Raw genomic sequence first — 57671 nt, 5'->3', positions numbered from 1 at the left:
GCAGGCGATATCCCGGCGGACATCGAGACCGAGGTCTTCGACGTGCTCATCGGCGCCATCGACGACCGCGTCCGCGACTGCCTGCTCTTCTCCCGGGCCGCCGACCTCCCGGACCTCACTCCCCTGCTCTACCGAATCACCCTGGCGCTCTTCGAAGTTCCGGAGCCCAGACCACACTGAGCAGCGGGTCAACCTCAACCGAAGCACGCGAGATTACGGAGGCGCTCGCGGGATAGCGGGGATCTCAGTGCAGTGGGTGGATCCGGTCGGCAACCACCGCGGTGGCGGGTTTCGGCGAGGCGCCACAGCTGGCTTGGCGCGGGGCGTAGGCGACGGAGCGGGTGGTGACCAGCCAGCGGCGGCCGTCGCGGTGGGTCACCGTGGCCGCGCCCGCGAAGGTGGCGTGGTCTTCGACTGTGGCACTGCCGATTTCGGTGAGTTCCACGGTGAGGTCGTCGATGCCCGCACCCGGGTCGGCGTCACCGGCGATGGGCTGCGCATTGCCGTCCGTGGCGCGGCGGGTATAGGTTTCGTCGCTGATCTCTTGGCGCACAGTTACTTCCGCGACCTGCTCGACCGGTGTGTAGCAACTCCGGCCACGGAAACCGGTCAGCGATACCTCGCCGCGGCCGGCCGCTTCGACCATGGCTACGGCCGAATCCCCGTCCATACGACCGTAGGTCAGACCGGCCGGCAGTAGCACCACGGCCGGAGCGAAGCGGTGACCGCCGGTATGCGAGCACTCCCAGACCCGGTCCGGATACAGATCGGACAGACCCGCCGCGATCGGACGGCCGAGCAGTGCGCAGCACTGATCGCGCTTACCGTGCGCGCAGACCAGGATCAGCGGTTCCTCCACCAGCGCACCGATTCCCGGCGGGGGGCCATTGAGCAGGTGCAGGTCCAGATCCAGCAATTCTTTGAGGTCGGTGATCTCCAAGCGTTCACACCAGGAGCCCTCGGGCCGGGAACTGGCGATGAGAACCGTACGCACACCGTCGAATTCATAGCGCCCGGGGCGGCGGATCACCATGGGACGCACCTGGGCGGCCTTGGTGCGCGCCGCCAGTTCGGCGGTGATCTCGGACCCGAGCACCTCATCGCCGATCACATCGCGACCCCACGCGCCGGGCTGTTCGATACACAGCCAGCCGGTGATGCGGGTGGCGCTGCCGGGTAGTGGAATCTCCCGCGCGGCAGCCGAACAGGCCAGCCCCTCGAACGCCGTCACAGCGGCTGCCCATCGGCCAGTTTGCGAATCAACTGCTCGAGCCGGCGCGCCCGCGTTTCCGGCCGCACCGCACTGCCCAGGTGGTATCCGACGACGATCCGCGATTGCGCGGGCAGCGTCTCGAAGAAGGCCGCCGCCTCCGGATTGCGCGCGAGGGCGGCGAGAAAATCCTCCGGCAGATCGCGACCGGCGGCATTGTCCCAGCGGCCGTCCTCCTTGGCGCGGTCGATCTCCGCCTGCCCCGCCGGATGCATGAGACCCTGCTCGATCAATTCCGCGACCAGCCCCACATTGCGCTGTGACCACGGACTACGGCGGCGGCGCGGGGTGAATCCGACAAGATAGAACTCCTCGTCCAGCGGCCGGGCCTGGCCGTCGATCCAGCCGAAACACAGGGCCTGCCGGAGTGCGCGGGCATGGTCCAGCGAGACCCAGCCGGTCCCCTTTTTGGCGAATTTCATCCAAATACCGTCGACGGCAGCGTGATTGGCCGCCAGCCATTCCCGAAACGACTGCTCATCGGCGAAGAACAGGGTAGGACGCTCGAGTGCGGACACCGTCTAACTGTAGATTCCGCCGGGGCCTGCGGTGTTCGGTCCCCGTAAAACGCAATTGTCCGGCGCATCGGGAACACACCAGCTCAGTGCCCCAGGAAGGGCAGAACGGTGCTCGCGAATTCCGGATAGCGATCGCGGTGAATGCTGTGCCCGGAGCTGAAGACCCGCACCGTGCACTCGGGAACTGCGGTGCGCAGCAATTCCAATTTCGCCGGGTCGACCATGCCGCCCGGGCCGCCGCGCAGGAAAAGCGTCGGCGCCGTGATCCCGGGCAGGCCCTCCCACCATTCCGGCAGCGGCTTGCGGAACTGCTCCAGTGCGGTGCCGGTCATGGCGCGGTCGAAAGCCAGCACCGCGCGCGGATGCCGGACCAGACTGCTGGTGGCGTGCCACAGCTCCGGCAGCGACGGCAGGCGGCGGGTCAGGGTCATCTGCTCGTCCCCGGAACGCAGCGGCAACGGTTGCTCTTCAATAACCAACCGCCGCACCAATTCCGGACGCTCCATGGCGACCCACGACACCGCGTAACCACCCAGCGAATGCCCGACCAGATCGACCCGCACCAGGCCCAGCCGATCGCACAGCCGCAGCACATCCGCGCCGAACTCCGGGAAACGATACGAATCGGCATGCCCGCTCCGGCCGTGCCCCCGCAGATCCGGAATGATCACCCGCCGCCCCTGCCGCACCAGCTCCGCCGCGAACCGATCCCAGGTGTGCCCGTCCCCACCCATCCCGTGCACCAGCATCACCGGCGCATCGTTCGACCCGTGCCCCGCCGCATCGGAATCCCGATAGGCGATCGACACGTCATCGAACGCGACCCTGCTGACCGTCTCCACGATCAACCAGCCTACGGACCGGCCTTCCACCTCGCCGCAGCTTGTGCGCACCGCCATAACCGGTGACCAGCCCGCCGCTACCGTTCGCCCGGCCGTCTCCATCGACGGCACAGCCCGTGTCCGAGCCGCACACGCCCGGTAAGGGCTGCGCGATTCAGACAGGGGCTGTTCGGTCCGATCTCACTCGTAGAGGCCCTCGACATGCCAGGTGTGGTTGTAGCCGAGCAGCAGCAGGGCGCGCTTGTCCTTGTCGAGCAGGACCTGGGCGCGGGCCGCGAAACCGTGCTCGAACCGGTGCGTCCACCAGCGATCGTCCAGCGGCCACGGGCCCGCCCAGCCGATCAGCAGCCAGGACCTGCGGCCCCAGTGCAGCTGCGCCGGATCGGCGGTGAACAGACCGCGGTCGGTCACCCACACCGGGGATCCGTCCGCCGCCTCCAGCCGCACCTGCGGCCGGCTCACCCACACCACGGTCGGCGCGGGCTCCGGCAAGCGCCCCGGCCACGGCTGCGCCGGATCCGCCGCCGGCACCGGCTCCTCCCCCAGCGTCACCATGGTGATCCGCTCCGCGGGCCCGCGCCCGCCGCTGAGCACCCCCAACCGCACCGCATCCCCGCCCAGCAGCCCCTGCACCCGAACCAGCGCCCGCCGCGCCCGTTCCTCACCCTCCCCGACCCCACCCCACAGCCCGAGCTGCAACGCCCCTGCCGAAACCACCTCCACCGGTTCCAGCCGCAGCAGGGTAATAGGAGAGCCCGGTACCTCCTCCTCCGCCCACCCATCCGAGTTCTCTTCCACTCCAGCGGATTCCGAGCCACGCCCACGCGAACCGATGCCACGTCCGCCCGAACTGGCGTCGCGCCCACTAGAACCCATACCGCGCCCGGGAGAACTCGTGCCACGCTCACTCGAATCGGCAACGCGCCCGGTCGAGTCCGCTTCGAATCCGACCGAATCAGGGCGGCGGCCGGGCGGGTACGCCGTCGTGCCGTTTCCCTCCGGCCGCGGCACTGCGCCGCGACCTGTCGTTCCATATCGGGCGGCGCGGGCGCGGTCCAGGGAGCGGCGGGTGAGCCAGCCGTCGAGTTGCCAGCGGATGCGGTCGGCGGTGCTGTCGGGGGTGAGGGGTTCGGCGCAGCGCCAGGTGCGGGAGAACTCTTCGCCCGCTTCGGTTTCCGCGTGGATGACCAGGCGGGTGCAGGCCACCGAGGCGGCGGCGAGGCCCTCGTGCAGCCGGGTGGCGAGCAGGCGGCCGGCGAAGGCGGCGGCGTCGATGCGGTCGATCGGAGGATCGCAGCGGTATTCCACCGTCAGGTCGGGGGCGGGGGTCTGCGCGGAGGGCGGGCGCTCCGGTTCGGCACGGGCGCAGCGATGCGCGGCAATGGCATCCGTGCCGAAGCGGGAGGCCACCTCGGCGGGGGTGAGCGCGGCGAAATCACCGATACGGCGTAATCCTAAGCGGCGCAGCAGATCCACCAGATCGGCGCGTTCCGGTGCGGCCAGGGCCGGTTCCACCGACAACTCGGAGACCGGCAGCGGTGCCAGGAATTCCGCGCCCCGGCCGGTCGGCACAATGGTGTTGCGGCGCGCGGCGAGCACCGCCGTGGACAGCTCGTCGGCAATGCCGATCTGGCATTCCGCCCCGGCCGCCGCCACCGCGTCCACAAGCTGTTCCGCCGCAGCCTCTTCCGATCCGAAGAACCGGGCGGCGCCGCGCGCCGACAGCACCAGCAGCCCGGGCCGCAGCACCTCCACCCCCGGCACCGTCGCATCCACGGCCGCCACCACCGGTTCGAACAGTCGCGCATCCCGATCCGGATCCTCCTGTGCCACCAGCAGATCCGGGCACCGCCCCTGCGCCTCCCGCTTCCGCAGCCCGCGCCGAATCCCCTCCGCCCGCGCCGCCGCCGAACACGCCGTCACCCGATTGGCCGAGAGCACCGCCACCGCCCGGGTAGCCGGCGCCCCTGCCTCGGCAGCCGCTGCCACCGCCGGCCAATCCAGGCACCACACCGCCAGCACCCGCCGCGCCTTCACGCCCACCACACCACGACCCCGGTCTCCGCCGCGCACAGATCGGCGGCACGCCGTGCACCACCAGCTCCCGCCCAGGCCCGGCGGTCAGGAGACGGCATGGCGGGCGGGGCTCAGCGGTTCGGAGACAGCGTGATTCGCATCCACCCATTCGACCCGGCCATTACTCGGGCTCAGGGCGAGATGACCGAGGCGGGGCTGGGCGGAGCGGCCGTGTACGGAGACATTCAGCCGGACGGTGCGCAATCGGCCGCAACCACGGCCCAGGCCGCTGTACCCGGTCACCTGACTGTCGATGCGCAGCACCGGACCGGCCCAGAAACCACCGGTGACCACCAGCGTGGAGCCCTTGCTCCGGGCGCGCGCGGTGAGCACTCGGGTGCGGGACATGGGCACCGAAGCACCGTTCAAGCCCAGAATCACCAGATCCAGGCCGTCCAGCAACACCGAGGCGACTTCGAGCGGATCCGGACCGGGATTGACGACAACGGCCAAACGGTCCAGTCGCGCACCCATTTCCGCTGCTGCCAGCAAGCCGAAACGCGGCACGCCGACCACCGCGGCATGACCGCCGGAACCGGTGACCGCGGCCAGCAAACCGGAGAGCAGGGAATTGGCACCGGAGTACAAGACCACCGACCCCTTCGCCAAACCGCCTTCGGGCAAAAGGTTTTCGAGCGCGGGCGGCACCGGCAGCGATTCCCGCCGCAACTCCGCGCCCACCATCCGGGTGCCCGCGCTTGTCGCCGGCGCACCCGTCTCCAGTCGCGAACCCGCCGCCACCGGCTGCACCTGCCGCGCCACCGCGCCCGATTGCACACCCGGCAGGCGAACCGACACCTCGGCGCCGCGCGCCGGAATCGCCGCCATGCGCCGCCGCAATTCGGCCAGCTGCAGCTGCTTGGCCTCCTCCGCCGAACCCATCTATCGACCACCTCTCCCAATCGATGGGGACCCAATTCCCTGGAGCGCAGGGCTCCACCGCACTGCGCCGAGGCCATATCCCGAACCCCCTACAGGTCCGGGACGGATCAGCCAGCACCAACTCAGCTACTCACGATAGTCGAATATATGTTCGATTCAAGCACAGTAGAACTCGAGCCTCGGCACGCGTCAAGAGGCAGTGGCGCAAACCTCGAGTTTCGAACCAGGCCAGTCAGGATGGTTTTCCGCTACCCTGCACCCGTGACCGAACGCGCCCGTCCCATCGTCGGCCCCGATTACCTGGTGGCCGGCCGCTACCGTCTGCAATCGAAGCTCGGTGGCGGCGGCATGGGTGCGGTGTGGCTGGCGAAGGACCGCCTACTCAACCGCGATGTCGCCATCAAGCAGGTGCTCACCACCGCCGGACTCAATGAGCACGAGGCCCAGGAGGTGCGGCGACGCATCATGCACGAGGGCCGGGTGGCCGCGAAGCTCTCGCACGAGCACGCCATCGCCGTGTACGACGTGGAGCTCGAGAACGGCGAACCCTGGCTGGTGATGGAGTACCTGCCCTCGCGCAGCGTCGCCAAGGCCATCTCGCTGACCAACGCGCTCTCCCCCATCGAGGTCGCGCAGATCGGCGCGCAGGTCGCCGACGCACTGGCCACCGCGCACGCCGCGGGCATCGTGCACCGTGACATCAAGCCCGGCAATATTCTGGTAGCCGATCGCGGCGACGAGGTCGGCATGGTCAAACTCAGCGACTTCGGCATCTCCAGCGCCGCGGGCGATGCCGACGATGTCGGCGATGTCATCACCGGCACCCCCGCCTACCTGCCGCCGGAGGTCGCGCGCGGCGCCCAGCCGACCACCGCCAGCGACGTATTCTCGCTCGGCGCAACGCTGTACACCGCCATGGAGGGCCAGCCGCCGTACGGCTTCCACGACGACAGCGGGGTGATCGTGGAACGCGCCGCCATGGCGCAGGTGATTCCGCCGCAGCGCAGCGGACCGCTCACCTCGGTGCTGCTGCACATGATGGAACCGGCGCCGCAGCGGCGCCCCACCATGGCTGAGGCGCGCAATGAAATCCTCACCGCGGCTTTCGGTCCCGGTACCGCGCCCTACATTCTCGGCGCGCCGGTGCGCACCGACGACGGCACCATTCCGGCCTGGGCGGCGCGCAATTCCGCTGCCGGACTGCGCAGCCCGCACTCCAGCCCGCTCCCCCGCCCGCAGCGCGCCAATTCCACCGCCGCACCCGCTGCCCCGCAGCAGAAGTCGAAGGGCTTCGACCTCTCCAAGCTCGGCCCCAACGCCGGACCCCTGGCTGTAGCGATCGGCCTGCTCATCGGCCTGCTGATCATCATCGTCATTCTGGTCGTGCTGTAGCTCAATCGATGCGGCGGCGATGGGCCCAGCGGGTCAGGGCATTGCGGTTGGACTGCTGGGTCTTTCGCAGCACGTTGGAGGCGTGGGTCTCGACCGTTTTCACCGAGATGAACAGGTTCTCGGCGATCTCCCGGTAGGTGTAGCCGCGCGCCAGCAGGCGCAGCACCTCCAGCTCACGCGGGGTGAGCGAATCCAGTTCGGGATCGAGCGGCGGCTCGGGCACCTGGGACCGGCCGGTGAACGAATCCAGCACGAAACCGGCCAGGCGCGGGCTGAATACGGCATCGCCACCCGCCACCCGCCGAATGCCGTCCGCCAGTTCGGGACCCGAGATCGTCTTGGTGACATAGCCACGCGCCCCCGCGCGAATCACCGCGATCACATCCTCGGCCGCATCGGAAACGCTGAGCGCCAGGCACACCGGCCCCGCCTCGACGCCCTGTAGTACGGCTACTCCGCCGCCATCGGGCATGTGCACATCGAGCAGCACCACATCCGGTGTGGTCGCCTTGATTCCGGCAATGGCCTCGGCCACCCCGCCGGCCTCACCGACCACCTCCATATCGGATTCACGACTCAGCTCGGCCCGCACCCCGGACCGGAACACGGCATGATCGTCGACCAGAAACACCCGGACACTCACCACAAGCTCCTCATTCGGCAGAGTCGTGCTGCACCACAATACGTTCGTCGGCACCATCCTTGCGGGGCATGGTGATTCGCACCTCGGTGCCACGCCCGGGCGTCGAGGTGATCTCCACATGCCCGCCGCGCCGTTCGATACGGGCGCGAATGGATCTGGTCAGGCCCTGCCGGTCGGATTCGACCGCGTTCACATCGAAACCCTTGCCCCGGTCCCGCACGAAGACGCTCACCTGATGCGGTTCGGCCTCCGCGAACAGGTCGATCGAGGGCACCTCGGCATGTTTGGCGGCATTCACCAGGGCTTCGCGGCTGGCGCCGAGCAGTGCGGTGAAATGCTCCTTGGGCAGGCCGATTCCGCTGTCGTCGACATCCATGGTCACATCGCCCACCGTCACCGGCGTGACCTTCACCCCGTGCTGATCCTCCACCTCACCGGCGATGGTGCGCAGCGCCGCAACCAGACTCGACTGCGCCGGCCCGGTGTCGTCGAACAGCCACTTGCGCAGCTCGCGCTCCTGACTGCGCGCCAGCCGCACCACCTCGTGCTGATCCCCGGCCTGCCGCTGGATCAGGGCGAGCGTCTGCAGCACCGAATCGTGCAGATGCGAGGCGATCTCCTCGCGCTCGTCATTGCGAATACGCGCCGCGCGTTCATCATTCAGCGCCCGCACCATGCGCAACCACAGCGGCACCGTGAGCAGCCCGGCCCCGACCAGGGTGACCGCCACCGCCAGCAGGGCCGAACCCAGCGAACTCAGATTGATGCGCGCCAGCACCACCACACCCAGCCCGACCACGATCAGCGTCGCGCCCGCGACAATGCGCGCCCAGGTGACCACCGACGGCCGCGACGGCAGGCCGATGGCGGATCTCGGCCCGTCCGCATCGAATTCGCGCCACACCAGCGCCGCACCGATGGCGACCACGATGATCGGCCCCACGACCTGCGCGGCCGTCCCATTGAACAACCACGACATGCCGACCGACAGCGCCAGCCCGAGCAGCACCAGGCCGATGGCCTGCCGCCGCTCCGATGCCGACGGCTTCACCGCGTCCCCGCCACCCGGCGTGAAGATCCACAGCATCCCGTACGCCACCACCCCGGCCCCGAGCAGCCCGGACAGCAGCACGAACGCAATGCGCACCTTGAAGACATCGATGCCGAGATGGTCGGCCAGACCACCCGCCACCCCGCCGACCACCCGGCCGCCGGAACGCCGCATCAGCCGCTGCGGCTGCACCGCCACCGTGCGCGCGGGATCGAGCGCCCCACGGGCAGGGTCGAACAGGGGCGCGGACGGATACATACCTCCGATACTGGCATGCCACGGTGACAGGCAACATCGGGAAACACCCCCATTCCGGCCCTGAGACCGAGAGTTTGTCCGGTCCGGACAGAAAACCGGTTCTGAACTGCACGGAAATCGCGGCGGCAGCATTTCGGCGGTGCTCCCGGACGCGCCGGACCGGACACCCGGGCGCGGCGGCCGGACGAAACGGGCCGACCGGACCGGAGAACCGGTCGCGACCACTCTCATCAGCAGTTATTCCTCATTCCGGAGCATAAGGCGCTCGGCCCGCACCGGGTGTCCTCCCTAACTTTCTCCTCGGGACCAGCAAGTCCCACACCGCGACCGCTACCGCAGCGGCGCAACAGGTTCGGGGAGGAACCACCATGATCATCAAGACCGCGTTCGCCGCTGTAGTCACCGCAGCCGGACTCACCCTCGGCGCCGGAGCAGGCCACGCCGACGTACTGGCGCCACACGAGAAGACCACCACCGCACCCAACGGCATGTCGATCACCGTCGGGCATACCGGCAATGCAGCCCGGGTGGTGCCGCCCTTGAACGGGATGCCGACCAGTCGGGAGGTGTACCTGGACAACACTTCCTACGGACGGGTGCAGGGCGGCACCGGCAAGATCCGCACCGGCTACTTCGTCGCCTGCGCCGTCGATCTGGATGTGAAGTTCGATATCGCGGCGAATGTGGGCATCACCGCCGACGCCTCGGTGGGGGTGAGCGCCGGGACGGACCTGGTGACACCGTCCGCGAATGTGAGCATCGCCCCCACCATCGGCGGCAGCATCGGTGTGGATCTGTCCATCACGCCCGGAAAGATCAATGACATCAAGCTCGGCGAGAAGGAGCTGCCCGCGGGCGGCACCGGTTACATCGTCGACCACGACTACCGGCTCACCGTGAACGGCTGCGGCGGACCGCTGACGGTGCAGGCGTACACGATCATCGAGGCCACCTCACCCGAGGCGGATGCGGGCGACTGGGTCATCGGCGACCCGATCGTGCTGTGATCCGGCGCATCCACCGGCTCGATGCCCTGCGGCGGCGTAACTCCACGGTGCGCCGCCGCATCGGCAATCGTGCCGCGCAGCAGCTAAATTGGCCTGATGCTCGCGGGGGACAAGCGCATAGGGGAAGCACCATGGTGACCGGGGAGGCCGAGGAGCAGATCCGTTCGCCACGAGCTCTTTTCGCGCAGCGATTCACCGAACTCTATGAAGCGGCAGGCAATCCGACTCTCCGCCGGGTCGCCACCGCGGCGGAAGCCCGGATGCGCGCCGCCCAGGGCAATCGTCCGGGCGGCGCATCCGCCCAGCGCATCAGCGATTGGAAGGCGGGCCGAAATGTCCCGGCCCGCTTCGAATCCCTGCTCCCGGTGGTGCTCACCCTCGTCGAACTCGCCCGCAAAGCCGGGCACCCACTCCCCCGCGAACTCGCGGAAACCCGCGAATGGCAACGCCTCTGGCACGCCGCCACCACGTGGAACCCCGAAGAGGACGACCACGCCGCCTGCCCCTACCCCGGCCTGACCTCCTACCGCCCGGAAAATCGCACCCTGTTCTTCGGCCGCACCCGCGCCACCACAGAACTCACCGCCCTGGTCCGCGATTCCACCGGCATGGTCGCCGTGATCGGCGCCTCCGGCGCGGGCAAATCCTCCCTGCTCGGCGCAGGCCTGCTACCCACCCTCGCCGACTGGGAGACAACAGCTCTCACTCCGGGCCCGCACCCTCTGACCGCCCTCCTCGAGGCCATCACGGACAACGTCCCTGCCCAGCTGCATCCAGACTTCGTACCCGCACCGACTACCGACCACACCACCACAACGGCATCGAATCCGCAGACCGCGGCGGACCTCATGCACGCTGCAACGGCCACGCAGGCTGCACCGGACTCGGGAGCCGGACCGGTATCGGAATCGGACGGTGCCCCAGCAGATCCCGGCACCGCGTCCGCGACGACGCCGGTCGCGGCGATCCGCGTTGCGCTGGCTCCGCGCAGCGGCGGTCCGCGGCGGCTGCTGGTCATCGACCAGTTCGAGGAACTGTTCACCGCCTGTGACAGCGAGCAGGAACGCGAGGAGTTCCTGACCGTGCTGAACAGCTGCGCCGAGCGCGCCGATGATCCGATCGCCGTGGTGGTCGCGCTGCGGGCCGACTTCTACGCACACTGTCTGAACTACCTGGTCCTGCAGGATGCCCTCGAACACCGCAGCTATCTGCTCGGCCCGATGCGCCCCGACGAACTGGCGCAGGCGATTTCGGGCCCGGCGCGGGCTGTCGGCCTGGAGCTGGAACCCGGCCTCGAAGAATTGGTGATCACCGAATTGTGCGGTGCCGGTGACCATCACGGCCGCCGCACCTACGATCCGGGCGCCCTCCCCCTGCTCTCGCACGTCATGGCCGCGACCTGGCAGCACCGGGAAGGCCGCCGCCTCACCGTCACCGGCTACCGCAATGCCGGCGGCGTGGTCGGCTCGGTGGCCGAAACCGCCGAATACGCCTGGAACGAACTCTCTTCCACCCAGCGCGAGGCCGCCAAGGCGATCCTGCTCGGACTGGTCACGGTGACCCAGGACTCCCGTGACACCCGCCGCCCCGCCCAGCGCCCGGACCTCCTACGCCTCGCCTCCAACCCCGAAGACGCCACCGCCGCACTGGAATTGCTCTCCCGCACCCGCCTCACCACCCTGGATTCCGACGCCGTCACCCTGACCCACGAAATCATCCTCACCGCCTGGCCCCGCCTCCGCGCCTGGATCGACGAAGACCGCGTCGGCTACCTCACCCGCCAGCGCCTGGAGACCGACGCCGCCGAATGGGCTGCCCAAGAACGCGATTCCTCCCTCCTCTACCGAGGCACCCGCCTCCACAACGCCCTCGACAACGTAGACCCACCCCCGGTCGGCCCCCTGGCCCACGAATTCCTCACCGCCGCATCCACCGCCCGCGATCACACCCGGCGCCGATCCTCCCGCACCAGAACGATCCTGGCGCTGCTCGGCGTCGCGCTGCTGATCCTGGGTTTCACCGCCTACACCGAGATTCGCCTGGCCGACCAGCGGCGTGACGACAAGAATTTCGCCGCCGTACTCACCTCGGCGGACCAGATCCAACAGACGGATCCTTCCCTTGCGGCACAGTTGAATCTGATCGCCTGGCGCATGCGGCCCGGCGATCAGGAGGTGCGGTCCCGGCTGTTGCGGACGCAGAACACACCGCTGGCAACCGCGACCCCCGCAGCCCCACAGAGCGTCGCGAAACTCGTGTACCAGGCCGGAGGCAAGACACTCGCCGCACTCTCCTCCGACGGTGGACTGCACCTGTGGGATACCACCGATGCGCAGCACCCACGGTCCCTGGGGCGACAGCTCGACGGAATCGGCGATGTGGACTTCAGCCCGGACGGCACCCTGATGGCCACCACCGGTTCCGCGAACGCTCCGGATCATCCCCTCACGCTGTGGGACATCTCGGTACCGAGCACACCCAGGCCACTCAGCACCCTGCCGCAATTGCCTGACTCGACGATCGCCAAAATAGCGTTCGCACCGGACGGTCGAACACTTGCGACGCTGACCCTGACTCAGCTGACCCTGTGGAATATCAGCCATCCCGCCGCACCCGTCATGGGTCCGTCGCGGCAGCTGAACCAGGGCAATCGCGTCACGAGCATCGGCCCGCTGCGGTTCAGCCCGAACGGGCACATGCTGGCCCTGGTCGTACAGCCCGACGAGCAGAGTCAGGTGGTCCAGCTGTGGGGTGCGTCGACCGATCTCACACTGCTGGCACCGGCTCTGGGCGGAGCAATCAACGAGCGGCTCGATCTCGCCTTCAGCGCGGACAGCGGGGTTCTGGCCATCGGGAGCAGCACCGAGGGCATCCAGACGATGACTCGCTCGGCGGCCACCGTGCGCCTGTGGGATGTCACCGAACCCGATCATGCCCGCCAGTACCCCACCCTCGAAACCGGTCTGAGCGGCCTGTGGGCCATAACCTTCAGCTCCGAGGGGCGGGTACTCGCCGCGAGCGGCGCAAGCGGTGCGGGCATATGGGATCTCGCCGAACCAGCCGACCCGGGCCGAATCGTCGAGAATTTGCCCGCCGGTCTCGGGATCTGCCATTACGGAGGCGAGACGATGCCGTGCACCAGCGGCCCGACCGCCCTGGCCTTCGCTCCCGGCAGTCATACGCTCGCCGCCGGCGACGGAAGCGGCACCATCAAGGTGTGGTCGCTACCCTCGGCCGTCCTGACGGGGCAGGCGGGCTGGGTGACACATCCGATCTTCGACTCGACCGGTTCCCGAATGGTCACCGCCTCCAGCGACGGCAGATTCGGGCTGTGGGACGTCCGGAATCCACAGGCGCCCAAACGAATCGGCGAGTACCAGGTCGAACCCGGATTCAGTTCGGCCAGCCTGTCGGCGGACGGCTCCACACTGCTGGTGCGAGATCCGTCCAACAACTCCCGCCTGATTCTCGACATATCCGATCCCGCGCACATCCGCACCATCGGCCAGTGGCAACTACCCATCTCGAAGAACGGCGGCGTCACGTTCAGCGATGACTGGCGACTGCTGGCCACCTTCGACGGCAACATGCTTCAACTGTGGGATCTCAGCGATCGCGCCCGGCCGGTACCCATCGGCCGGCCGTGGCAAATGCCGGCGGTCACCAACTCGGTGTACTTCGGTCCGGACAACAAAACCCTCGCGATAGACCAATTGAGCCATACCGGTGCACAACCCGAGAATGTCATCACCCTCTGGGATATCAGCGACCCGGCGCACCCGCGCCAAATCAGTGAGCTGCTGAGGCGATCCGCCACGAACACCGCGCGAACCGTTCTCACACCGAATCTGCAACGCATGATCGTCATCGACAACGAGACGATTCAGAGCTGGGACATCAGCGATCCGGCCAGACCGATCCGGCTCGGCGAACCGGTCGCCCTGCACACTCTGTCCATCCGTACGGTGGCGTTCACGACCGACTCGCGAACTCTGCTCACCAGCAGTGACGACGGCGCACTACGGCTATGGGATTTCCACGACCCGGCATACCCGGCGCTGACAGCCACTCTTCTACAGTCTGGGCCATACAGCTGGGACGCCAGCCTGGATTCTGACGGGAGGAGCGTGGCCGCAGGGTCCGCGGATGGCGCGATTCGACTGTGGGACTTGGATGAGCAGCATGCCATCGATCGCATCTGCACCGTCACCGGTTCGATGTGGACTCCCGAGCTGTGGCACCGCTATCTACCTCAGCTGCCCTACAAGCCACCGTGCAATTGACCGGCGCAGCGGAGATCTCACACTGACCACCCCGAACGCATCTGCAGCGTCACCGGCACGCTGCGGACTCCTCAGCTGCGGCATCGCTGTCTACCGCGACCGGCCTACCGGCCACCGTGCGGTCCATCAGTGCACCGATCAGTGTGCTGACCATGTCGATAGCGCACCTGCGGGCAAGTTCAGGTGGTGTTTCAGGGTGTTCCCCGATGCGCCCGGAGCGGCCCCGCAACGACTATGGAACCCATGACGAGAACGAGCGACTGGTCCAGGGGCACCGGGCGTGCCGGGTTCGCTGATCAGCTTCACGATATGTGGCAGACCCGGCCGGTAAGGCTGCCGAACAATGGGCCGATCGCGGGGGTGGCGGCCGGGTTCGGGCGGCGGTACAACGTGGATCCGGTGCTGGTGCGGGTCGCGTTCGTGACGTCGGCGCTGTTCGGCGGGGCGGGGATCGTGCTTTATCTGATGGCTTGGCTGCTGCTGAGCCAGTCGGGTGATCAATCCTCCGCGGCGGAATCGCTTTTCGGGCGGGGGCAGAGCTCGCAGACCTCGTCCAAGACCATTGTGCTGCTGGTGGCGCTGGGTATCGCCGTCACCACCGTCGGTCCCGTCGGCGTCGGACTGGGCGGGTCGGGGGTGATCAGCTTCGCGCTCATGCTGGCCGGCTGGTGGCTGCTGCACCAGCGGCAGCCGGCACCGCCGCAGGACTATCTGGAGCAGGCTGCCGCCGATGCAACGCTCGGTGAGTTCCCCATGGCGAACTCACCGTTCTGGACCGGATACCCGGGCACCACAGCACCATTCGACACCTACGGGCCGTACACGAAGCTGCCGGACAGCTACCAGCACGATCCGAACCAGCAGCCGTCTTCGGATGCGCCTACGGAAGCCTTTGCCCAGCAGGGGTTTTCACCTGACCCCGAGGGCGCAGCTCAGGACAACACGGTCCTGAAGTCCGCTCCGACTGTGGCGCAGGATGTTTCGACTCCCGTAACGGAATCCGATACCGAGGTTCTCCGCAAGCCGGAGGTGAACGCTACTGCAAGCCAGGATGTCCCGGCAACGGCCGATGACCAGGCGACGGTTGTACTCCGCAAGGATGCCGCGGATCGGACCGACTCCCCGAACGAATCCGGGGCCGGCAACACTGGAACCGGCGAGAAGGACGCATCCGGACCCGAGGCACCGCAGGATCAGCAGCCCGACGGCACACCGCCTGTCCTGCACCGGATTCCGTCCGCCTCCGAGCGCCCCTACACCGCCTATGGCCCCGCCCCCATCTCCCCCGACTTCGGCCCCACCCCACCCGGCTGGGATCCGCTCGGCGTCGCCCCGCTGGCCTGGGATCTGCCCGAACCCGGCCCCGGCCCGGTCCAGCAGACCCTCCCGGTGCAGGCCACACCGCGCAAACCCCGCTCCCGCCTGACCCTCATGGTGATCGGCCTGGCCATCCTGGCTGCGGCCGCCGCCGGAGCAGCGGCCGCCTCGGGTGTGGAGTGGATGACGCCCAGCCGCATCGGCGCCGCCGCACTGGCCGTGATCGCACTCGGTTTGATCGTCGGCGCCTTCCTGCGGCGCGGCTACGGACTCATGGTTCTGCTTGCGCCCCTTGCCGGTTTCGTCATTCTGTCCTCGCTGATCGGCCCCATCGAATTCGACAAGGGCTCGGTGGGCGATCACCGATGGGCCGCGGTGGCGCAGACCGAACTGCTGCCCGCGTATCACGTCTCGATGGGCTCGGCGACGCTCGACCTGAGCAAACTGCAGCTCACCGAGGATCGGGCCGTCAAGGTCTCGGTGCGCATGGGTGACGCCCGGGTGGTACTGCCCCAGAACCTGCGTGTCGACACCAGTTGCACTGTGCACATGGGTGATTCGAACTGCGTAAGTGGAATGTCAGGGCCCGCAACGGGTCCGGTGCTGAATCTGACCGTCGATGTGCAGATGGGAAACGCGGAGGTGAATCGTGGCTGAGCAGAAGAATCGTCGTCCGTCGTTCTCACTGCTACTGGCAGGACTGCTGGGACTCGGTGTGAGCGTGTGGGCCTTCATCGGCCCGCACTCCTGGCCGGTATCAGGTGGACTGTCACTGGGGTGGATCGTGGTGATCGCCGCAATCGTTGTCGGTATCGTATTGGTTCTGTCGCCACGTAAGAACAGCGACTAGCGCGCCGCGCTGCCCCACCCTCGCCGGGGCAGCGCGGACGCCTTCGCGGACTGCCCTCCGAGAAGGCAGAAGGCCCCTCGCCAGCAATGGCAAGGGGCCTTCGTTATGTCCGGGGAGTCAACTCACTCCCATTCGATGGTGCCCGGCGGCTTGCTCGTCACATCGAGCACCACGCGGTTGACGTCCGGCACCTCGTTGGTGATGCGGGTCGAAATGCGTTCCAGCACCTCGTACGGCAGGCGGGTCCAGTCGGCGGTCATGGCGTCCTCGCTGGAGACCGGGCGCAGCACGATCGGATGACCGTAGGTGCGGCCGTCGCCCTGCACGCCGACACTGCGCACATCGGCCAGCAGCACCACCGGGCACTGCCAGATCGACTTGTCCAGACCGGCGGCGGTGAGCTCCTCGCGGGCGATGGCGTCGGCCTGCCGCAGCAGTTCGAGTCGCTCGAAGGTGACCTCACCGATAATGCGGATGGCCAAGCCGGGACCCGGGAACGGCTGGCGCGCAACGATTTCCTCGGGCAGGCCGAGCTCGCGGCCGACGGCACGCACCTCGTCCTTGAAGAGCAACCGCAGCGGTTCGACCAGATCGAATTCGAGATCGTCGGGCAGGCCACCGACATTGTGGTGGCTCTTGATATTCGCGGTACCGGTACCGCCACCGGATTCGACGACGTCCGGGTACAGCGTGCCCTGGACCAGGTATTCGACCTTGGTCTCACCCTGCTCGCCGACCACCTCGGACACCGCGTCCTCGAAGGCCCGGATGAACTCCCGGCCGATGATCTTGCGCTTCTCCTCCGGGTCGGTGACACCCTTCAGCTCACTCTGGAACTTGTCCACAGCGTCCACGGTCACCAGCCGGGCACCGGTCGCGGCGACAAAATCGCGCTGCACCTGCTCCCGCTCGCCCGCCCGCAGCAGCCCGTGATCGACGAACACACAGGTCAGCTTGTCGCCGATGGCCCGCTGCACCAGCGCCGCCGCCACCGCGGAATCCACACCGCCGGACAGACCGCAGATGGCGTGGCTGTCGCCGACCTGCTCGCGCACCTGCGCGACCAGCGCCTCGGCGATATTCGATGCCGTCCACGCCGCGGGAATCCCGGCGATCTCGTGCAGGAACCGGCTCAGCACCTGCTGACCGTGCGGCGAATGCAGCACCTCGGGGTGGTACTGCACACCCGCGAGCCGCCGCTCCAAGTTCTCGAACGCCGCGACCGGCGCACCGGCGGAGGTACCGGTGACCTCGAAACCGGCGGGCGCATCGGTGACCGCGTCACCGTGGCTCATCCACACCGGCTGCCGGGTCGGCAGGCCGCCGTGCAGAACGCCGCCGTCCACACTCAACTCGGTACGCCCGTACTCACGGGTTCCGGTATGCGAAACGGTGCCGCCGAGCGCCTGCGCCATGGCCTGGAAGCCGTAGCAGATACCGAAAACCGGCACATCGAGATCGAACAGCCGCGGATCCAGCTGCGGCGCCCCCTCGGCATACACACTGGACGGACCACCCGAAAGAATCACGGCGAGCGGGTTCTTCTCCGCGATCTCCTCGACGGTGGCCGTATGCGGAACCACCTCGGAGTACACACTGGCCTCGCGCACCCGGCGCGCGATCAGCTGCGCGTACTGCGCGCCGAAGTCGACAACAAGGACTGGTCGCTGGGTATCTGCCACTGCGCCAGTCTAAAGAGCGAGCCAGCCCACACGTGCCCCGGGCGACCCGAAACCCGAACCAGCCACGAAACAGCTCTCATCAGTGTCGAACAGCCCATATAAGCGCTGCTGGATGCGGACACGGCCGATGCGGTCCGATCGGCCCGCGGACAATAGCGGCATTCGCGCGAAGGCGGTAGGGCACAGCGTCCCGCGCCGGGTGGGCACTCGGGCTCGAAGCGACAGGTCCAGGGGCCCGGGCCGGACCGGTGGCCGGGAAAGCCACGCTGATTGTCACCGGTGCTGGCTATCCTCTACCTCGTGCCATTCGCCCGTGCGATCGATGCAGAGATCCACTACGAAGACAGCGGGGGCGAGGGTCCGGTACTGCTGCTGGGGCACGAATTCCTCATGGACAGAACAATGTTCGCCTCGCAAACGGCCGCATTGACCCCGGAGTTCCGGCTGGTGTCCTGGGATGCCCGCGGGCACGGTCGCACTCGGGACGAGGGGCTGCCGTTCACCTACTGGACCTGCGCCCGCGACGCGCTGACCGTGCTGGATCAACTCGGCGCGCAGCAGGCGGTGCTGGGCGGGATCTCGCAGGGCGGGTTCATCGCGCTGCGCGCGGCCCTGCTCGCGCCCGAACGTGTTGCGGCACTCGTGCTCATGAGCACCGAGGCGCACGAACCCTCCCGCGCCGAACTCGCCAATGCCCGCAATTTCCTGGACAAATGGAATGAGGACGGCCCGCGCCCGGCCCTGGCCGATCATCTGGCGCACTGGCTCATCGGCGACGACGAGTGGTCCCGCACCATCTGGGTGGAACGCTGGCTCGCCCGCGATCCGGATGCCATCGAGGTGGCCGCCGGCGCCCTCCTCACCCGCGACTCGATCCTGGACCGACTACACCAGATCACCTGCCCCGCACTGATTATCCACCCCACCCACAGCGGCGTCCCCCGCGCCCACGCCCGCGAACTCGCCGACCGCCTGCCCGACGCCCGCTACCTGGAAATCGAAGGCGGCCGCCAAACCGTCAGCATCACCCACCCCGCAGCCGTCAACACCGCCATCCGTGAATTCCTGCACGACCACATCGTCCCCCGCACCTCCACCACCAACCCCCGCATGCTGACCCGCCTCTCCGAACCTTCAGCGCGCAACTTGGGTGCCGTCGACGGTACCGACGCGTAGTGCGGTTGAGAGCGGAAACTATTTCGGGGGTCCCCGGGGAGTTACCCCGACCTCACGAGATCAGTTGTCGCCCTTGAGAACATCACGAGCGGTATCGGCCCTACAGATTTCGCCCCCTGCCCATCACGCCCGAAGGCGGATGAACAGGGGGCGAAGATCTTGGGCCGCTGTCAACCACGTTGTTCGTCTCGTAGAGGCAACGCTTAAACCCTGATGTTCAGGCCGACCTTCTGGAACTCCTTGAGGTCCGAGTAGCCGGTCTTGGCCATTGCGCGACGCAGGCCGCCGACCAGATTCAGCGAACCGAACGGGTCGTTGGACGGGCCCTCGAGCACCTGCGCGAGCGGGACGCGCTCCTCGTCGATGGCGTACGGCAGCAGCGCGCCGCGCGGGACCGACGGGTGCGCGGCGGCGGACGGCCAGTACCAGCCTGAGCCGGGAGCCTCCTGCGCCAGCGACAGCGGCACGCCCAGCATGACCGCGTCGGCGCCACAGGCGATGGCCTTGGCGATATGGCCGGAGGACAGCGTCTCGCCGTCGGCGATCACATGCACGTAGCGACCACCGGTCTCGTCCAGGTAGTCGCGGCGGGCGGCCGCGGCATCGGCGATGGCGGTGGCCATGGGCAGGCGGATGCCGAGCACCTCATTGGTGGTCGTGGCGCCCTGCATCGAGCCGTAGCCGACGATCACGCCGGCCGCACCGGTGCGCATGAGGTGCAGCGCGGTGCGGTGATCGCTCACGCCGCCGGCCACCACGGGCACATCCAGTTCGGCGATGAAGGTCTTCAGGTTCAGCGGTTCACCGTCTCCGACGTGCTCGGCGGAGATGATGGTGCCGTGCACGACCAGCAGGTCGATCCCGGCCTGCACCAGGCTCGGGGTGAGCGCACGCGCGTTCTGCGGGCTGACCCGCACCGCGGTGGTCACACCGGCGGCACGCACCTCGGCGACAGCGGCCGCGAGCAGCTCGGGCCGCATGGGCGCCGCGTGCAGCTCCTGCAGCAGTGCCACGGCGGCCTCGGTGCCCTCCTTCTCGGCGACCTCGGTCAGCTGCTGGATCTTGGCCTCGACATCGGCATGCCGAGCCCACAGGCCCTCACCGTTGATGACACCCAGCCCGCCGGCCTTGCCCAATTCGATGGCGAACCGCGGCGACACCAGCGCATCGGTCGGATGCGCCAGGAACGGAATCTCGAACCGGTAGGCATCGAGCTGCCAGCCCACGGACACCTGCTTCGACGAACGAGTCCGCCGGGACGGCACGATGTCGATATCGTCCAGTTCGTAGGTGCGCCGGGCAGTCCGGCCCATGCCGATCTCGACCATATCGCGCATGCGAGTCAGTCCTCTCTGTATCTGATTGCCGCCGAATCATTTCGGCGAATGGTGCGCCGAATCCTTCGGCGCCGCACTCCGCTCCCCCGCACAACTGCCCCGGCACTCGACCGGGGCAGGGCGCGAATCGAGCAGACGCAATCAGGCTCGGGTGGTGTAGTTGGGAGCCTCGACGGTCATGGTGATGTCGTGCGGGTGCGACTCCTTCAGGCCCGCCGCCGTGATCTGAACGAACTGCGCCGCCTGCAGATCCGGAATGGTCTGCGCGCCGGTGTAACCCATCGCGGCGCGCACACCACCCACCAGCTGGTGGATCACCTGGTCCAGCGGACCGCGGAACGGCACCCGGCCCTCGATGCCCTCGGGCACCAGCTTCTTCTCCGACAGCACATCGTCCTGGAAGTAGCGGTCCTTGGAGTACGACTTGGCCTCGCCGCGACTCTGCATGGCGCCCAGCGAACCCATACCGCGGTAGCTCTTGAACTGCTTACCGCCCACCAGAATCAGCTCACCCGGCGATTCGGCGGTACCCGCCAGCAGCGAACCCAGCATGACGGTCGACGCACCGGCGGCGATGGCCTTGGCGATATCACCGGAGTACTGCACACCACCGTCGGCGATGACCGGCACACCGTGCGGCCGGCAGGCGGCCGTGGCCTCGAGAATGGCGGTGATCTGCGGCGCGCCCACACCCGCGACCACGCGCGTGGTGCAGATGGAACCGGGACCGACACCGACCTTGACGGCGTCCACGCCCGCCTCGACCAGCGCCAGCGCACCGGCGCGGGTGGCGACATTGCCGCCGATGATCTGCACCCGGTCGCCGACCTCGGCCTTGACCTTGGCGACCATCTGCAGCACGCCGGCCTGATGCCCGTGCGCGGTATCCACGATCAGCACATCGACGCCGACATCGGCCAGGGTCATGGCCCGCGACCACGCGTCCTCGCCGACACCGACCGCGGCGCCGACCAGCAGGCGGCCGTCGCGGTCCTTGGTGGCGTTCGGGTACTGCTCGGTCTTGACGAAGTCCTTGACCGTGATGAGGCCGCGCAGTTTGCCGTTGCCGTCCACGATCGGCAGCTTCTCGATCTTGTGGCGGCGCAGCAGACCCAGTGCGGCGGGAGCGGTGACGCCCTCCTGCGCGGTGATCAGCGGCGCATGGGTCATGATCTCGGCGACCGGGCGGTTCTGATCGACCTCGAAGCGCATATCGCGATTGGTGATGATGCCGACCAGCTGGCCCTGCTCGTCCACGACCGGCAGACCGGAGATGCGGTACCGGGCGCACATGGCGTCGACCTCGGCGAGGGTATCGGTCGGGCGACAGGTGACCGGATCGGTCACCATGCCCGCCTCGGACCGCTTGACCGTCTCCGCCTGGGCGGCCTGTGCGGCCACCGACAAATTGCGGTGCAGCACGCCCATACCGCCCGCCCGCGCCATCGCGATGGCCATCCGGGCCTCGGTGACGGTATCCATGGCAGAGCTCACCAGCGGCGTGCGCAGCGTGATCTCGCGCGTCAGCAGGCTCGAGGTATCGACGGCACTCGGGATGAGATCGGACGCGGCCGGAAGCAGCAGCACATCATCGAAGGTGAGGCCGAGCATTGCGACCTTGTTCGGATCATCGCCACCCGTATGAGGGCGGCCGGCGTTTCGTTCGCCCGTAACGGGACTGCTCATCGGATCGACCCCTCCTGGAGCTCGGCACAGTCCCCCGGCCCGAATTCGGGCGAGCGACTGGATGAATGACAAAGCCGGCGTTTGCTACCCGGCCTTTGGTCAACCATGGTATCGGTCGCTCAATTCCTGGCGGCAGCCACGCCCGGCCACGGTGATCGCCGCTCGGCGACACACTGATGCCGAGGAATGCGACACACTGATGCCCAAGAATGCGAGGTGTGTGTTGTACCACCAGCGAAGTGGGGGCAAATACCTAACAGCGCTGGCGCAGACACCCTCTTTCTGCGTACCGTGGGACTGTGCGTGACCATCTACCACCTGGCTTGCCGCCGGATCCATTCGCCGGAGATCCCTCCGACCCGTCGGCCGCGCTCGATGCCATCGAGCCGGGGGAACCGTTGGATCCTCACGAGCGCCTAGCGGTCGAAGAGGATCTCGCCGACCTCGCGGTATATGAGGCATTGCTGGCCCACCGCGGAATCCGCGGTCTCGTGGTCAGCTGCGAGGACTGCCGACAGGACCACTACCACGACTGGGATATGTTGCGCGCCAACCTCCTCCAGCTATTGGTGGACGGTACGGTACGCCCCCATGAACCTGCCTACGACCCGACTCCCGAGGCGTACGTCACCTGGGATTACTGCCGTGGTTATGCCGACGCCTCGATGAACGAGGCGTTGCACGGCGACGGGTTCGACGGGTTCGACGTCTAGACAACGGAAACCGGGCCCGCATCCATTCGGAACGCGGGCCCGGCTTTCGGTATGAAGAAGCCGACCATCTCGGTCGGCTGTTTTTCTATGCCTGTGCGCTGATCACTTGGGCAATCCACCCAGCGGTGCGGACGGCACGGTCGGGACGAGAGTCACCGGTGGCACCACCGGAGGAGCCGGTGACGGCTTTTCCACCGGCGGCTGCGTCACCGGCTGCTGACCACTCGCCGGCGCGGTACCGCCGCCCGCAGGCCCGCCCGGCTCACTGGCCGGGGAGGTCTGCGGCGGAACGGTCACCGGCGGCTCCGTCACGTCCACCGAAGGCGGCACCGTGGGAACGGTGACCGGTGGGGTGATGCCGCCGCCGTGCGGAGCCGTGGACGGCTCCGGTTCGACGGGTGAGGCAGCGCGGGGATCGACCGTCGTGCCGCCGCCGTGGGTATCGGGCGGCAGCGTCGGATTGACCGTGACGCTCGGGTTGGCGGGGTTCGGCACGACTGTCACCGGCGGGAGCGTGGTGATCGCAGAACTCGGCGACGTCGTCGGAGCCAGCGAGTTGTAAACGCTCGGCGCCGCCGACTTCAGCTGCGTCAGCAGTACCTGCCAGCGATTCTGCAGATCGGTCTTCTTGGTGTCGTCGTTGACCTGACTCGCATTCGCCGAGGCACTCTCCATCGCGGCCTGCGCCTGCTCCGGATGTCCGTCGCTGATGAGCTGCTGCGCCTGGGTCAGCGCATCATCGGCCCGCGCGACCACCGTGGACTGCGCCTGCTCGCTGAACACAACCTCCTTGACCCGCCACAGCGGATCACCGGGATTTGCGTTGTAGGAGAAGGCGGACAGACCGCCGATGATCAGAGCGAGCGCCGCCGCCGCACCGAGCAGCGGGCGTACGAGCCGTAGTCGCCCGCCCGACTGGGCTCCGATCCGCGCGTCCCTGGCGCCGATCTCCTGATTGACCGCCGCGACAATGGTGTCCAGATCCGGTCCGGCCGGCATCGGCTCTTCCAGAATCTCCGCGCGCCAGTTCGCGAGCAGGGCCGCGAGCTGATACTCCTCACCGGTTCCCGTTTGCACGGGCCCGTCGCCGGAGATGGCATCGATCAGCGCGTCGTCACGGCGCACTGCCGCAATGTCCACCGGTCCGGTGTCACCGGACGCCTCGGCGTAGGGACCGCTGTTCTGCGATCCAAGCCGCTTCCAGTCGCCCCGACCGCGCTCGCCATCCCTAGCCATACATTTCACCTGCCCTCGCCACTTGAGTCTTGAGTTTCGCGAGTGCCCGATGCTGGGCGACTCGTATAGCACCTGCCGTACTGCCCACGGCAACTGCGGTTTCTTCGGCTGACAAACCCATAACCAGGCGGAGGATCAGGATCTCGCGGTGTTTCTCCGGAAGCGTGGCCAGCAGACTGTTCATCTGCCGACTCGTCTCCGAATCGAGAGCTCGCTGTTCCGGCCCCTGGTCGGTGGATATGACATCCGGTACTTCGGCCATGGCATCCGCTTTGTTACGGGCGGCATTGCGATGAGCGTCGGCGACTTTGTGGGAGGCGATGCCGTACACGAAAGCCATGAACGGTCGGCCCTGATCCTGATAACGGGGCAGGGCTGTCATGACGGCCAGACAAACCTCCTGCGCGACGTCGTCGGCGGAGAGCTGACCTCTTTCGGCCGACCCGATGCGCGCGCGGCAATACCGCACCACCAGTGGGCGGATGCTCTCCAGTACCTGGGCTAGAGCAGACCGATCGCCCTGCGCTGCGGCAGCGACGACAGCTGGGTCCAACTCCTCACCCGCGTTGTTCATCGTCAGAGCTGTTCCTGGCGTTACGAGTGGCACCACGGCTGGCGGGCCGGTGCTTCCGCGGAGGGGCGGAACGGTCCCAACAATAGCGGCTGGCGCATTCGGGCCAGTCGTTACGGGGGTCAGTCTCGGGGACCACTCAGGGACATCTCGGGGAGTACTCAGGGACGGCCGAGAAGGTCGGTGGCCGAACGCAATCGCCCCCCGCGAGCCTCCAGCAAACGTGCGCATTCGGCTGCCTCGGCGGCGCCGCCGGCCTCCGGGTCCACCCCCGAGCGCAGCATGGCGCACGCCCAGCGCAGCGGCAGCAGTTCGAATTCCCGGCATTCCCTGACGGTTTCGGCGGCGAGGCGACGGGACCGCCCGAGGTCCCCGGCGACCGCGGCCGCGGCGGCGACCAGTAGCCGGGACTTCACGCGATGGCGCTGCGAGGGTGAGTTCTCGGCCAGTTCGAGCGCCATTTCGGCATGCGCGAGGGCCGGATCGGAGGTCCCGCCGGCGGCCCCCGGGGCGAGCGGAATCCGGCCATCGGGTTCCGGCGCGGCGATCAAGCCGGCGCCGGGAGCGGACAGCGCCGTCTCAGCAGACACCCAGTGCAGGCGGATGCGCTGACGCCACAGGGCCGAAGGCTCGTCCGAGGCCGCATCGAACTCCGCACGGCAACGCTGCAGCAGCCGGGCAGCAAGCGCCGGGCGAGCGGTGCCGAGGGCGTCTGCGGCCAGGCCTGTCAATGCATCGCAAACCGCTTCGGCGCGAGCAATATCCGACCTGAGGATGACCCCGGAGCCGTCGGAACCCCTCGCGCCGAGCCCGGACGCGGGGTTCGCGGACAGGACGAGGGCGGCGGCGCGGCCGTCGGCCACGGCTGCGCGCGCGTGCCAGCCGAGCTGGCGCAGCAGGGAACCTTCGAGGCTGTGGGTGAGTGAGCGCAGGACCGGATCGGTGGTCCCGGCACGGGCGCGGCGGAGTTCGGTCCGGGCGGCGGCATAGTGCCCGACACCGCCGAGGGCGACCGCGCGCAGCCAGCTCCCGGCAGAATTATCGGGTGTGGGCAATCCGGCAGCAGCGCGGCCGGGTTCGGCGCCGAAAGCGGTAGCGGCGAGTAGCGAGTTCACTTCGAGCACAGACACTGTCGCACTGTAACCAGTGCCACCGGAGCCGGCCGCGGCCGCCATATCACAGAAGCGCAGCAACATTGCAGCATTCTCTACTGCGTTTATGTTTCCACTCCGTAAATCTGTGCTCGCTATCGGCCAGCACGCCTGTAAGGAATTCGTATGGCGTTTCGCGCTATTAACCTGGCGGCCTCGAATCGGCCATCTCGACCGTCACCGTCCGATCGGGCGCAATGGTTGAGATCACGCTGATCGCCACTCCCGCATAGCCCGAGTTGCTGGCATTCGAACTCGAAAAGTGGCCTTCACCAGGCATTTAACCGACAGGTCTGTGCTATCGTGCGCCAGGTACGCTCCTAGGCAACCGATCAGTATCACCACAGCGGACCCACTTTGTAAACAGCAAAGATGTTAATTCTCTAATGCGCCAGTATTTGAATCTCAGCGGAACGCACTATTGACTCGAATTCATTGTCGGACCTAACGTACGACATCGCCGCCATCGGCGCCGTGTGAAATTACGGCCGCCGATGGAGAGCGATCGCCGGGGCACCGGTGATGCCGCCCAACCGTTGCCACAAGCACACGCTCGACAATGCCGACGAGCTCGCACCAAGAGGAGTTCACCATGCCTATGCCGACCCACCTCCCTGGTCCGAATGCCGATGTCTGGGACTGGCAGATGCGCGGGTCCTGCCGGGGACAGGACTCTTCGGTGTTCTTCCATCCGGACGGCGAACGCGGCCGGGCTCGGGCCCAGCGCGAGATGCGCGCCAAGGAAGTCTGCCGGGCCTGCCCCGTCCTGCTGCAGTGCCGTTCACACGCCCTGAAGGTGAGTGAGCCGTACGGAATCTGGGGTGGAATGTCCGAGACCGAGCGTGAGATGCACGCCCGCCGTAACCGCCGCCGGGCGGTCGCATAGTCGTTTTTCTCCCGTACCCCTGTGACTGCTGTTGACCAGCGGTACGGGCGAGGCGCACGGTGCCTTTTGCTCGGGCCACCAGGACGTTGCCGCTGACCACGGGTGGTGCGAGTTCAGGAAATTTCCCATCCGCGCGGCGCGGCGCGCCGAATGCCTAGCAAACAACCGGCCACTGCTCAGGCGGGAATCGGTTCCAGAACTGGCGAGGCTTCGGCGTTTCCCGAAAGCTCCGGCGTGTCACGGCGTGTCCCTCTTCAGGACAGCTTTGGGCAAGTCGGTACAAAACGGAAAACCGCTGCGCGACAGTCGTTTTGCCGATACCCCCACCCGAGAGGAGGTTATAGCGGCAGGCTACCCTCGTGGCCGATGACACAGAACGGAGCGTTGTGACAGCGCGGCCGCCGGCCGCAGAGGGCGACTCCTCTGCGATGACGGCGCGCGCAGCCGAAAGCCTCGAGCTAGCCGCACTTCTCTCTCGTTGCGGGGAGTCGGACGAGCGGGCATTCGCCGAGCTGTACGACCGCACCTGCGCACGGGTGTTCGGGCTGGTGCTACGGGTGCTACACGATCCGGGGTACGCGGAGGAGACCACTCAGGAGGTCTACCTCCAGATCTGGCGCACCGCAGCCAATTTCGATCCGGCCAAGGGCTCCGCCGTTACCTGGCTCATGACACTTGCCCATCGCCGCGCGGTCGATCGCGTGCGCGCCGAGCAAGCCCACGCACAGCGCGAAGTCGCTTACGGCACGAGCACACTCGGTAACGAATTCGATGAAGTCACCGAAGAAGTGGGACGACGGCTGGAGCAGCAGGCGGTCCGCCAGGGTCTCGCGACCCTCACGGAGACGCAGCGGGAAGCCATCTCGCTCGCCTACTTCGGCGGACGGACATATGCCGAGGTCGCAACCTATCTCGGCGTAGGGTTACCTACCGTTAAGTCCCGTATTCGGGATGGACTGACACGACTCAAGAAAAGTTTGGGAGTGACGTGAGATGAACGAAAGCCAGATCGATCTCGCGCACACTGTCGCGCTGGGATCGATCGGCGACGAGGATCAGCGCGCAGTGCAGGAACTACTGGATACCGGCGACCCGGTGCTGCGCGCGGACTTCACCCAGGAAGTGCAGCACACCCGAGATGCTCTCGCCCAGTTCGCGACCGCGGCGGCCACCCCGCCGCCGCTCGCACTCCGCGACCGCGTACTCGCCGCCGTAGCAGCAGACCAGGCGCCAGCAACCGCGATACAGCACAGCCGCACCGCGCTCTATCCCAGCAATGGGCACAGCCGCGCAGTCCACGACTGAGCGGGGTAAACCCAGCTCCGCGATCTTGGGCACCCGCCCAGTCCGTTCGATGGACGAGTGGGATCAGCCCTGGTGCAATAGCTTTCGACGCTTCGATGACAAGGCCCCCGGACAGCAATACCGTTCGGGGGCCTTGTCGTATTGCCGGCAATTGATGTCCGTATTGCCCGTTTATTAATTGTCGAATTGCCGCACGATCGAACGTCCGCTCCACTCCCACCGGCCGACCTGCCGGACTGCTACCGTGGCGATTGTCGTATCCGTCTCGGGGGGAAGGGGATTCATGGCGCTGCAGGCTCTGCGTGAACTCATCCGGGGGCAGGCCGCCGCCGAGGAGATCGAATCCATCACCTCCGGGCGCGGACTCTGGCTACCGCCCGAGGCCGGCGGTGAGGTCTCGGAACTGCTGTCCGCGCCGACACCCGCCGATATGAACTCGGCCGTCATCGAACTGCGCAACCTCATGCCGGGCGGGGACCTGTTCCACACGGCGGTGCTCGGCCTGCTGTGCGGCACACTGGTCGAGAACGGCGCCGATCCCGGGGCCGCCATCGATACCACGCTGGAATTGCTGGTGCGGCAGCTGGACGCCCTCGCCGAACATCCCGACGAGGCGACGCGCGCCGCCACCCACCTGACCTTCCCGGCGGCCATGACCATGCTGTGCCGGTCCAAGGAGACCCGCAAGCGCTGGCGACTGCGCCCGGAGATGATGGCCCGCCTGGACGAGCTGGAGGACGCGGGCCTGGTGCCGTTCTTCCTGCGCGAGGTCTTCACGCTGCACGACGATCTGGATCTGCTGGTCCTCGATCAGCGCAATCGCCGCGCCTACCGGTTCCGCCTGATCGGTCTGCGCGACCGCCTCTACCACTGCTACGCGCTGCTGCAGGACGCCCTGCTGCGGAACTGCGGCCCCGGCTATCTGGACGCCGAACCGCTCGACGAATTCAATATCCGCTACGCCCGCAACGATGGTCTCGACCTCGAAGAACGCAATGCGCAGCACCTCAGCGATCACGCGCGGTTCAACTTCAACTACCCCGGCGGCCTGTTCATGCCCGGATCCGCCGCGGTCGCCGAACTGCCCACCCTCGGCGGCACCCCGTTCCTGCTCGTGGAACCGCGCAGCATCCAATTCAGCTGGAACCCGTCCAATATGTATCCCGTTGTGCACGAGGCACTCCGCGCCTCCTGCGAACTGATCCGCGAGTTCGACCGCGAGGAGACCGATACCCTCCTCGCACGCTGCGACCTCACCTGACCGTCGCGATTCGGCTGCACATCCGGCAGATCCGGCCGCCTGCACCCGGCGGTCCACCGGCCCGGCGCCGTTCTCGACTGGGCCCTGCCGGGTGCACATTCCACCCGCTATCCGCGTTCTCTCCGCTACGCGCGCGGCCCCCGGACACATTTCGTGTCCGGGGGCCGTGTTTGTTCAGTGGCTCAACCGCTGTGCGCGGCGGCTACTTTCAGTGCGAGTGGCCGTGGTGGGCTGCGGCCGGCTCCTCAGCCGGCTTCTCCACGATGGCACTCTCGGTGGTGAGCACCATGCGCGCCACCGAGATCGCGTTCTCGACCGCGGAGCGGGTCACCTTCACCGGGTCGATGACGCCGTCGGCAACCAGGTCGCCGTAGGTCAGGGTGGCCGCGTTGAAGCCGTCCTTGCCGTCGGTGACCTTGGAGACGACAACCGCGCCGTCGACGCCCGCATTGGCGGCGATCCAGAACAGCGGGGCCAGCAGCGCGAGCCGCACGACCTCGACGCCGGCCGCTTCATCGCCCGTAAGCGAATCGCGCAGGGCGACAAGGGTGGAAGCGGCCTGCACCAGGGCGGTGCCGCCGCCGGGGACGATGCCCTCGGCGACCGCGGCCTTGGCGGAGGAGACCGCATCCTCGACGCGGTACTTGCGCTCCTTGAGCTCGGTCTCGGTGGCCGCGCCGACCTTGATGACGGCGACGCCGCCGGCCAGCTTGGCCAGGCGCTCTTCCAGCTTCTCGCGGTCCCAGTCGGAGTCGGTGTTCTCGATCTCCTTGCGCAGCTGCGAAACCCGCGCCTGGATGGCATCGGCGGTGCCGGCGCCCTCGACGATGGTGGTCTCGTCCTTGGTGACCACGACGCGACGGGCCTTGCCCAGCACCTCGAGGCCGGCCTCACGCAGGGTGATGCCCAGGTCCGGGTTCACCACGGTGCCGCCGGTGACGATGGCCAGATCGTCCAGGAACGCCTTGCGACGGTCACCGAAGAACGGCGCCTTGACCGCAACGGCCTTGAGCGTCTTGCGAATCGCGTTGACGACCAGGGTCGACAGCGCCTCGCCCTCGACGTCCTCGGCGATGATCAGGACCGGCTTGCCGGACTCCGCGATCTTCTCCAGCAGCGGCAGCAGATCGGGCAGCGAGCTGACCTTCTCGCGGTTCAGCAGGATCCAGGCGTCCTCGAGGACGGCCTGCTGCGTCTCCGGATCGGTGACGAAGTACGGGGACTGGTAGCCCTTGTCGAACTGCACGCCCTCGGTGATGACCAGCTCGGTCTGGGTGCTGGAGGACTCTTCGATGGTCACCACGCCGTCCTTGCCGACGGTGGTGAGCGCCTTGCCGACCAGCGCGCCGATCTCCTCGTCGCGCGAGGAGACGGTGGCGACCTGAGCGATGGCCTTCTCGCCGTCGACCGGGGTGGCAGCGGCCTTCAGCGCGACCGTGATCGCGTCGGCGGCCTTGTTCATGCCCTTGCCGAGGGTCATCGGGTTCGCGCCGGCCGCGATGTTCTTCAGGCCGCCCTTGATGAGGGCCTGGGCGAGCACGGTGGCGGTGGTGGTGCCGTCGCCCGCGACATCGTTGGTCTTGGTGGCGACGCTCTTGACGAGCTGTGCGCCGAGGTTCTCGAACGGGTCCTCGAGATCGATCTCGCGGGCGATGGTCACACCGTCATTGGTGACGGTCGGGCCGCCGAACGACTTGGCCAGCACCACGTGCCGGCCGCGCGGGCCCAGGGTGACCTTGACGGCGTCGGCGAGCTTGTCGACGCCACGCTCCAGTGCGCGACGAGCCTTCTCGTCGAACTCGATCTGCTTTGGCATGTATTACCTACTCCTGAAGTGAGTTTGGGGAGGGCGAACGCACTCCGCCCCGGGTCGAGGCTGTTAAGCGGCGACGCCGAGGCGGAGAGTCCGGGGTTTCGGGAGCGAAGCCCCTTCAAGGCCCCGGAGAGTTGGTGCGTCCCTACTTGGTGACGACGGCCAGCAGATCGCGCGCCGACAGAATCAGGTACTCGCCACCGTTGTACTTGATCTCGGTGCCGCCGTACTTGCTGTAGATGACGACATCGCCCTCGTTGACGTCCAGCGGAATCCGCTTGGCGCCGTTCTCATCCCAGCGGCCGGGGCCGACGGCGATGACGGTGCCCTCCTGGGGCTTCTCCTTCGCCGTGTCGGGGATGACCAGGCCGGAGGCGGTCGTCGTCTCGGCCTCGTTGGCCTGGACGAGGATCTTGTCCTCGAGCGGCTTGATGTTCACGCTCGCCACGTTGAGCCCTCCACTTTTCAGGGGTCTTCGCGCCCGGGGCGGTTCCCCGGGCTCACGGTGTTCGGTCATGGTCTGACCCTGCGCACAAGCCCCGTCGTCGCGGGAGCCGGGACCACTGCCCAGTAGTCAGAGATGGCATCTGAAGCAACCAACCAGTGCCACCTAGCACTCTATACACGGGAGTGCCAGCGCTCAAGGTCGGGCTTCCTCATTCACGGCGCCGCCCCACAAGGCAACGCGACTCGCCGACGGGAACGGCCGGGGAATCTGAGGGCTTCCATAGAAATACGAAAATCTGTAACGTTCGGATAACGGATTGTGACAACATTGACGACGGCCGCGCGGCAAGGCCGCATCAAGCCCGTCACTGCTTCGCCGAGTGTCACCCAGTTGCTTCATTTCCATAGTTGTTGCTGCACCCAGGTCCGTTCGAGATGGTCGTCTACACGCGGGACCATCCGCTCGAAGGGAGGTGAACATGCGAACATCCCTCGGCATCTCCGCCGGGAGTGAGGTGGTGTGCTCGGCGACGGTTGCCACGGCACCCAACGGCGCCCAGTACTTCGACTACCGGGTCGTCACCGCGGATACGGCCCACTCCGACCTCGGCGATCTCGTGGCCTCCTCCATCGAGTTGATGACCACTCAGATTCCCCGCGAGAACGTGCACGCCTTCGGCACCCATCCCGCCGCGCTCGCGGCCGCGCACAATGATCACGCACCCGGCCCGCCCGGCGATATCGCAGTCGCCTACCGGGACCGGGAACAGGCCCAGATCATCCGTTCAGCTATCGGTCGGCAACGTCGCGATGTGCGGCTCATTCCGGAAAGCACAGCGGCCCTTGCCTTCCTGCGCCACACCGGCCTGCTGGACCGCTACCAAACGGTCGCCATCCTCGATATCGGCGCCACCGGCACCACCGTCACCGTGGCCGATCACGCCGACGACACCGTGCTGCGCTCCGAGCGCACCGCCACCATCAGCGGCAATGCCGTCGACGAACTGATACTGCAGCATCTGCTGGACTGCCACCTGGCCCGCCGCGGCACCCGCCCGAATCGGGGCATGCTGCTCAATCGCAGCCGCGCGGCCAAGGAGCATCTGTCCATCGCGCCGGCGGTCACCATCGATCATGTGGCCGGGCAGCCGCTCAAGCTCACCCGCGTCGATTTCGACGAGCTGGTTTCCGACCTGCTACGCGAGCTGGCCCTCTTCGCCCGCGGCGTCTTCGCGCGGGCGCCGAAGTTCCCGGAAGCGGTCGCGGTCATCGGCGGCGGCGCCAATACCCTCGCCGTGCTGTCGAGTCTGGAACGCCAGCTCGACGTTCCGGTGCTGACGGTCCGCGAGCCCGAGGCCGTGATCGCCAAAGGCGCTGCACTGGTGGCCGATTCCGCGACGCCGACGACCTTCCCGGTGATCAGCCGCGGTTCCGATGCGCCGATCGGCACCTTCACCAAGCTGGCGGGCACGCTGGCCGGCGCCATCGTGGTGGTCGGCCTGATCATCGGCTACGGCGTGAAGGAGCTCGTGCCGGAACCGCACGGCGCCAATTACTCACCGCCCATCTCCGGTACGCAGCAGCCGGTGGTCGTCCCCGCCACACCGCCCGGCGGCGCATCCGGCGCCGGCACCACGACCAGCAGCCCGAATCACGATCCGTCGCACCCCACCGCACCCCCGGTCACCCCGACCACGGCCCCGCAGGGCACCCCCAGCAGCACTCTCACGACCCCGCTGACCACGATCGCCCAACCGCCCCTGCGACCCGATCCGGGCCTACCCCAGATCCCGTTCCCGGCAGATCTCCCCCGCATCCTGGGCCCGCTGCTCGGCACCACCCTCCCGCCCCCGGTGACCACCGAACCCCACAGCGAGACCAGCGAACCCCGCACTGTGGGCCCGACCACCTCCGGCCTCCCCCGCAGCAATTCCGGCTCCGCAAGCGGCACCACCACCATGGCCAGCCCGACCGACTAAGTCCGTCCGTGCTCCGAAGACACCACCGCGACCGAGGATTCCTCGGTCGCGGAATGCATTACGAGCGGCCCAATTGTCGAGCACGGATACCCCCGTCATCCCGGCATGCTTCTGGCCGGGATCCACACTGTCCGCGCACGAGCGCGAGAGCTACAGCTGGCTGGTGGAAACCGGCAGGCCCGGGTCCGTCGCCACGGTGAGCGCGGACGGCTTTGCGCCACCGGCGATTACGTGTGCGCCGAAGGTGGCGATCATGACGCCGTTATCGGTGCAGAGCCGGGGCTTGGGGACGCGCAGGGTGAGACCCGCTGCGGCGCAGCGCTCTTCGGCCATGGAGCGAATACGGGAGTTCGCGGTCGCGCCGCCGCCGAGCACGATGGTGTCGACGCCGACATCCTGGGCGGCGCGCACGGCCTTCATGGTGAGGACGTCCGCGACCGCCTCCTGGAACGAGGCCGCGATATCCGGAATCGGCAGTTCACGACCGTCCCGCTCGGCCGCCTCGACGTACCGCGCCACCGACGTCTTCAGCCCCGAGAAGGAGAAGTCGTAGCGGGCGTCGCGCGGGCCGGTCATACCGCGCGGGAAGGCAATCGCGTGCGGATCGCCTTCCGCGGCAATGGCATCCAGCACCGGTCCGCCCGGGTAGCCGAGGCCGAGCAGGCGCGCCACCTTGTCGAAGGCCTCACCCGCCGCATCATCGACGGTGCTGCCGAGTTCGATGATCGGTTTCGCCAGATCGGTGATGTGCAGCAGATGCGTATGCCCGCCGGAGACGAGCAGCGCCACCGCGGGCGGCAGCGGGCCGTGCTCGAGGGTGTCGACGGCAACGTGACCGCCGAGATGATTGATCGCGTAGAAGGGGATATCCCACGCTGCCGCATAGGCTTTCGCCGCAGCGACCCCGACCAGCAGCGCACCGGCCAGACCTGGCCCGATGGTGACGGCGAGGGCATCCGGCTTCTCGATATCGGCGGCGGCCAGGGCGCGGCGCATGGCCGGGACGATGGCCTCGAGATGTGCGCGCGAAGCGATTTCCGGTACCACGCCACCGAAGCGGGCATGCTGATCGACGCTGGAGGCGACCTCATCGGCCAGCAGCTCGCAGGTGCCGTCCGGCAGGTATCGGACGATGCCGACTCCCGTTTCGTCGCAGGAGCTTTCGATACCCATGACGATCATGACGAGACCTCTGTGTCTTCGGCGAACCCGGCGCCCTGGGGGAACTCCGCCGGTGCGAACCCGGCCATGGCGGGCTTGCGCATGGTGTACGCGTCGGCGCCGCTCGGCTGGTAGTAGTTCTTCCGCAGACCGATGATGTGGAAGCCGTGCTTCTCGTACAGCGCGATGGCGGCGGCATTGTCGGTGCGCACCTCGAGGAACACCGGTCCGCCGCGCCGCCCGGCTTCGGCCAGCAGTGCCTGCAGCAGCAGGGTGCCGACGCCGCCGCGATGCAGCTCCGGATCCACACCGATGGTGTGGATTTCGGCCTCCGGATGTTCGGCGTCACCCAGCAGGGCGATACCGGCGTATCCGATCATGCGATCGTCCTGATCGCGGGCGATGATGTAGCGATTGTGCGAGGCGGCCAGCTCCGACAGGAACGAAACCTCGTGCCACGGATCGTCCTCCGGGAACAGGACCTGTTCGAACTCGGCGCAGCGCACGGCATCGGCCGGCCGCATCGGTTGGATGCGGATGGTCATCGGCCCACCTGCGCATAGCTCCGCTCGACCGCATCGGGACGGCGCAGATACAACGGGACCAGGGGTTCGGGAGTCACGCCCGCCAGCAGATCGCGCGCGGCGCAGCGCACCAGCCCGTACGGGGACGGGGTCTCCACCGGCAGCACGGGCAGATCGAAGTAGTCGACATGCGAGGCGGATCCGGCAATCACGGTGGCGGTGCCCGACTCCAGATCGGCGGGCTTGCTCACCTCCGGACCTTCGATACGGCCTTCGGCGCGGTAGCGAGCCCAGTACACCTCGCGGCGTCGCGCATCGGTGACCACGAGCAGCTCCACCGGCTCGGCCGGATTGCGCAGATAACTCTCGGTATCGGCGGCAATCGCGTCGAGACTGCACACCCCGTGCACGGGCACGCCCAGCGCATCGGCGAAGGCGGCCGCGGTGGCCATCCCGACCCGCAGTCCGGTGAAGGGACCCGGCCCGATCCCCGCGACCACCGCGTCGATCTCCGCGCGGGTGCGACCGGATTCGGCGAGGCACGCCAGAATCTGCGGCGTCAGCACCTCATTGTGCGCACGAGAATCCACGGTCACCTTGGAGGTGATCGTGGTGATGCGAGGTGCGGTTGATCCCTCGTCCGCCGGTTCCAGTTCCACCAGTCCCGCCGTCACGGCAGGGGTCGAGGTGTCGACAGCCAGTACAAGCATGATTGCCCCAACAATACTGGTCTGATTGCCTTCGCTTCGCTCCGGCAGGGTCGCGACCGCTGGTGGTGCGGTCAGCGTGATGCTTCTCGCATTCGGAGGTGGTCAGGTGGCCGAGAGCCATTCCCATTCCGCCGTGCGGATATCGGAGTCGGGTTCGCGGCGGAGTTGGACGCGGAGGTGGCGGTCGGCGAGGTGCTCGGCCACGCCCAGACCCCATTCGACGACGACCACCGCATCGTGCAGATCGGTGTCCAGGTCGAGGGCGTCGAGTTCGTCCAGATCGCCGCCGAGGCGGTAGGCGTCCACGTGCACCAGGGCGATCGAGCCCGGGTCGGCGCTCGCGCGGTGCTGGCGGGCAATGATGAAAGTCGGTGAGCTGACCCGGCCTATGACGCCGAGCCCGGCGGCGATGCCACGGGTGAGCGCGGTTTTCCCGGCGCCCAGCGGACCGTCGAGGATGACCAGATCGCCGGGTTGCAGTTCCTCGGCCAGTTCGCGGCCGAGGGCCTCGGTGTCCTCGACCGTCGGCAGGGTGCGATTGCCGCGGGTGTTCATCACTCGCCGCCGATGTGGGTGCGGATGACGCGACCGCGCGGGGCGCAGACGATCTCGTAGTGGATGGTGCCGAGCGTGTCCGCCCACTCCTGGGCGTGCGGCAGACCCTCGCCGCCGAACAGGACTGCGGTATCGCCCTCGCGGACACCGGAGGTGTTCTCGCCGAGGTTCACCACCAGCTGGTCCATGCAGACCCTGCCGATATTGGGCCGGCGCTCACCGCCCAGCCACACATCGAAGCGGCCGCCGAGGGTGCGCGGCACACCGTCGGCGTATCCGGCGGGGATGAGCGCGACGGTGGTGTCGTGCCCGGCAATCCACTCGTGGCCGTAGGACACGCCTTCACCTGCGGCGACGCGTTTCACCAAGGCGACGCGGGCGCGGAAGGTCATGGCCGGGCGCAGGCCGAAATCGGAGATCTCCGGGATCGGGGAGAGCCCGTAGACGGCGATGCCCGGGCGCACCATGTCGAACGCCAGATCGGGGCGGGTCAGGGTGGCCGCCGAATTGGCCAGATGCACCAATTCCGGTTGCAGGCCCTGCTCTTTCGCGGTGGCGATGCATTCCAGGAACCGGTCGCGCTGGAGGTCGATGGTCGGGTGATGCGGTGAATCCGCATGGGCGAGATGGGAGAAGATGGCCCGGAAACGCACCACCTGCTCGTCGACCAGCTGTCGCAAAAGCGCCAGCACCTGCGGGTATTCGGTCGCAGATACGCCATTGCGGTTGAGCCCGGTATCCACCTTCAGCGATACCGTCGCGGTACGCCCCAAGCCGCGCGCGGCCGCCGCGACCGCCTCCAGATGCGCGACCGAGGACACCGCGATCTCGATATCCGCGGTGATGCCGCTCGCGAAGTCGGCATCGGAGGTGTTGAGCCAGCACAGAATCGGCGCGGTAATGCCCGCCGCCCGCAATGCCACCGCCTCTTCGAGCGTGGTCACCCCGAGCTCACGCGCCCCCGCGGCAATAGCGGCCCGCCCGACCTCGACGGCCCCGTGGTTGTACCCATCCGCCTTGACCACCACCATGACCGCGGCAACACCGGCATGCGCGGCCAGAATCCGCACATTGTGGGCAATGGCATTCAGATCGACGAGGGTCTCCACCTGCGGATCGGGCTTGTTCACAGCCCCGATCCTGCCATCTCCGCCCGCGCGGCACCCGTCACACCCGGCCGCGGCAACCCCTCGACCCGCCCAGCGACACGCCGCAATCGCACTATCTGCACCTGCCCGCGACGCATGTCCGCGCAGAGCGCCACCGCGACGAACCGGGCTACGTCACCTGATCAGCCCACCGATGTCACCTGATCAGCCCACCGATCCGGCTCTCGCCCGGCACTTCCCGAGTCAGCGCGTTGCCCTGAACGCGGCAACGCACGGGAAGCCAGTCGGGAACGGCACGCGGAGACGCATTCGGTGCCTGAGTCGCGAACAGAGCGTCTATGCGCGCATCGCGGCCGTTTCAGGAGCTGGCGGCATGAACGCCCTGCAGTGCAGCGAGTGCGGCAGCGACGGAAGCTTCGCTCGCGGGGAGCAGTGGAAGGCGGACCGCGGCGGTGGGGATGCGGCCCTGTGCGGCCAGAACACCCTTCAGGACAGTCGGATTGGGTTCGGTGAAGAGGGTGGTGGCGAGGGCCGCGAGGCGGTTGCCGATGCGGCGGGCCCGATCGATCGGGCCGTGCTGCCAGGCGGCGATCAGTTCGACGTATTCGGCGGGTGCGACATTCGCGCAGGCCAGGATGGCTCCGGAGGCGCCGAGGGCGAGCAGGGGTGCGGCGAAGAGGTCGTCGCCCGCGAGTACGGCGGTGTCGCCGGCGGCTGCGCCGAGGAAGCCGATGGTGGCTTCGTCGATGCCGCCGGTGGTGTATTTGAATCCTGCGACATTCGGCAATTCGGCCAGGCGACACAGGGTTTCGGCACTGAGCGCGAGGCCTGTGCGGTACGGAATGTGGTAGATCACCAGGGGAACGGGGCTGGCCGCGGCCAGGTGCCGGAAGTGTTCGACAACACCGTCTTCGGACGGGCAGGTGTAGTACGGGACCACGGTGAGGGCGGCCGCGGCCCGGGGGTCGAGGGCTGTGAGCTCCTGCACCGAGGCGGCGGTCGCATTGGAGCCGGCCGCGGCGATCAGGGACGCGTCGTGTTCGGCGCACACCCCGGCGCAGATATCGAGCACCCGCAACCGCTCATCCGGGGTGAGGGTCGCCGGTTCGGCGGTGGTGCCGAGCGCGACGATTCCGGTCGCACCGGCGGCGAGCACCTCGTGCGCGAGTGCTTCGAGCGCCGCCGCGGCGATCTCACCGGTGGCGGTGAAAGGCGTGATCAGCGGCACGAACAGGCCTGTGAATGTCATGACCTCAGCGTGGCCGCCACGCGTCTTCACGTCCATTTCACGTTTCCGTCTCCGAGCATAAGATCTCCTTATGCTCGATCTGCGCCGATTGCGCCTGCTCCGGGAACTCGCCCACCGCGGCACCATCACCGCCGTCGCCGAGGCGCTGACCTACACCCCCTCGGCGGTCTCCCAGCAGCTGACCGCGCTCGAACGCGAGGCCGGGGTGCCGCTGCTGGAGCGAACCGGCCGCAGCGTCACCCTCACACCCGCCGCCCTGCGCCTGGTCGAGCACACCGAAACCATCCTCGCGACCCTGGCGCAGGCCACCGCCGAACTCGCCACCGCCCGAACCGAACTCACCGGAACCCTCCGCATCGGCGCCTTCCCGACCGCGGTCCGCACCGTCCTGTCCCCCGCGCTGGTCGCCCTCAGCCGCGATCATCCGCATCTGGAACTGCTTGTCACCGAACTGGATCCGGCCGCCGCCCCCGCCGCCCTGCGCGCCGATCTCCTCGATATAGCGCTGGTCCAGGAGTACGACTACGTCCCCGTGGACCCGGAACCGGGCCTCGACACCGAACCCCTCCTCGAGGAAACCATCCACCTCGCCGCACTCGTCGCCGAACCCCTTGCCGCACACCACGATTCCTCCTGGATCGCAGGCACCCCCGGCACCCTCTGCCACGCCATGACCGTCCGCGCCTGCCGCGCAGCCGGATTCACCCCCCGCATCCGCCACCACGCCGACGACTTCGGCGCCGTCCTGGCCCTGGTTGCCGCAGCACAGGGCGTAGCCCTGGTCCCCGACCTCGGCGCCCAATCAGTCCCACCCGGCGTAACCCTCACCCCGCTCCCCACCCGCCGCCGCACCCACCTCGCCTACCGCCGCGGCGCCGCCCACCACCCCATAGTCGCCGCCGCCCGCGCCGCCCTCCACGCCGCCATAACCCCTCCGGCCTGACCTCGCCGATCCCGCCACCGGTCTGCGACGCGCACGCGGCCGGAACCTGGCAGAACACGAACATCAGCGAGTGACGCTGTGCCGCAGGTTGTTCGCCATCGCGTGCGGCACCCTCGGTGATCTATCAGGACAGCCGGTGATCAGCAGCGGACGCGCTGATGTGCACGGCCGCACGTCGATGCGAGCAGGCCGGGAACCTCCTGCGGCGAGCGCGGCTGTGCGTGGAACTGCGGCAGCTGGGCTCCTCGACGGAAGACACATGCACAGCGGGCGGCTGTCCAGGCCGGAGCGGGCGTGCTCGCAGCGATCGGGGACCGAGGTGGTCAGGCGGCGGCGAGGTCGCGGAGGGTACCGATGGCGTTGCGGAGGTTGGCGAGAAGGGGGGAGGCGGAGATGGGGGCGCCCGCGGCGGTGGTGGCGTGGGCGGCGAGGTTGGCGGAGAGGGCGTGGACGCGGGCGGCTGCGGCGGCGGACCAGGCGGGGTCGCGACCGGCGGCGAGGAGGGCGGCGATGACGCCGGAGAGGATGTCGCCGGAGCCGGCGGTGGCAGCCCAGGAGCCGCCCGCCTCGTTGACGAAGACGGGGTGACCGGGGGCGGCCACCAGGGTGGCGCGGCCCTTCAAAAGGACCGTCACCTGCCAGGAGTCGGCTAGTTTGCGGACGGCGGCCACACGGTCGGGGGCCGGGTCCGCGCCGGTGAGGCGGGCGAACTCTCCGGCGTGCGGAGTGAGGACGGTGGGGGCGACGCGGCCGTTCAGCAAACCGGGGTCGGCCGCGAGCAGGGTCAGGCCGTCGGCATCGACCACCACGGGTAGGTCAGTGGCGAGGATTTCGGCGAGACGGTCCCGCGTGGCGGAGTCGGTGCCCGCGCCGGGGCCGAAGACCCATGACTGGACTCGTCCGGTCTCCGAAATCGACGGGGCAGCAACAACTTCCGGAAAGTGCGCGAGAACCTGAGCGGCGCCGGTTCCGGCGTAGCGGACCATGCCGGAGGTGGCGGCCACCGCGCCTCCGGTGCACAGGATCGCCGCGCCCGGATAGGTGGAACTGCCCGCGCAGACGCCGGTGACGCCCTGGGTGTACTTGTCATCGGTCGATGTCGGCACCGGCCAACCCGCCCCGATCGACTGCGGTTCCAGGGCAGCCAGATTCGGCGCGGGTAGGCGTAATCCGATGGGCACCAGTTCAATTCGGCCGCAGTACGGCGCGGCCAGGGCATGCACCGGCTTGTACGCGCCGAAGGCGACGGTCACGGCCGCTCGAACCGCCGGTCCGCTCACGACTCCGGTATCCGGATCGACACCGCTGGGCAGGTCGACAGAAATCACCGGAACACGCACCCCGGCAACAATTTCCGCCGCCTTCGGGCGCAGCGGCCCACGACCCGAGATACCGACGATGCCATCGATGACCAGATCCGGCGCACCCACCTCGGCGCCCACCCGGCCACCGGCCCGGCGCAATGCCGCCAACCCCTCCGCGTGCACCCGCTCCGGCGACAGCAGCACCGCCCGCACGGCCACACCCCGCCGCCGCAGGAACGATCCCGCCCACAGCGCGTCGCCACCATTGTCGCCGGAGCCGACCAGCAGCGTCACCGACCGCCCGGCCACTGCACCGGTCCGCTCCCGCAGCTCCCGCAGCACCACCTCGGCCAGCCCGAAAGCCGCGCGCCGCATAGGCATTCCGGCGGGAACACGGGTGAACAGCTCCGCCTCCGCCGCACGAACCTCATCGGCCGTGAAGTATCCGCGAAGCTCAGCTGCCGTCATCGTTCGCCTCCTGCGAGAGCGGGTTCCGCGGGGCGAACCCCGCCTGCCTACGACGTCTGCAGACTACGCCCCCGGCCGGACCGCGACGTGTGCACGCGGAAGTCGTGAGCCCCAACCCTCGATGTGCGTACGCGGAGCCACGAGCCCCCTCGACGGGTGCACACGAAAGACATGAGCCGCGACTCGCGACGTGCGTACGTGGAAGGCGCGATCCCCGAGGAACCTTGGCCGACGCGCCTGCGTGATCTCCGGAACGTGTTCGCTCATCAACCGGTTCACTGCGGGGTCGCGGCGCTTCCGGCATGTCGGAGCAGCGTTTTCCTGAGGGGCGACGCCTGCGAATGGCCCGCTACTGGTGACGGTTACGCTGACGGACATGTCGATCCGCCGCTACTCGCCCGCCCGCGCCCTGCTCCTCGTGACCGTGGTGGCGGGGGTGCTGGCCGCGAGCGGCTGCGGCTCGGATTCGTCGAAGTCGGCCGCACCCACGACGACCGCCGCATCCGCCGCCACCTCGGCCGCCGCCCCCTCGGGTCCGAGGCAGCCCGCGGCGGTCACCGTCGACGTGAACGATATGAAGTTCTCCCCGGCCACTGTCACCGTCAAGGTCGGCGACATGGTGACCTGGAAGTTCTCCGACAAGGCCCCGCACGCGGTGCAGGGCATCGGCGATGTCGCACTGGGCATCAACAGCCCGATCATCCACAAGGGCGAGTGGAGCTACACCTTCACCACCCCCGGCACCTACCGCTACCTCTGCCCCCTGCACCCGGACATGAAGGGCTCGGTCACCGTCGAATAGGGCCGCAGCGCCTATTCGACCGTGACGGATTTGGCCAGGTTGCGGGGCTTGTCCACGTCGTAGCCGCGGGCCTGCGCAACCTCGGCGGCGAAGATCTGCAGTGGGACGGTGGCCAGGAGCGGCTGGAAAAGGGTTGGGGCGGCGGGGATTTCGATCAGGTGATCGGCGAAGGGACGGACGGTGTCGTCGCCTTCCTCGGCAATGACGATGGTGCGGGCGCCGCGCGCCTGGATCTCGCGAATATTGCTGAGCATCTTGGAGTGCAGCATGGGGCGGCTCTTCAGCGAGGGCATCACCACGAAGACCGGCAGGCCCTCCTCGATCAGCGCGATCGGGCCGTGCTTGAGCTCACCGGCGGCGAAGCCCTCGGCGTGGATGTAGGCCAGTTCCTTGAGCTTCAGCGCACCTTCGAGCGCCACCGGGTAGCCGACATGCCTGCCGAGGAACAGCACCGTGGAGACGTGCGCGAACTCCCGGGCGAGGGCGCGCACCTGATCACCCGACTCCAGTACGCGGGCGACCAGTTTCGGCATGGCCTCCAGCTCGGCGAATTCGCGAGCCACCTCATCGGGGTACTTGGTGCCGCGCGCCTGCGCGAGCGCGAGACCGACAAGATAGTTCGCGGTGATCTGCGCGAGAAACGCCTTGGTGGACGCCACGCCGATCTCCGGCCCGGTGCGGGTGTAGAGCACGGCATCGGATTCGCGGGGAATCTGCGCGCCATTGGTATTGCAGATGGCCAGGACTCGCGCCTTCTGACTCTTGGCGTGCCGGACCGCCTCCAGCGTGTCCGCCGTCTCGCCGGACTGCGAGATGGCGACCACCAGCGTGGAGCGGTCCAGAACCGGGTCGCGATAACGGAATTCGCTGGCCAGCTCCACCTCGACGGGCAGCCGGGTCCAGTGCTCGATGGCATATTTGGCCAGTAGCCCCGCGTGATACGAACTGCCGCAGGCGACCACGAAGACCTTGTCGAACTCGCGCAGTTCCTGATCGGTGAGCCGCTGCTCGTCCAGCACGATCCGGCCGTCCTGGAAGTGACCGATCAGCGTGTCGGCGACACCGGCGGGCTGCTCCTCGATCTCCTTGAGCATGAAGTAGTCGTGGCCGCCCTTCTCGGCGGCGGCCAGATCCCAATCGATGGTGAACGGGCGGGTGCGGACCGCGTCGGGCTTTCCGTCGAAATCGGTGACCTCGTAGGAGTTCGCGGTAATGACAACGGCCTGATCCTGGCCGAGCTCCACCGCTTCCCGGGTGTGCTCGATGAAGGCGGTGACATCGGAGGCGAGGAACATCTCGCCCTTGCCGACACCCACCACCAGCGGGGTCGAGCGGCGCGCGGCGATGATCGTGCCGGGATGGTCGGCGTGCGTGAAGACCAGGGTGAACGCGCCCTCCAGCCGGCGCACCACCGAGAGCGCGGAGGCCACAAAATCCCCAGCCGTCGCACCGGTGGCATAGGCGCGAGCCACCAGGTGCACGGTGACCTCGGTATCGGTATCGCTGCCGAGTTCGACTCCGGCGTCTTCGAGTTCGCGGCGCAGCGGCGCGAAGTTCTCGATGATGCCGTTGTGCACCACCGCGACCCGGTCGCCGCCGTCGCGATGCGGATGCGCATTGCGGTCGGTGGGTGCGCCGTGGGTGGCCCAGCGGGTGTGGCCCATGCCGGTGGTGCCCGCAAAACGACCTGCTCCCGTTTCGGCGAGTTCGGCCTCCAGATTGGCCAGCCGGCCTGCCTTGCGTTCGACGGCGAGCCCGCCCGCGCCGTCGAGAATGGCGACTCCGGCGGAGTCGTAGCCGCGATACTCCATGCGGCGCAACGCGTCCACCACCACACCGAGGGCGTCCCGGTACCCCACGTACCCCACGATTCCGCACATGGGCCACCAGCCTACTGGGGTAGTACCGGCTTCTGAATCCCAGTGCGGACGGGACCGGCCGAAACACCCCAATGGCCCGGCGATCGGATAAGTTCACTGTCGTGTCGGCGTCTGTGAAATCGCTCCTGAGCACTTTGACCGCCCGCGGCCCGCATTCGGTGCTGCGCGGCAACCTCGGCATTGCCGGACAGCCAGGGGTGGTGTACACACCCGAGAAGGGGCTCAACCTGCCGGCGGTGGCCTTCGGGCACGGCTGGCTGACGGGCGCTGCGAACTATCGGCGACTGCTCGAGCATCTGGCCTCCTGGGGTTACGTTGCCGCCGCGCCCGATACCGAACGCGGCCCGATCCCTTCGCATCTGAACCTCGCGACCGATCTGCTCACCACCCTGGACATCTGTGCCGGGGTGCGGCTGGGCGGGGGCGATATCAGCGTGCATCCCGACCGGCTGGCGCTGGCCGGGCACGGCATGGGTGCGGGCGCGGCGGTCATCGCCGCCTCGCAGCGTGAGGTCGCGGCCGTCGCCGCGCTCTTCCCGTCCCCCACCGCCCCGTCCGCCGAGGCCCTCGCCCCCGGAATCGACACCGCCGCACTGATCCTGGCCGGCGCCTCCGATATCGGCTCGGTCAGCTCCAATGCCATCCCGCTCGCCACCGCCTGGGGCGGCAAGACGATTCTGCGTTCGGTCGAAAAGGCCACGCACAATGGCATGGTCGAGGGCCGCCGCGCCCTGTCGGCCCTCGGCGCCGGCAAGCACGAACCCAAAACCGAACGCCTCACCCGCGCCCTCCTCGTCGGCTTCCTCAACTTCGAACTCCTCGGCGACAAGAAATACAAACTCTTCGCCGACCCCGAAGCCCTCCTGCCCCACACCGAAGTAGTCGACCCCGAAGCAGTGGAAGAAGAGCCCGAACACCCCCAGAAACTCCCCCTCCTCCAACTCGTCCAAGCCCTCCGCAAGTAAATCCACCCGCCACCCCATGGCTGGAGTCCGCCGAAACCAGCTTTGACACAGCGGGTGCGGATCCCGGCCAAACCCATTCCGGGCTGACGGCCGACATCTCGCAGTCATGACGGCGTCGCGTCTGAGAGTTCGGGGATCTCGACGCCGCCTTCTGGGATTTCTACGGTCGGATCAGTGTTGGCATGGGGCGAATTTCCTTCGGGGGCAGGGACTTCGGCGAGCGGCGCGGAGGGGGACGGAGGCGACGCACGGTCCGGGGGTGTGACCGATGCGGGATCATGGCCGGGGGCCAATTGCACCTGATCGGGTGAGACTCGGCCGGCGTCGGGGAACGGGGGCTCGTCTGGTGACGGTGGGGTTCCTTCGGACCCGGGCGGGCCTTTGATGATGCAGGACGGTGTGCCCTGGTCGGGGGATTGAGCGTCGGGGTTGGGGGCGGTTCGGCTTTCTTGTTGCGAGGCTGGGCATTCCGCTGATTGCGGCGGGATATCGCAGGAGGGGGGCGGGGAATCGCAAGTGGGGGCCGGAGCCGATTGCACAGGAGGGGCGGGGCAACTGTCGGACGGTGATTTCTCCCCGGCGCCTGGAGTTGCGGCCGGACCGGGGTCCGGATGTTGTTGCGGCCCACTGCGATTTGCTTCGGGGTGTGGGCATTGATCGGCGGGGGCTTCGCCGTCTTTACCGGTTGGGGACGGATGGTCGGCTGGATGCTGTGGGTCCGAGGCGGGATCGGCTGCGGGATCCGGGTGGACGGAAGGGTCGGAAGGGTGCAGGAGATCTGTCAGGGAGGAGAGCTTGCTGGGATCCAGAACTGACAGCAGGGATCGGATGAGGTCGGCCAGGCTGGTGAGGCCGTGGGAATCCGAATTGGGCTGGGATTGCGGGTGACTGAAGCCCTCCGATTGCGCGCCGGGTGCAGCTCGGTTGACACCGTCGGGCGGAGCAGAAGGTGCGGACTGGACTGGACCGTTCAGCCGCGCGTTGGGGACTGACTGCGCCTCCTCCGGCGGGGTGTTCGGCATCGATTGGGGCTGTACACATCCAGCAGAGCGGGAGCCTGGGGATGGGTCCGGCGCGGAGGCTGACGACGAGTCCGGCGGGCAGTGTGGTTGGGCGGATTGCGATTCCACCGCAGCCGGTGCGGTCGAGGCGGGCCCGGCGGCCTGGGGACCGCCTGAGGTGACGGACGGATAGCTCTGATGTGGTTGCACCGGAGCCGGTTCCGGTCGCTGCACCCCTCCGGCGTCCGGCACTGCCTGCGGTTGCCGTCTCCGTTCACCCGGGGCCGTTTCCGGCTGTTGCCCCCGTTCAGCCGGAGCCGGTTTCGGCTGCGGTCCCCGAGCGGCGTCCGGAGACTGTTCCGAAGCGGGCGCGACGACGGGGATCGCGGCGGGCTGCGGGTAGGGCAGGTCCAGGATCTGGTTCATGGCCGCGACAATGGTGTCGTAATGGGATTCGAAGCAGCGGTTGGCGGTGGTGCAGGCTGCCTGGAATTCAACGAGTTTGCGTTCCACATCGGGTTTGAAGGTCGTGGTGAGCCAGGGGTCGGGGTGATCGCCGAGCATGGCTTCGATATCGTCTGGCGACTTGCCTGCGATCGCGAGTTTCCTTGCGCCGTCGGTGGTTTCCTCGAGCAACCCCAGCACGCTCTCAGCTTTGCTGAGCACGGCCTGCCGCAGTGGCTCGACGGCAGCACCGATGGCCGTGGCGGCGGTGCGGGCGGCATCGATATCCTCACGGGCCCGGCGCAATTGGGTGACCACCATCGCGAGCGCCGCACCGCCGGCGCCGCTGGCCCAGCAGGACGGGAGGCTTTGCGCCACACCGTACTGGGCAGCCCACTGCGCTTCGGTTTGGTCGAGCGCCTGCACCAATTCCGTTCGCGCACTGTCGAGTTTCGCGAGATCGGCGCTGCGCTGCTCGTCGTATGCGGCTTGCAAGGCGCTGAGGTCGACATCATGTGGCGCCGTGAACGCCTTGTCGTAGAGCGGCAGGAACCGCTCCCAGTACTCCAGCCCGGGCGCGCCGTAATCCAGGATGTCGTCGATCGATTTGCCGCTCATATCGAAGGTCATGGGTGCACCCCCGATACCGCGGCCGCGCGCTCATGATCGATGCGCGCGTAATCCGCAGCTGCGCCGTCGAATACGTCGGCAGTCGCAGCCGTGACCGTTGACCAGCGGTGCAGGCACGCCGCAATGTGCTCGAATCCGTGCTGCACTGCCGCGCCCGACGCTGAATAGTTGCGCCCGGCTTCGTCATTGCCGATGCCGAACACATGCGCACCCACCCGGCGGGACTGCTGCTCGAGCGTATCGGCGCACCCCCGCAGTGTGGTGATCGTGTCGCGCAGCCCGTCCAGATCTACGCCGAGCACGTCGAATCCACCCATCGATCCCCCCTCGCTCGAATCCCCCCGGTTCGGCTACCTGCCCAGGCGCCCTTCGTCTGTGCGCACCCACTCGGAGGAGCCGTCCGGATGATGATGGAACTCCCAGGCCGAGTAGTCACCGCCGGTATCCACGACGGTCACATGATCGGCGTACCCGTCGTGATCCATATCGGTCCACACGTGCATGGCGTGGTCGGTATTGGTGGTCACGGTGTCGGGCAGACCGTCACCATCGATATCCTGGGTCGGGTGCGCTAGCTCTATCGCGCCGAGCGCACCGAGCTCGGAATGTGAGTCGAGATTCGGCAGATCCAGGCCCGGCAGATCACCCGATGTGACCATGTGCGCTCCTCCGCAGTGACGTGATAACCATCCTGTCACTCGCGCCGACGGCACGCAGCCCCTTCATACCGAATGTGGATAACTCTCAGCTGTGGATAACTCAGTGCTTCGGAATGATGATCCACAGAATGATGTAGAGGATGAACTGCGGTCCGGGCAGCAGGCAGGAGAGCACGAACAGCAGCCGGACGATATTGGCGTTCCAGCCGAAGTATTCGGCAATGCCCCCGCATACTCCGGCAATCCACTTGTCATGGTTCGAACGGGTCAGGCGCTTGGTGGTCTGTGTTGTCATACCTCCACTCTCCGCACCGCGGGCCCGCCGCACATCGGTCCCCTGACCCATTCCCACCCTGAACTTCGGTAGGGCGGAGTCAGGGTGCAACCCTGAACAGGGCAGAATCGCGCAGGTGAGCACCACTCTGCATGCGCGCGGACTCGCTGCCGGACACGGCGAACGCACCCTCTTCGAAGACCTCGATCTCATCCTGGCCCCCGGCGATGTGATCGGCCTGGTGGGGGTGAACGGCGCCGGAAAGTCCACTCTGCTGCGCATGCTCGCCGACGGGCACGCCCCCGAGGGCGAGATCACCCTCAGCCCGCCCGATGCCACGGTCGGCTATCTGGCCCAGGAGCCGGAGCGCATCGAGGGCGAGACGGTGCTCGAATTCCTGCGCCGCCGCACCGGCGTCGGCGAGGCCCAGCGCATCATGGACGAGGCCGCCGAACGACTGGCCGAAGGCGGCGACGACGAGTTCTCCCCCGCCCTGGAACGCTGGCTCGCCCTCGGCGGCGCGGATCTGGAGCAGCGCGCCGACGAGACCGCCGCCGACCTCGGCCTGACCGCCAGCCTGCCGCACGGCCTGGAAACCCTCATGACAGTTCTGTCCGGCGGCCAGGCGGCCCGCGCTGGTCTGGCCTCGGTCCTGCTGTCCCGCTTCGACATTCTGCTGCTGGACGAGCCCACCAACGACCTCGACCTGGACGGCCTGGCCCGCCTGGAACAGTTCGTCACCGGCATCCGCGAGCCGCTCATGGTGATCAGCCACGACCGAGAGTTCCTGGCGCGCACCGTGAACAGCATTGTGGAACTGGATCTGGCACAGCAGCAGGTCGGCATCTACGACGGTGGCTACGAGTCGTATCTCGAGGAACGCGAGATCGCCCGCCGCCACGTCCGCGAGGCCTTCGAGGACTACGCCGACACCAAGGCCGGCCTCGAAGCCCGCGCCGGCATGCAGCGCAATTGGATGGAACACGGCGTGCGCAATGCCCGCCGCAAGAGCAAACAGGACTCCGACAAACTCGGCCGCAAAGCGCGCGCGGAAGCCACCGAGAAGCAGGCGTCGAAGGTCAAACAGACCATGCGCCGCATCGAACGCCTGGACGCGGTCGAGGAGCCGCGCAAGGAATGGGAACTGCGCATGGTCATCGCCGCCGCCCCCCGCAGCGGCTCGGTCGTCGCCACCCTCTCGAATGCGACTGTCACACGCGGTGATTTCACCCTCGGCCCCGTCACCGTCCAGGTGGACTACGGCGACCGCATCGTCCTGACCGGAGCCAACGGCGCGGGCAAATCCACCCTGCTGTCGGTCCTGCTCGGAAAAACGAAGCCGGACACCGGATCCGCCGCCCTGGGCTCTGCGGTGGCGATCGGCGAGGTAGACCAGGCCCGCGGCCTCTTCCGCGGAACCTCCACCCTCTCCGATACTTTCAGTGCCGAAATCCCCGACTGGCCCGAAGCCGAAGTCCGCACCCTCCTGGCCAAATTCGGCCTCCGCGGCCCACACGTCCTGCGCCCCAACGACACCCTCTCCCCCGGCGAACGCACCCGAGCCGCCCTGGCCCTCCTCCAAGCCCGCGGCGTCAACCTCCTGGTCCTCGACGAGCCCACCAACCACCTGGACCTGGCCGCCATCGAACAACTCGAGGAGGCAGTCGAATCCTTCACCGGCACAGTCCTCCTCGTCACCCACGACCGCCGCATGCTCGACAACGTCCGCGCCACCCGCCGCTGGCACCTGGAGAGCGGCAACCTCACAGAGAACTAGCCACCCAACCGAGAGCCGAACAATTCCGGCGTGACCACCCAGTCGTGGCCCACCAACCCGCAGGCCATTTCACCGAGAGGGCTCTCACGGTGGCGACACGCCGCAAACCGCCACCGTGAGAGCCCTCTCGATGAGTAAGCCTCCCCAAGGGCACCCCCAGCCCTTGTTCTTGCGTCTCTTGTCTTTTCGGGTTTTGTCTCGCAAGGTAACCAGGGCCAGTCCCCCCGTCAGGAACGTGAGGTTCCCCCCTGAGCCGGGAGCCCAAGCCGGGTACGGCAGGCGACGTGCCCAGCACGGCTTCTTTTCCGCACGCCTGTCGACGGAACAGCGTGTCTCTCTACCGAACAGCCCCGACAAGGTTCGTTCGATCCAGAGATACGCTGTCCGACCCACAAGACGGGCTGTGCGATCCAGACACGGGCTGTCCGCTCAGCCGAGACGGGCTGTGCCGGTCGAGCAAACAGGCAGTGCGATCGAGCAGACAGGCTGTGCGGCCAGCTGGGGTCAGACGGCGGCGACCAGCTTGGCGAGGTCGTCGGCCAGGCGCTGGGCGAGGCCGGGGTCGGTGGCTTCCACCATGACGCGGACCAGCTGTTCGGTTCCGCTGGGGCGCAGCAGGACTCGGCCGGTGTCGCCGAGGAGGCGTTCGGCTTCGGTGACCGCGGCGACGACCTCGGTGGCGGCCGCGACGGCGGCCTTGTCGGAGACGTGGACGTTCACCAGGACCTGCGGGACGGTCTGCACGATGGCCGCGAGATCGGCCAGGGTGCGGCCGGTTTCGGCCATTCGGGCCATCAGCTTCAGGCCGGTGAGGACGCCGTCGCCGGTGGTGCCGAATTTGGGCAGCACCACATGGCCGGATTGTTCGCCGCCGAGGGTGAGGCCGCTGCGGCGCAGCTCCTCCAGCACGTAGCGATCGCCGACGGCGGTGGTGCGCATGGCGATTCCGGCCTCGCGCATGGCGATATGCAGACCCAGATTGCTCATGACGGTGGCGACGAGGGTGTCCTCGGCCAGTTCGCCGGAGTCCCGCATGGCCAGCGCGATGACGGCCATGATGGCGTCGCCGTCGACGATGGCGCCGGTGGCGTCCACGGCCAGGCAGCGGTCGGCGTCACCGTCCAGCGCCAGGCCCAGATCGCCGCCGTGTTCGACCACCGCGCGCTGGATCGGCCCCAGATGCGTCGATCCGCAACCCTCGTTGATGTTCAGGCCGTCGGGATCGGCATTGATGGCGACCACCGTCGCGCCTGCCTCACGGAGGGCGGCCGGGCCGACCTCGGAGGCCGCGCCGTGCGCGCAGTCCACCACCACGGTGAGCCCGCTCAGGTCACGCCCGGCGGCTTCCACCAGGTGCTCCACATAGCGCTCATGGGTGCCTTCGAGGCTGTACTGATCGTGGGTGCCGAACAGCTGTCCCGGCTTGCCGAGTACCCGCCCGACGCCCGCGCCCACGGGCCGATTGAACCTGCCCTCGGCCATGAGCGTCTCGATGCGGTCCTCGATGGCGTCGTCGAGCTTGTGCCCGCCCGCGGCGAAGATCTTGATGCCGTTGTCCGGCATGGGATTGTGCGAGGCGGAGATCATCACGCCCAGGCACGCGTCGTACACGCCGGTGAGGTAGGCGACGGCCGGTGTCGGCAGGACACCTACCGAAAGTACGTCCACGCCAACGGAAGTCAGCCCCGCGGTGACTGCGGCCTCCAGCATTTCACCACTGGCACGCGGGTCACGCCCCACCACGGCCAGCGCGCGCTTCTTCCCGCGACTGAGCACCTGCGCCGCGGCGGCCGAAACCTGCAGCGCCAGTTCCGGACTCAGCGAGTCGTTGGCGAGCCCGCGGACTCCGTCGGTGCCGAACAAACGTCCCATACCTCACCCCTGACTGGTCGATATACAGCACGAGAGCAGGCACCCGGACGGTTCGCGAAAACCGTTGCAGGGAGCCTGCTCTCGTACAGGTTGCCGTGTAGACCGTACCGCGTTCGGCCCGAAGCAGGTTCGAACACGGTGCAGCCCGACGGCGGAAAATCAGCGCTTCGAGTACTGCGGCGCCTTGCGGGCCTTCTTCAGACCGTACTTCTTACGCTCGACGGCGCGGTCGTCACGGGTCAGGAAGCCGGCACGCTTGAGAGCGGGACGGTCATCCGGGGTGACGATGATCAGCGCACGCGCGATCGCCAGACGCAGGGCGCCGGCCTGACCGGACGGGCCGCCGCCGACGAGACGAGCGAAGATGTCGAAGGACTCGCTGCGCTCGACGAGCACCAGCGGGGACTTCACCAGCTGCTGGTGCACCTTGTTCGGGAAGTAGTTCTCGATGGTGCGGCCGTTCAGCACGAAGTTGCCGGAACCCGGCACCAGGCGCACGCGAACAACGGCTTCCTTACGACGGCCGACGGTCTGCACCGGGCGGTCGATGAGGACCGGAGCGAAGGTCTCTTCCTCGGCGGTGAACTCGGCCTCGTAGCCGTCACCCTCCTCGACGACCTCGACGGTGGTGTCTTCCACGACGAACTCGTCGTCGTTGAATTCCTCAGGAGCGGTCACTGTGCCACCTGCTTGATCTCGAACGGAATGGGCTGCTGGGCAGCATGCGGGTGGTTCGGGCCTGCGTAGACCTTCAGCTTGCCGCCGATGCTGTTACCGAGCTTGTTCTTCGGGATCATGCCCTTGACCGCGCGCTCGACCAGACGGTCGGGGCGGGTGTCCAGGATTTCGCCGACGGAGCGGGACTTGAGTCCGCCCGGGTGCCCGGAGTGGGTGTGGATGAACTTGTTCTCACGCTTGTTGCCAGAAACGGCAACCTTGTCAGCGTTGATGATGATGACGAAGTCGCCACCATCGACGTGCGGAGCGTAGGTCGGCTTGGTCTTGCCGCGCAGCAGGTTCGCTGCCTGAACGGCGAGACGTCCGAGGACTACGTCAGTGGCGTCGATGACGTACCACTGGCGGGTCACGTCACCCGCCTTCGGGCTGTACGTAGGCACAGTCGTTCCCTGTCTGTCGTATGTGGTGCCAGCCAGGCATGTGGTCGAGTGATCCCGGCGGCTGGTGGAGACCCGGGGCTCGCGCGACAGCCAGGAATGAACCCCGGCCGTACCGCACGCCAACGAGCCACAGTACCAGCGCCGCCCCATCGACCTGAAACCGGCCGCTGCCCCACCGGCCGGAACCGGACTACGACCAGGTCAGATCTGCATCGGCGGGCCCGGGTCCACACCGCGGACCGGTCCCGGAATGGTGTAGCGCAGCGTATCGATGCCGAGCGTGAGGCAACCTAGGTGCTGCGGATCGTCGATGCTGGAGATGCCCGGCAGCGGGGTGCCCGATGCCCACGGGGTCAGCGCGCAGACCTGATCGATCAGGTGCGTATCCAACATGTCGGATATGCCGGACTGCCCGGCCGCGAGCTGCACCGATTCGGTATCGGAATGCATCATGCCCATGGCGCCCAGCGCGGCGGCGCCGATGATGATGGGCGCACCGAACAGGTTGCCCTTCATCTTGTTCCACAGCTTGCCCTTGCGCTTGCCGTCACCACCGGAACTCGAATCAGACTGTCCGGCACCTTCTTCCGGCGGCTGCGGATTCGGCTGACGCGACCCACTCTGCGGCATCGACCCACCGTACATCGCACCGGCCTGACCAGGAGCGTTTCCGGAAGGACCCGCAAAGTTCGCACCCGGTCCGGCGTAGTTGCCCGGACCGTATCCCGTGCCCGGAGCGCCGTAACCACCCTGTCCGGGCTGGCCGTACTGGCCCTGCGCGGACCCGTCCTGCGGGCCGTAGCCGGGTTGCCCCTGCTGTCCGTAGTTCGGTTGCCCCGGCTGGCCGTAACCGGGTTGCCCCTGCGGAGCGCCGGTCGGACCGTAACCCGGACCATATTGCACCGCAGGAGGATTGGGCTGACCCGCGCCGGGGCTCTGCTGCCCCGAACCCGGGTTCTGCTGTCCCGCACCGGGATTAGGCTGCCCGGGCCCATAGCCCTCACCGGCCGGACGCTGTTGCGCACCGGGCTGGCCGTAACCCTGCCCCTCCTGGCCGTAACCCTGCCCCTCCTGGCCGTAACCCTGCCCCTCCTGGCCGGGCTGCGCCGTATGCCCCATGACAGCCGTCATCTGATCATCGGCCGGAGTCCCCGGCGGCCGGGTGAAACGTCCACCCACCCCCGCCAGCCCCGGCGGCAGCCCGCCGCGCGATGCGGTCGGAACCTGCGCGAGGTCCTCGGCACTCACCCGCCGGGTCTCCCCCGCCGGATCGACCACCGGCTGCGTTCCGGTGACAGGACCTGCCGCATGCGAAGATTCGGTGCGCGGTGCACCGGATTCACTCGGCGGCGCCACATTTCGCGGACCCTGATCCACCGGCCGGGCCTCCGCACCTGCGGGCTCGGGCACCGCCGGGCCCTGCGGCGCGACCTGTCCGTGCCGCGGGAACTCCCCGGTCGAGGGCCCGGACCGGCCACCGTGGTCCGCATGCCGCGGCGCGCTCGGGGCCGAACCCTGTTGCGGGACCTGCGTTTCCGGGCGAGCCGCCATCGCCTCCGCGGTGAGCTCACTGTCATTGACCAGCAGATGCGTGGCGCCGAGCACCAGCGCGTGCATCGGATGCTCCGCCACGTGGAACCGGTGCCCGAGATGGTTCTGGAAGGCCAGTCGCAGCGCGTCGTTGAAGCACACATTGCCCGCCAGCAGCACGGTGGAGGTATCGGCGCCGACGCCGCGCGCGGCGGCCATCACCTCGATGACCACATTGTCGGCGGCCCGCGCCTGATGCAGAGCGTCGGCGGTGATGGGCACGCTCACCGATTCGGTGGGCTGATCGTCGTCGCCGTGCACGGCCACCACCAGCACTTCACGTCCGTCGGAGTAGACGCCGGTGGCGCCGACCCCCGGCCCGCGACCGGTGCCGCGCACCAGCCCGAGCGCGCGAATGTATCCGGAGAGCGCCACCGATTCGGGCAGCGCCTCGGCCACAACGCCGAGGTTCTCGACCAGGCGCACGAATTCGTCGACCTTGGGGTCGGGCCACTCATCGGGGAACGGCAGCGCCAGCACATCGGGCTGCGCGCCCAGATGCGTGATCACCGCCGCCAGCGGATTGAACATGCGGGCCTTGAACACCAGGTCCGCGGGCCAGGTCGCCCCGGCCACCACGATCTGCGGATGCCCCAGGATGTCGCGCACATCGGAGATGGCGATGCCGACGTCGGGACGCCGGTCCACACCTGCGGTATGCAGTCGGCCGGATGAATCCGCCAGCAGATAGGCGGGCGGTGTATATGTGCCCTCGACCTGGACCGGACGTATCGACGCGCCACCGCCACCGGCGGCCACCGATACCACGTCCCAGCCCAGATGCACTGCCCCAACTCGAGCTGTCACAGCCATCAGTGTGCCTGCTCGCCGAGGGAAGCGCGCGACTCCCTGCCCAACCGGGCCCCCGGGCTCATACCGCGGACTTCTTCAGCCGCAGTCGCGACCAGGTGAACAGCGTCAGAATGACGGTGAGCACCAGCAGCATGCCGATATCCAGATACCAGATATTCGCCGCATGCTTCCACAGCCGATCGGGCTGCGCGGTGGCGAAAAGCTCGCGAATATTGACCGTGGACGCGCCCGACGCATAGCCCCAGCGCGCCGGGAACAGCCACGAAACCTGTTCCAGCACAACACGGCCGGTCACCGGGATCATGCCGCCCGCCATGACCAGCTGCGCCATGATGGTGACCACCAGCAGCGGCATCACCTGCTCATTGGACTTGGCGAGCGTGGACAGCAGCAGCCCGACCACCACACAGGTCACCGCGGTCATCGCAATATCGATGTACAACTCGGCGCTACCGGCGGAGAGGACCGCGCCCGGTCCCGGCCGCTTCTTGGCCAGGAGCACGATGCCCATCATCACGCCGGACTGCAGCAGCGCCGCGAAGCTGAACACCACGACCTTGGACATCAGGTAGGAGCCGGAGCGCAATCCGACCGCGCGCTCGCGGTAGTAGATGGCACGCTCGCCCACCAGATCACGCACCGTCAGTGTCGATCCCATGAAGCAGGCGCCGAGAATCAGCACCACCAGCAGCGATTGCGCCTCACTGCCGCCGGTGGCGACGAAGGAACCGTCGGGCATCTGGGTGAACCCGCCCTTCTGGAAGCCGTTCTTGCCCGGCACCACCAGCGACAGCCCGCCAAGCACGAACGGAAGTATCAGCAGGAAGGCGAGATACCCGCGATCGGCGAGCACCAGCCGGAACTGCCGGCGCGACAGTGTCGAGAACTGCTTGAGCGCACTGGATTTCGGTGGCTTCGCCTTTCCGCCCGGCTGCACGGCCGGTGGTGGTGGCGCAAACGCCTGCCGGGAACGGAAATTCGCGAACGCGCGATCGGGATCACTGGCGACGCGGGAGAAGATCTCCGCCCAGTCACTGGTGCCGAGGAAATCGCGCACACTGCCCGGATGCCCGCAGAACGCGGTCTTGCCGCCGGGAGCGAGCAGCAGCACCTGATCGCACATATCCAGGCACGCAACGGAATGCGTGACCACGATAACGGTGCGGCCGGCGTCGGCGAGCTCGCGCAGCATGGTCATGACCTGACGGTCCAGCGCCGGATCCAGACCGGAGGTGGGCTCGTCGAGAATCAGCAGCGAGGGACCGGTGAGCAGTTCCATGGCCACCGAGGCGCGCTTGCGCTGACCACCGGAGAGCCGGTCCACCCGGGTATCGGCATGCTGGGTGAGCGAAAGCTCGTCCAGCACACCGTCGATGACGCGCTGCCGGTCGGCCCGGCTGGTATCGGGCGGCAGTCGCAGCTGTGCGGCGAAACCGAGCGCCTGTTTGACGGTGAGCTGCCGGTGCAGCACATCGTCCTGCGGCACCATGCCGATGCGCGAGCGCAGCGCTTCGTATTCGGCGTGCAGCCCGCGACCCTCGAAGGTGACCACACCCGAGGACGGTTGTGTCGTTCCCGCAATGAGTTTCGACAACGTCGACTTGCCCGCACCGGACGGGCCGATGAGCGCGGTCAGCGTGCCCCGCCCGGCCTGCATATTCACATCGACGAGCAGCTGCTTATTGCCCTCGACGGTGAAACCGACCCCGTGCACGTGCAGACCCTGCTCGGCGGGCGGGCGCTCCCGGCGCACGAGAGTGCCCTGCTGAACCTCGAAGTCGACATTGCCGACGGTGATGATGTCGCGGTCGCGCAGCACCGCGCGCTGCTCGCGGCGGCCGTTGACGAAGGTGCCATTGGCCGATCCGAGATCCTCGATGGCCAGATTGCCGCGATCGGACAGCAGCCGGGCATGCCGGCGCGAGGCCAGCGGATCATTGACGACGATCTGATTGTCACTGGTACGGCCGATGTTCAAGCCGCCCGGCGGAATTCGATCCGCCCGCGCGGCCGGACCGGTGGCCGCGCGGGCCCGCACCGGCGGCGCCGCCGAAATGCTGGCCTTGGCAGTCATATTCAGATTGTCCGGAGCTTCCGGGTGCAGCGGCACCGACGGCTGCACCGGCTGCTGCCGCGACTGCGGCGGGACCGGATGCTGCTGTCCGGACTGCGGCTGTACCGGGTGCTGCTG

General features: G+C 67.9%; 49 protein-coding genes (2 of these 49 cut by a window edge). 18 read left to right on the top strand and 31 right to left on the bottom strand.

Annotation, left to right across the window (positions count from 1 at the left end; all coding sequences use genetic code 11):
• Positions 1-180: the 3' portion of a TetR/AcrR family transcriptional regulator gene (locus ABZX86_RS17800; protein WP_355124655.1), read on the top strand. 486 nt of this gene lie to the left of the window's left edge; only the last 180 of its 666 coding nucleotides appear in the window; the start codon falls outside the window, past its left edge; it ends in the stop codon at positions 178-180.
• Between the two features lie 64 nt (positions 181-244).
• On the opposite strand, the gene ABZX86_RS17795 is transcribed toward ABZX86_RS17800, so the two are convergent.
• From ABZX86_RS17795 to ABZX86_RS17775, 5 genes are all read right to left on the bottom strand, one after another.
• On the bottom strand, positions 245-1231 hold the full coding sequence (locus ABZX86_RS17795) for a sucrase ferredoxin (protein ID WP_355124653.1): 987 nt from the start codon (positions 1229-1231) through the stop codon (positions 245-247).
• On the bottom strand, positions 1228-1788 hold the full coding sequence (locus ABZX86_RS17790; protein WP_355124651.1) for a YdeI/OmpD-associated family protein: 561 nt from the start codon (positions 1786-1788) through the stop codon (positions 1228-1230). The genes ABZX86_RS17795 and ABZX86_RS17790 overlap by 4 nt, the downstream gene beginning before the upstream one ends.
• A gap of 83 nt (positions 1789-1871) precedes the next feature.
• Positions 1872-2633 (bottom strand): alpha/beta hydrolase, encoded by a 762-nt coding sequence (locus ABZX86_RS17785; RefSeq protein ID WP_355124874.1) that lies wholly within the window; start codon positions 2631-2633, stop codon positions 1872-1874.
• A 177-nt stretch (positions 2634-2810) separates the two neighbouring features.
• On the bottom strand, positions 2811-4676 hold the full coding sequence (locus ABZX86_RS17780) for a DNA polymerase Y family protein (RefSeq protein ID WP_355124649.1): 1866 nt from the start codon (positions 4674-4676) through the stop codon (positions 2811-2813).
• Positions 4677-4751: 75 nt separating this feature from the next.
• A complete protein-coding gene (locus ABZX86_RS17775) occupies positions 4752-5588 on the bottom strand; it encodes a hypothetical protein (RefSeq protein WP_355124647.1) in 837 nt (278 codons plus the stop codon).
• A 261-nt stretch (positions 5589-5849) separates the two neighbouring features.
• On the opposite strand from ABZX86_RS17775, the gene ABZX86_RS17770 reads away from it, so the two are divergent.
• Positions 5850-6980, top strand: a complete 1131-nt coding sequence (locus ABZX86_RS17770) for a serine/threonine-protein kinase (RefSeq protein WP_355124645.1) — start codon at positions 5850-5852, stop codon at positions 6978-6980.
• 1 nt (position 6981) lies between these two features.
• Here ABZX86_RS17770 and ABZX86_RS17765 read toward each other — a convergent pair whose 3' ends face one another.
• Positions 6982-7611, bottom strand: a complete 630-nt coding sequence (locus ABZX86_RS17765; RefSeq protein ID WP_327146402.1) for a response regulator transcription factor — start codon at positions 7609-7611, stop codon at positions 6982-6984.
• A gap of 22 nt (positions 7612-7633) precedes the next feature.
• Positions 7634-8848: a PspC domain-containing protein gene (locus ABZX86_RS17760; RefSeq protein ID WP_327146401.1), complete on the bottom strand. Its 1215-nt coding sequence runs from the start codon at positions 8846-8848 to the stop codon at positions 7634-7636.
• A 452-nt stretch (positions 8849-9300) separates the two neighbouring features.
• On the opposite strand from ABZX86_RS17760, the gene ABZX86_RS17755 reads away from it, so the two are divergent.
• The 4 genes from ABZX86_RS17755 (at position 9301) to ABZX86_RS17740 (ending at position 16389) form a co-directional block, all read left to right on the top strand.
• The gene (locus ABZX86_RS17755) at positions 9301-9939 is read left to right on the top strand and encodes an MspA family porin (RefSeq protein ID WP_355124643.1); all 639 of its coding nucleotides are present in this window, start codon (positions 9301-9303) and stop codon (positions 9937-9939) included.
• A 131-nt stretch (positions 9940-10070) separates the two neighbouring features.
• Positions 10071-14222 (top strand): hypothetical protein, encoded by a 4152-nt coding sequence (locus ABZX86_RS17750; RefSeq protein ID WP_355124641.1) that lies wholly within the window; start codon positions 10071-10073, stop codon positions 14220-14222.
• A gap of 243 nt (positions 14223-14465) precedes the next feature.
• Positions 14466-16196: a PspC domain-containing protein gene (locus ABZX86_RS17745; RefSeq protein WP_355124639.1), complete on the top strand. Its 1731-nt coding sequence runs from the start codon at positions 14466-14468 to the stop codon at positions 16194-16196.
• On the top strand, positions 16189-16389 hold the full coding sequence (locus tag ABZX86_RS17740; protein WP_297622160.1) for a hypothetical protein: 201 nt from the start codon (positions 16189-16191) through the stop codon (positions 16387-16389). Before ABZX86_RS17745 ends, ABZX86_RS17740 begins: the two co-directional genes overlap by 8 nt.
• A gap of 122 nt (positions 16390-16511) precedes the next feature.
• Here ABZX86_RS17740 and guaA read toward each other — a convergent pair whose 3' ends face one another.
• Positions 16512-18071 carry a glutamine-hydrolyzing GMP synthase gene (gene guaA / locus ABZX86_RS17735; RefSeq protein WP_355124637.1) on the bottom strand — a complete coding sequence of 520 codons (1560 nt, stop codon included), beginning with the start codon at positions 18069-18071 and terminating at the stop codon, positions 16512-16514.
• A 300-nt stretch (positions 18072-18371) separates the two neighbouring features.
• Here guaA and ABZX86_RS17730 point away from each other — a divergent pair, with 300 nt between their 5' ends.
• Positions 18372-19247: an alpha/beta hydrolase gene (locus ABZX86_RS17730; protein WP_355124635.1), complete on the top strand. Its 876-nt coding sequence runs from the start codon at positions 18372-18374 to the stop codon at positions 19245-19247.
• Positions 19248-19450: 203 nt separating this feature from the next.
• Here ABZX86_RS17730 and ABZX86_RS17725 read toward each other — a convergent pair whose 3' ends face one another.
• Both ABZX86_RS17725 and guaB read right to left on the bottom strand, forming a co-directional pair.
• The gene (locus tag ABZX86_RS17725) at positions 19451-20584 is read right to left on the bottom strand and encodes a GuaB3 family IMP dehydrogenase-related protein (RefSeq protein WP_355124633.1); all 1134 of its coding nucleotides are present in this window, start codon (positions 20582-20584) and stop codon (positions 19451-19453) included.
• 141 nt (positions 20585-20725) lie between these two features.
• A complete protein-coding gene (guaB, locus tag ABZX86_RS17720; RefSeq protein WP_327143833.1) occupies positions 20726-22270 on the bottom strand; it encodes an IMP dehydrogenase in 1545 nt (514 codons plus the stop codon).
• A 299-nt stretch (positions 22271-22569) separates the two neighbouring features.
• On the opposite strand from guaB, the gene ABZX86_RS17715 reads away from it, so the two are divergent.
• Positions 22570-22983 (top strand): DUF5319 domain-containing protein, encoded by a 414-nt coding sequence (locus tag ABZX86_RS17715; protein WP_029923780.1) that lies wholly within the window; start codon positions 22570-22572, stop codon positions 22981-22983.
• Between the two features lie 102 nt (positions 22984-23085).
• On the opposite strand, the gene ABZX86_RS17710 is transcribed toward ABZX86_RS17715, so the two are convergent.
• From ABZX86_RS17710 to ABZX86_RS17700, 3 genes are all read right to left on the bottom strand, one after another.
• A complete protein-coding gene (locus ABZX86_RS17710) occupies positions 23086-24219 on the bottom strand; it encodes an anti-sigma-D factor RsdA (protein WP_355124631.1) in 1134 nt (377 codons plus the stop codon).
• Positions 24212-24793 carry a sigma-70 family RNA polymerase sigma factor gene (locus ABZX86_RS17705; RefSeq protein ID WP_297622143.1) on the bottom strand — a complete coding sequence of 194 codons (582 nt, stop codon included), beginning with the start codon at positions 24791-24793 and terminating at the stop codon, positions 24212-24214. Before ABZX86_RS17705 ends, ABZX86_RS17710 begins: the two co-directional genes overlap by 8 nt.
• A 158-nt stretch (positions 24794-24951) precedes the next feature.
• Positions 24952-25920 carry a hypothetical protein gene (locus ABZX86_RS17700; protein WP_355124629.1) on the bottom strand — a complete coding sequence of 323 codons (969 nt, stop codon included), beginning with the start codon at positions 25918-25920 and terminating at the stop codon, positions 24952-24954.
• Between the two features lie 613 nt (positions 25921-26533).
• Here ABZX86_RS17700 and ABZX86_RS17695 point away from each other — a divergent pair.
• From ABZX86_RS17695 to ABZX86_RS17680, 4 genes are all read left to right on the top strand, one after another.
• On the top strand, positions 26534-26827 hold the full coding sequence (locus ABZX86_RS17695; protein WP_153805677.1) for a WhiB family transcriptional regulator: 294 nt from the start codon (positions 26534-26536) through the stop codon (positions 26825-26827).
• A 428-nt stretch (positions 26828-27255) separates the two neighbouring features.
• Positions 27256-27819: a sigma-70 family RNA polymerase sigma factor gene (locus ABZX86_RS17690; protein ID WP_327146400.1), complete on the top strand. Its 564-nt coding sequence runs from the start codon at positions 27256-27258 to the stop codon at positions 27817-27819.
• Position 27820: 1 nt separating this feature from the next.
• Positions 27821-28132: a hypothetical protein gene (locus ABZX86_RS17685; RefSeq protein WP_355124627.1), complete on the top strand. Its 312-nt coding sequence runs from the start codon at positions 27821-27823 to the stop codon at positions 28130-28132.
• A gap of 283 nt (positions 28133-28415) precedes the next feature.
• Complete coding sequence (locus ABZX86_RS17680) at positions 28416-29393, top strand: hypothetical protein (RefSeq protein WP_355124625.1); 978 nt, start codon at positions 28416-28418, stop codon at positions 29391-29393.
• A gap of 208 nt (positions 29394-29601) precedes the next feature.
• Here the strand turns inward: ABZX86_RS17680 and groL are convergent, their stop codons facing one another.
• Both groL and groES read right to left on the bottom strand, forming a co-directional pair.
• The gene (gene groL / locus ABZX86_RS17675; RefSeq protein ID WP_355124623.1) at positions 29602-31209 is read right to left on the bottom strand and encodes a chaperonin GroEL; all 1608 of its coding nucleotides are present in this window, start codon (positions 31207-31209) and stop codon (positions 29602-29604) included.
• Between the two features lie 142 nt (positions 31210-31351).
• Positions 31352-31654, bottom strand: a complete 303-nt coding sequence (gene groES, locus ABZX86_RS17670; RefSeq protein ID WP_327143826.1) for a co-chaperone GroES — start codon at positions 31652-31654, stop codon at positions 31352-31354.
• Between the two features lie 478 nt (positions 31655-32132).
• Here groES and ABZX86_RS17665 point away from each other — a divergent pair, with 478 nt between their 5' ends.
• A complete protein-coding gene (locus ABZX86_RS17665) occupies positions 32133-33632 on the top strand; it encodes an Hsp70 family protein (RefSeq protein WP_355124621.1) in 1500 nt (499 codons plus the stop codon).
• Between the two features lie 150 nt (positions 33633-33782).
• On the opposite strand, the gene tsaD is transcribed toward ABZX86_RS17665, so the two are convergent.
• From tsaD to dapA, 6 genes are all read right to left on the bottom strand, one after another.
• Positions 33783-34814 carry a tRNA (adenosine(37)-N6)-threonylcarbamoyltransferase complex transferase subunit TsaD gene (tsaD, locus tag ABZX86_RS17660; RefSeq protein ID WP_355124619.1) on the bottom strand — a complete coding sequence of 344 codons (1032 nt, stop codon included), beginning with the start codon at positions 34812-34814 and terminating at the stop codon, positions 33783-33785.
• Positions 34811-35338, bottom strand: coding sequence for a ribosomal protein S18-alanine N-acetyltransferase (gene rimI / locus ABZX86_RS17655; protein WP_355124617.1), 528 nt, complete (start codon positions 35336-35338; stop codon positions 34811-34813). The genes tsaD and rimI overlap by 4 nt, the downstream gene beginning before the upstream one ends.
• Entirely contained in the window at positions 35335-36027 is a 693-nt protein-coding gene (tsaB, locus tag ABZX86_RS17650; protein WP_355124615.1) for a tRNA (adenosine(37)-N6)-threonylcarbamoyltransferase complex dimerization subunit type 1 TsaB, read from the bottom strand. Before tsaB ends, rimI begins: the two co-directional genes overlap by 4 nt.
• 102 nt (positions 36028-36129) lie before the next feature.
• Positions 36130-36582 (bottom strand): tRNA (adenosine(37)-N6)-threonylcarbamoyltransferase complex ATPase subunit type 1 TsaE, encoded by a 453-nt coding sequence (tsaE, locus tag ABZX86_RS17645; RefSeq protein ID WP_327143821.1) that lies wholly within the window; start codon positions 36580-36582, stop codon positions 36130-36132.
• The gene (alr, locus tag ABZX86_RS17640; RefSeq protein ID WP_355124613.1) at positions 36582-37712 is read right to left on the bottom strand and encodes an alanine racemase; all 1131 of its coding nucleotides are present in this window, start codon (positions 37710-37712) and stop codon (positions 36582-36584) included. Before alr ends, tsaE begins: the two co-directional genes overlap by 1 nt.
• 337 nt (positions 37713-38049) lie before the next feature.
• Positions 38050-38940: a 4-hydroxy-tetrahydrodipicolinate synthase gene (dapA, locus tag ABZX86_RS17635; RefSeq protein WP_355124611.1), complete on the bottom strand. Its 891-nt coding sequence runs from the start codon at positions 38938-38940 to the stop codon at positions 38050-38052.
• 70 nt (positions 38941-39010) lie between these two features.
• On the opposite strand from dapA, the gene ABZX86_RS17630 reads away from it, so the two are divergent.
• Positions 39011-39883: a LysR substrate-binding domain-containing protein gene (locus tag ABZX86_RS17630; RefSeq protein WP_355124609.1), complete on the top strand. Its 873-nt coding sequence runs from the start codon at positions 39011-39013 to the stop codon at positions 39881-39883.
• Positions 39884-40206: 323 nt separating this feature from the next.
• On the opposite strand, the gene ABZX86_RS17625 is transcribed toward ABZX86_RS17630, so the two are convergent.
• Positions 40207-41655: an NAD(P)H-hydrate dehydratase gene (locus ABZX86_RS17625; protein ID WP_355124607.1), complete on the bottom strand. Its 1449-nt coding sequence runs from the start codon at positions 41653-41655 to the stop codon at positions 40207-40209.
• Positions 41656-42031: 376 nt separating this feature from the next.
• Between ABZX86_RS17625 and ABZX86_RS17620 the strand changes: the two genes are divergently transcribed.
• The gene (locus tag ABZX86_RS17620) at positions 42032-42457 is read left to right on the top strand and encodes a cupredoxin family copper-binding protein (protein ID WP_355124605.1); all 426 of its coding nucleotides are present in this window, start codon (positions 42032-42034) and stop codon (positions 42455-42457) included.
• An 11-nt stretch (positions 42458-42468) separates the two neighbouring features.
• Here ABZX86_RS17620 and glmS read toward each other — a convergent pair whose 3' ends face one another.
• Entirely contained in the window at positions 42469-44337 is a 1869-nt protein-coding gene (glmS, locus tag ABZX86_RS17615) for a glutamine--fructose-6-phosphate transaminase (isomerizing) (RefSeq protein WP_355124603.1), read from the bottom strand.
• Positions 44338-44438: 101 nt separating this feature from the next.
• On the opposite strand from glmS, the gene ABZX86_RS17610 reads away from it, so the two are divergent.
• Both ABZX86_RS17610 and ABZX86_RS17605 read left to right on the top strand, forming a co-directional pair.
• Positions 44439-45302 (top strand): dienelactone hydrolase family protein, encoded by an 864-nt coding sequence (locus tag ABZX86_RS17610; RefSeq protein ID WP_355124601.1) that lies wholly within the window; start codon positions 44439-44441, stop codon positions 45300-45302.
• Between the two features lie 1448 nt (positions 45303-46750).
• On the top strand, positions 46751-47413 hold the full coding sequence (locus ABZX86_RS17605) for a hypothetical protein (protein WP_355124599.1): 663 nt from the start codon (positions 46751-46753) through the stop codon (positions 47411-47413).
• Here ABZX86_RS17605 and ABZX86_RS17600 read toward each other — a convergent pair.
• The 3 genes from ABZX86_RS17600 to ABZX86_RS17590 all read right to left on the bottom strand — a co-directional run bounded on the left by ABZX86_RS17600 (position 47374) and on the right by ABZX86_RS17590 (position 48331).
• Positions 47374-47694, bottom strand: coding sequence for a hypothetical protein (locus ABZX86_RS17600; RefSeq protein ID WP_355124597.1), 321 nt, complete (start codon positions 47692-47694; stop codon positions 47374-47376). The genes ABZX86_RS17605 and ABZX86_RS17600 overlap by 40 nt on opposite strands.
• A 33-nt stretch (positions 47695-47727) precedes the next feature.
• Positions 47728-48036 carry a DUF6802 family protein gene (locus ABZX86_RS17595; protein ID WP_355124595.1) on the bottom strand — a complete coding sequence of 103 codons (309 nt, stop codon included), beginning with the start codon at positions 48034-48036 and terminating at the stop codon, positions 47728-47730.
• Between the two features lie 100 nt (positions 48037-48136).
• Positions 48137-48331, bottom strand: coding sequence for a PspC domain-containing protein (locus ABZX86_RS17590; protein ID WP_355124593.1), 195 nt, complete (start codon positions 48329-48331; stop codon positions 48137-48139).
• A gap of 115 nt (positions 48332-48446) precedes the next feature.
• Here ABZX86_RS17590 and ABZX86_RS17585 point away from each other — a divergent pair, with 115 nt between their 5' ends.
• Positions 48447-50087 (top strand): ABC-F family ATP-binding cassette domain-containing protein, encoded by a 1641-nt coding sequence (locus ABZX86_RS17585; protein ID WP_355124591.1) that lies wholly within the window; start codon positions 48447-48449, stop codon positions 50085-50087.
• A gap of 504 nt (positions 50088-50591) precedes the next feature.
• Here the strand turns inward: ABZX86_RS17585 and glmM are convergent.
• The 5 genes from glmM to ABZX86_RS17560 form a co-directional block, all read right to left on the bottom strand.
• Entirely contained in the window at positions 50592-51959 is a 1368-nt protein-coding gene (gene glmM / locus ABZX86_RS17580) for a phosphoglucosamine mutase (RefSeq protein WP_355124589.1), read from the bottom strand.
• 159 nt (positions 51960-52118) lie between these two features.
• On the bottom strand, positions 52119-52637 hold the full coding sequence (gene rpsI / locus ABZX86_RS17575) for a 30S ribosomal protein S9 (protein ID WP_327143807.1): 519 nt from the start codon (positions 52635-52637) through the stop codon (positions 52119-52121).
• Positions 52634-53077: a 50S ribosomal protein L13 gene (rplM, locus tag ABZX86_RS17570; RefSeq protein WP_297621223.1), complete on the bottom strand. Its 444-nt coding sequence runs from the start codon at positions 53075-53077 to the stop codon at positions 52634-52636. Before rplM ends, rpsI begins: the two co-directional genes overlap by 4 nt.
• Before the next feature lie 201 nt (positions 53078-53278).
• Positions 53279-55474: a hypothetical protein gene (locus ABZX86_RS17565; protein ID WP_355124586.1), complete on the bottom strand. Its 2196-nt coding sequence runs from the start codon at positions 55472-55474 to the stop codon at positions 53279-53281.
• A gap of 64 nt (positions 55475-55538) precedes the next feature.
• Positions 55539-57671 carry the 3' portion of an FHA domain-containing protein gene (locus ABZX86_RS17560; RefSeq protein ID WP_355124585.1) on the bottom strand. The gene runs 582 nt beyond the window's last position, so only the last 2133 of its 2715 coding nucleotides appear in the window; its start codon lies beyond the right edge, outside the window — the gene reads right to left on this strand; the stop codon is at positions 55539-55541.

The sequence above is a fragment of the Nocardia sp. NPDC006630 genome, from assembly GCF_040611495.1.
Lineage (GTDB): Bacteria > Actinomycetota > Actinomycetes > Mycobacteriales > Mycobacteriaceae > Nocardia.
Note: the sequence above shows the minus strand (reverse complement) of the source record. Positions and strands in the feature narration are given on the sequence as shown.

Bases quoted from the DNA above. Each gene is read 5' to 3' on its own strand.
- ABZX86_RS17665 (WP_355124621.1), top strand. From the start codon at position 32,133: ATGCGAACATCCCTCGGCATCTCCGCCGGGAGTGAGGTGGTGTGCTCG.
- ABZX86_RS17625 (WP_355124607.1), bottom strand. From the start codon at position 41,655: ATGACGGCAGCTGAGCTTCGCGGATACTTCACGGCCGATGAGGTTCGT.
- ABZX86_RS17775 (WP_355124647.1), bottom strand. From the start codon at position 5,588: ATGGGTTCGGCGGAGGAGGCCAAGCAGCTGCAGCTGGCCGAATTGCGG.
- ABZX86_RS17620 (WP_355124605.1), top strand. From the start codon at position 42,032: ATGTCGATCCGCCGCTACTCGCCCGCCCGCGCCCTGCTCCTCGTGACC.
- glmM (WP_355124589.1), bottom strand. From the start codon at position 51,959: ATGGGACGTTTGTTCGGCACCGACGGAGTCCGCGGGCTCGCCAACGAC.
- dapA (WP_355124611.1), bottom strand. From the start codon at position 38,940: ATGACATTCACAGGCCTGTTCGTGCCGCTGATCACGCCTTTCACCGCC.
- ABZX86_RS17595 (WP_355124595.1), bottom strand. From the start codon at position 48,036: ATGGTCACATCGGGTGATCTGCCGGGCCTGGATCTGCCGAATCTCGAC.
- glmS (WP_355124603.1), bottom strand. From the start codon at position 44,337: ATGTGCGGAATCGTGGGGTACGTGGGGTACCGGGACGCCCTCGGTGTG.
- ABZX86_RS17605 (WP_355124599.1), top strand. From the start codon at position 46,751: ATGGGATTCGAAGCAGCGGTTGGCGGTGGTGCAGGCTGCCTGGAATTC.
- ABZX86_RS17760 (WP_327146401.1), bottom strand. From the start codon at position 8,848: ATGCGGCGTTCCGGCGGCCGGGTGGTCGGCGGGGTGGCGGGTGGTCTG.
- ABZX86_RS17685 (WP_355124627.1), top strand. From the start codon at position 27,821: ATGAACGAAAGCCAGATCGATCTCGCGCACACTGTCGCGCTGGGATCG.
- ABZX86_RS17705 (WP_297622143.1), bottom strand. From the start codon at position 24,793: ATGAACAACGCGGGTGAGGAGTTGGACCCAGCTGTCGTCGCTGCCGCA.
- guaB (WP_327143833.1), bottom strand. From the start codon at position 22,270: ATGAGCAGTCCCGTTACGGGCGAACGAAACGCCGGCCGCCCTCATACG.
- ABZX86_RS17755 (WP_355124643.1), top strand. From the start codon at position 9,301: ATGATCATCAAGACCGCGTTCGCCGCTGTAGTCACCGCAGCCGGACTC.
- ABZX86_RS17695 (WP_153805677.1), top strand. From the start codon at position 26,534: ATGCCTATGCCGACCCACCTCCCTGGTCCGAATGCCGATGTCTGGGAC.
- rimI (WP_355124617.1), bottom strand. From the start codon at position 35,338: ATGACCATCCGCATCCAACCGATGCGGCCGGCCGATGCCGTGCGCTGC.
- ABZX86_RS17745 (WP_355124639.1), top strand. From the start codon at position 14,466: ATGACGAGAACGAGCGACTGGTCCAGGGGCACCGGGCGTGCCGGGTTC.
- ABZX86_RS17750 (WP_355124641.1), top strand. From the start codon at position 10,071: ATGGTGACCGGGGAGGCCGAGGAGCAGATCCGTTCGCCACGAGCTCTT.
- ABZX86_RS17725 (WP_355124633.1), bottom strand. From the start codon at position 20,584: ATGCGCGATATGGTCGAGATCGGCATGGGCCGGACTGCCCGGCGCACC.
- ABZX86_RS17690 (WP_327146400.1), top strand. From the start codon at position 27,256: ATGACGGCGCGCGCAGCCGAAAGCCTCGAGCTAGCCGCACTTCTCTCT.
- tsaE (WP_327143821.1), bottom strand. From the start codon at position 36,582: ATGAACACCCGCGGCAATCGCACCCTGCCGACGGTCGAGGACACCGAG.
- tsaB (WP_355124615.1), bottom strand. From the start codon at position 36,027: ATGCTTGTACTGGCTGTCGACACCTCGACCCCTGCCGTGACGGCGGGA.
- tsaD (WP_355124619.1), bottom strand. From the start codon at position 34,814: ATGATCGTCATGGGTATCGAAAGCTCCTGCGACGAAACGGGAGTCGGC.
- ABZX86_RS17630 (WP_355124609.1), top strand. From the start codon at position 39,011: ATGCTCGATCTGCGCCGATTGCGCCTGCTCCGGGAACTCGCCCACCGC.
- ABZX86_RS17710 (WP_355124631.1), bottom strand. From the start codon at position 24,219: ATGGCTAGGGATGGCGAGCGCGGTCGGGGCGACTGGAAGCGGCTTGGA.
- ABZX86_RS17600 (WP_355124597.1), bottom strand. From the start codon at position 47,694: ATGGGTGGATTCGACGTGCTCGGCGTAGATCTGGACGGGCTGCGCGAC.
- groL (WP_355124623.1), bottom strand. From the start codon at position 31,209: ATGCCAAAGCAGATCGAGTTCGACGAGAAGGCTCGTCGCGCACTGGAG.
- ABZX86_RS17680 (WP_355124625.1), top strand. From the start codon at position 28,416: ATGGCGCTGCAGGCTCTGCGTGAACTCATCCGGGGGCAGGCCGCCGCC.
- ABZX86_RS17590 (WP_355124593.1), bottom strand. From the start codon at position 48,331: ATGACAACACAGACCACCAAGCGCCTGACCCGTTCGAACCATGACAAG.